Here is a 56948-nt window from a genome sequence, read left to right on the forward strand (position 1 = left end):
TTCTGCGTGTTATCGAGTTGCGAGAATGATTTTCCGTAGCTGTCCTGACTCATTTTCTGCGTCATGGTGAGGCCGTCGAGGAATCGTTGTTGATCGGCTGCCGGGTAGCAGTCTTTCAGCACAACGTCTATGATCTCATTGACTTTGGCGGCTTTAGCACCAGGCGTCTTGGTTGTAGGAATAATCACGTCGGCCAGGTCAGCAACCAGCGCGTCCTGATCAGCGGTGAAAAGGACGGGTTTGCCCGTAGCAACCCGTTGTGCTGCCGAAGCCTCAAGCGTTTCGGCCAACGCGGATGAGCCAAGGCCGGGTAGCGTCATTGTCGCACCCACCATTGTGGCCACCCGCAACAGGGCGTCGCGTCTGTTCATAGGAGAAATATGTTAGAATACTGTATGAAAACGTTATACCAGAACACAAATGTATATAATAACAAGAGGGAATTGGACGGTTTTTCCAAGATTCAACCGACCATTTTTCAGGCGATCACCAAGTAGCTGTAAGTCGCTGATACCTAAATACTAAGCGAGTTTATATAGCATGCGTACACGATCTGTTCCGTGCTGTCTGTATTTTTACCCAGACGAGACTTTTCATCTATGACAATTAGTTTGATTGCCGCAATGGCACAAAACCGGATCATCGGCCGCGACCGGGCCGATGGCCGTCCTGATCTGCCCTGGCATCTTCCCGACGATTTTGCTTATTTCAAACAGAGAACCAGTGGGCATGCCATCATTATGGGCCGGAAATCACTGGATGCGCTGGGGAAGCCGTTGCCAAAACGAACGAACATCGTGATCACGCGAAACCCTGATTTTCAAACGAATGGCGTATTGGTCGTTCATTCACTCGACGCGGCCATTGATGCCGCGGAGCAGGTAGAGGCTACTCATGAACAACCTGAACTGTTTGTCATTGGCGGGGCCGAAATCTATGCGCTGGCCCTGCCCATGGCGGATCGTATCTATCTGACCGAAGTGCAACGTACCTACGAAGGCAATGCGTCGTTCCCTGAATTCGATAAGAAAGACTGGCATGAAGTCAGCCGGCAGCACCACCCCGCCGACGAACGCCACGAAGCCGCCTTCGATTTTGTGGTATATGAACGGCATCCGTAGAGACGCAAGCGTCTCTACGGATGAGATTACCGGCTGATATCGATTACTTCAAATTCTATTTTTCCGGCGGGTACTGTGATTTCCGCAACTTCACCTACTTTTTTTCCAAGCAGGCCTTTACCGATCGGTGAGCCAACCGAGATACGGAACTGTTTCAGATCGGCTTCTTCTTCCGACACCAGCGTGTAGGTCACTTCAGCCCCGGTCTTCTTATTCTTGATCTTTACTTTCGACAGCACCGACACGATCGACGTGTCGATCGATGATTCGTCGAGCAGGCGGGCATTGGCCAGTACTTCCTCGAGCTTTGAAATTTTCAGTTCGTGCAGCCCCTGGGCATCTTTGGCTGCATCATATTCAGCGTTTTCGCTAAGGTCACCTTTGTCACGTGCTTCGGCAATCTGGTGGGCAATGGCCGTACGACCTTTTGTTTTCAGATCGTTCAGTTCGGCTTTGAGCCGGTTCAGGCCCTCTTCTGTGTAATAATTAATTTTAGACATAATATGCTGGTGTCTTGTACTTTAGACAATCGTCCCTGGTAGCTTTCACGGACAGGAGCAACTATTAGGAACATACGTTTTAGACAAAAAAAAGAACGGTCCACCGACCGTTCTGCAACAAGTTTGTTTGTTTTGCAGCCTGTCAGAAGAACCAACCTTTAATAATGTGTGCGCGTTGTTGTCGCATCGGGTTGAGATGGCGTTTTGACAAATGTACTACTTCGGAACCGCCTTTGTCAACATACGTATCCTGGTTTCTAAAAAACTGAAAAATGGGTTACTAACTACCAGCCCTCAACGTACCTACAAACGAGCTATATGAACAACGCATTGCGTATTGTGTTTATGGGCACCCCCGATTTTGCGGTGGCCAGCCTGCAACGACTGCTGACTGGCGGATGCCAGGTGGTAGCGGTTATTACGGCACCTGACCGGCCTTCGGGACGTGGCCTGCAGCTGGTGCCATCGCCCGTGAAAAAAGCAGCTCTGGCAGCCGGCTTACCGGTACTACAGCCCGAAAAACTGCGCGACCCGGCGTTTTTGGGCGAACTGGCTAATTATAATGCTGACCTGCAAGTTGTTGTAGCCTTCAGAATGCTGCCCGAGGCCGTTTGGGCCATGCCCCGCATTGGCACGTTCAACCTGCACGCCTCGAAGCTACCGCAGTACCGGGGAGCAGCCCCCATTAACTGGGCGATCATCAATGGCGAAACAGAAACGGGAGTGACTACCTTTTTCATCGAGAAAGAGATCGATACGGGTCAACTGATTTTCCAGGAAACGGAGCCAATTCACGCCAGCGATACCGCAGGTACGTTGCACGACCGCCTGATGGAACACGGCGCTGATCTGGTGCTGCGAACGGTTCAGGCCATTGAGTCCGGGACGTACCCACGAATGGCCCAGTCAGCAAGCGACTCGCTGAAGCCTGCACCTAAACTGCACCGGGAAACAACCGAGATCAACTGGAATCAGCCGGCCGCCAGCGTTCGCAACTTCGTTCGGGGCCTCTCGCCCTACCCTGCCGCCTGGACCCTGTTGAACAACAAGTTCTATAAGATCTATGCGACGTCGGTCGCTAACGAAAGTCCCGCGTTCGATGCCCAACCGGGCGAAGCTTACACCGACCACAAAACGAAGATCCTGGTGCGCGCTGCCGATGAGTGGCTCTCCGTCGACGAACTACAGGCGGAAGGGAAACGCCGAATGGCGGTAGGTGATTATCTGCGCGGCAATACAATTTAGTCCTACCAACTGCTGCTACACTGTTGCAGGCCGCTTACCTTTTGCTAATCGTGTTAATCCATTACGGTCTCTTTTCCGTACTTGGTACGACACCTACTAACCGCTGTTTTTTGGCTAACACGATTCTTCTGACCGGTGCGAACGGCTTCCTGGGAAGCCATATTGCCCGTGAGCTGCTGGCTCGCCGGTATGTGGTGAAGGCACTGATACGCCCGGGTAGCAACCGGTCTACGTTACCCAATATTCCCATCGAGCTCGTTGACGGCGATATTACTAATGCAGACGACGTTATGAGGGCAACGGCGGGCTGTGCAGGCGTCATTCATGCGGCTGCCCTGGCCCAGGTTAATCCGGCGCGTAACCCGGCCGTTTGGGCGGTCAATAAAACCGGTACAGCGCACGTGATTCGGGCGGCTAAAGAGCTGGGTGTTCGCAGACTGGTTTACGTCGGTACGGCCAACGTATTTGGCTTCGGCACCAAAGAGAAGCCCGGCAACGAGCAACAGCCGTACTCAGGACAACGGTATGGGGTCGATTATGTAGACAGTAAAGTGGCTGCCAGCGAGCTGGTCAGGCAAGCTGCCTGCACGGATGACCTGCCTGCTGTGTTGGTGCATCCATCGTTCCTGGTTGGTCCGCTCGACAGAAAACCTACCTCAGGGGCCATGCTACTGGCCATAGCCCGGCGACAGGTGCCGGGCTACACCGTTGGTGGCAAGAATTTCATTCATGTGCGCGATGCGGCCATAGCTACTGTGAATGCGCTAACTATGGGGCGCATTGGCGAGTCCTATATTCTGGGGCACGAAAACCTTACCTACCAGGAAGCGTTTACGTTAATGGCAGAACTGGCTACTGTTCGTCCGCCTCAGCTTGCGCTGTCGCCGGGTCTGACACGGTTATACGGCCAGTTTAACGACTGGTGCGCCAAGCTGACGGGCAAACCGGCCCAGGTAACCCTGCCAATGGCTATGATGGCCAATGACGGCCATTATTTTTCGTCGGAGAAGGCGATCCGCGAACTCAACTTACCGCAAACGCCTATTTGGGAAGCCATTCTGGAAGCTTACAACTGGTTTACCGCTCATGGACACGTCTATTGATAAACGCGCTTTGCCAACTAATCGCACTGCCAACCAGGTCGTGAAGGCTGGTCAGCAACGTACCCAGCCGTTGTCTACCGGCCTTTTCGCGGGCAAAGTAGCGCTGATTACGGGGTCGGAGTCGGGCATTGGCCGTGAAACGGCTCGTGAATTAGCCCGTCAGGGGGCCTGCGTAATGTTGAACGGTCTTCGTGCTGAGCGGCTTGCCGAAACGCTGAACACCTTTACCGAGGCTGGGTACGTTGCCGAAGCCTGTGTGGCTGATGTGACCTGTTATGTAGCCTGCCAGCGGCTGGTTGCTGAAACAATTGCCAGCTTCGGGCAGCTCGACATCCTGGTGACCAATGCCGGTATTTCCATGCGTGCCTATTTTAACGATCTCGATGTAGATGTGTTCCGGGCAGTCTGTGACAGTAACATCTACGGTACGGTTTATCCGTTGAAAGCGGCCTTACCTCACCTGCTTGCCACGAAAGGCTGTGTCACGTTTATTTCGTCGATCTCCTCACTGAACGGGATTCCCAGCGGCTCAGCTTATTGCGCAGGAAAAGCCGCAGTGACCAATCTGGCCCATACGCTTCGGTTAGAATGGCATAAAACAGGTATGCACGTGGGCGTGATTCACCTCGGTTTTACGACCAATGACCCGGAGAAACGGGTATTCGCCGCTAATGGCGATCCCGTACCGTTGGCGCATCGCCCCCCTCGCTGGCAGATGTCGCAGGCGGCAGTAGCCAAAGCCATTGCCCGGCATATTCATCGGCGCCGCAGCAACACCGTGTTAACTGGCATGGGCAAACTGAATGCAACGCTGAGCCGCTTTTTTCCCGGCCTGGTCGACTGGATCGTGCTAAAGAGCATGAAGCTCAGACCGGAATTATACGTGTAAAGTTGTTTTTGACAGCGATTTTAGGGTCTTGGCCCATAACTCACATGAGTTATGGATTAAACCTGGTCGAAGGGCCCGCATGCAAAGCAATACACTAATTATCAATTAGTTACTGACAGAAGTGTCCATAATTCACGGTACCTACTGCCTAAGAATGATCGATGTGACTAGCCACCGGTTTAGGAGACTGGGGCTGCACGTACTCTTTCAGGGCACCAACCGTGAAGGCAATGGCAATGAGTGTGCATACCCCTCCGGCCATATACGGCGCCCCGGGAAAGTAAATGGGCGCACCTGGCTTGGTAAAATAGGCAAACAGATTCGTCATCAATACCGGGCTAACAATAGCCGTAAGACTCATCAGGCTGGTTAATGCCCCCTGCAATTCGCCCTGTTCATTAGGAGGCACCTGTCCCGAAATAATTCCCTGGATTGCAGGCCCTGTTATGCCAGCAAACGAGTAGGGAACAATAAGCGCGAAGGCCATCCAGCTCTCATTGGCGAAAGCGAAGCCCAGAAAGCTGAACACATAAATGATCATGCCTAAAAAAACAGACCGTTTTTGGCCAATTCTCGGAATGATGACGCGAATCAGTCCACCTTGCACGATGGCGACGGCCAGCCCGATAAGACCCAGCGAAATGCCAACCATTTTCGTATCCCAATTAAAGCGCAGCATCGTGAAATACCCCCATACCGACTGCATCACCTGCCCCGCCACATACAGGAAAGCCAGTGCCACGATCAGGCCTACCAACGACCGGTAGCGCCGTAACGCTTTAAACGACCCAACTGGATTGGCCCGCTGCCAGCTAAAAGCCCGCCGGTTTTCCAGCGACAAGGATTCGGGCAGCACAAAATAACCATACAGCCAGTTTACTAACGACAGGCAGGCTGCGGCGTAGAAAGGAGCCCTGATGCCGTAACTGCTGAACAGAGCGCCCAGCGTTGGCCCAACGATAAAGCCCAGGCCAAAGGCGGCGCCGATAAGTCCGAAGTTCTGCGCCCGTTTATCAGGCGTGCTGATATCAGCAATGTAGGCGCTGGCCGTTGTGAAGCTGGCCCCGCAGATACCAGCCGCAATACGGGCAAAAAACAGCCAGCCGATTGTGGGCGAATAAGCCGATACCAGGAAGTCGAGCCCCAGGCCGAACAGGGAGATAAGCAGCACCGGCCTGCGCCCGTACTGGTCGCTGAGGCCACCCAGAATGGGTGCGCAAACAAACTGCATGACGGCATAGGCAAACGTGAGCCACCCGCCATACTGCGAGGCCACGCTTAGTCCCTGGCCCGTTAGCTCTTCAATCAATCTGGGCACCACCGGCACAATCAACCCAATGCCAATACAGTCGACAAGAACCGTAATGAAGATAAAAATCAGTGCTGGACTACGTTTATCAGCCATATAAATGGTACCCTTTTGAACAAAGGCTGCAAGTTACGATGTTTCGGCAGGTAGTCGGTGAACATGCCTATCGACAATCCGCTATGGAACTCACTATCAGCACACCAGCCCTTCTTTTTTCAACAGTTTCGTTGTTGATGATTGCCTTTACCAACCGTTTTCTGGCTATTGCCAGCCTTATCCGTGATTTGCACGATAAATTCAGGACCAACCCCGAGACGGTTTATGTTGACCAAATTAGAAACCTTCACCGTCGTCTCCGTCTGATTCGCAACATCCAGATTCTGGCGGTGCTGAGCCTGCTGGTAAGTGCCGTGTGTATGGCGCTGATCTACTGGAACAATCAGCTGGCAGCCAGTTATCTGTTTGGGCTGGCCCTGGTACTTCAGATTTCGGCACTGGTCATTTCGGTGGTCGAGATCTCTATCTCCATCAATGCCTTGCATATTGAGCTCAGCGATATGGAACAGGAACTTGGCCACCGCCGCTTCGATTTGTTTGCGCTCCGGCCGCGTTCAGGGGCTAACCCCGACACGCCACATTAATAGTCCGGGAACAAAGCCGGCGGCGCTTGTTAGTAGAGTAGAGGTGTACATTAGGGCAAACGCCGAGCAGATAAACCTCTGCTGCCGGACAAGCTAAATGGGAAAACGGTTTATATTTGCCCGTTACACATCCACCTCGCGGCTCTAATGACGTATTGCTTAGGAATAAAAGTAAAATCAGGTCTGGTAGCTATCGCCGACACACGGTTGACGTCGGGCACCGAAGTTTCCATGAACCGGAAGATCACTGTCCACGAGGTCAAGAATCATTCGCTGTTCATTATGACCTCGGGCCTACGGTCAGTGCGTGATAAAGCCATAACGTATTTCCGCGAAGTACTGGCCGAACAGGACCAGACATTCAACAAGCTCTACAAAGCCGTGAATGCCTTTGGCGAACAGGTCAAACGGGTGGCAGCCGAAGACAAAGAGTCGATTCAGGCGTCGGGGATGCACTTCAACCTCAATGCCATTGTGGGCGGCCAGTTACAGGACGATGACGAGCACAAGCTTTTTTTGCTCTACCCGGAGGGCAACTGGGTTGAAGTCGATTCGGGGTCTCTTTTTAAGATCATTGGCAATTCCGGGTATGGCAAGCCGCTGTTATTCAGAAATTTAACCTATGACGCCACGCTTCAGGAAGCCTTGAAAATTGGCTTTCTGGCCTTCGATGCTACCCGCGTCAGTGCCAACGATGTGGATTACCCGCTCGATGTAGTGGTCTATACTAAAGACAGCTTTCACATGACCGAACACCGGCTGGAGAAAGACGATATGGACGAAATCTCGCACCAATGGAGCGCGTTGCTTAATAACTCGGTGCGCAGGCTTCCTACCTATTGGATGGACCCCATCTTCGATAAAGTGGCAGTAGGAAACGGGCAGGGCGCGTAGGTAATCGCCAGCGAAACCACTGCCTACCGACTCTTTAGCATACTTTCTGACTAACGTCTATACCCTCATGCGCCTGTCTGTTAAGCATCAGCTGCGATACCAGTATGACCACCCCGTTGTGCTGCAACCGCATATGCTCTACCTGTATCCGCGCACGTACCCGTATCAGCGCCTGCAACAGTATGAGCTGACGATCGAACCAACCCCATCGAAGGTGGTCCGAAACGTAGATGTAGAAGGGAATGTACAGCAGCTGGTTTATTTCAGCGGCCCTACCAGTCAACTGCATATCACCGCTGAGGTAGAGGTTGATTCTGACCCCTTCAATTCGCTCGACTTTGTGCTTTTTCCGTTTGAAGCCCAGCGCGTTCCGCTAAAATACCCGGCCGAGGTACGTCCACTTCTCGAAACGTACCTGACCCGCGAAGGCGTAACGCCTACCATTGAAACCTGGGCGCGGCAGTTGGCGTCGGGAGTTAACTGGCAGACAGTCCCCTTTCTAATAGCACTGAATAATGCCATCCGGCAGTTTACGTATGCCGTTCGGGAAGAAGGGGCTCCGTACCCGCCCGAGCAGACGCTGCTGGAGCAGCGCGGTTCGTGCCGTGACTACACCACCCTGTTCATGGCTGCCTGCCGAAGCCTCGGTATTGCTGCCCGGTTCGTGAGCGGGTACCTCTTTGGCTCAGCACAGCAGGAACATCAACTTCACGCCTGGGCCGAAGTGTATTTACCCGGTGCCGGGTGGCGCGGTTTCGACCCTACTGAAAATACGGTGGTTGTCAATAATCACATTTTTCTGGCTTCATCGGCCAAAGCAGAGCTGACCGCCCCCGTTAGTGGCACTTTCACGGGTAAAGCCAACTCCGTACTGGCAGCCAATGTGCACATTGATAATGAACCATGAACAACGTACCCAGCCAGCTCCTACGCATCAGAGGGGCTGGGTACGTTGTTCGTGCGCTTACCCACCCGCTTTTCTGGCACCGTATTTCTTGCCAGTCAGGTACGCCAGGATTTTTTCCCGGTGATCGCCCTGAATCTGAATTTCGCCGTCTTTGACAGTCCCCCCCGTCCCACAGCTATTCTTCAGCTGCTTCCCAAGGTCAGCCAGATCGGCATCAGTACCGATAAAGCCCCGCACAACCGTCACCACTTTCCCGCCCCCTTTCCGGTCAAGCCATAGTTTAAGCTGTTGCTGCTGCGGTGGTAACGTATCGGCGGCAGGCTCGCTGTTTGTTTCGTATTCGTGATCGGGATTCGTTGAATAGACTATCCCTGTATAGTTTTTCTTACTCATAGTAGCTGACCTCACGGTTTACATCAATACTAATAAACTACCGGGCAATACCCGAACGGTACAGCTTTCGCCGGGCAACGTTAAGGGTTCTCCGTCTGCGTGGGCCAGCAAAGGGGCATCGCTTTGGATAGTGGCCTCCTGTAGGCGCTGCCCAGACCAGTAGGTCGACTGGTTCAATGTCTTGCGAAACAACTGCCAGCCGATTACACTGACCATGTGTGTTGGAAACAGCTTTATCTGGCAGAGGTCCAGTTTACCGTCGGCAATGTTGGCGGTTGGCGCCACCCAGGCATTGTTCCCAAACTGTCCCGCATTGGCGGCCGTCAATGAAAAGAGCGGGCCGGTCTTTTTATCGTTGATCACGTAGGTGGCAGGCCGGTAGCTCCAAAAGGACTGATAGGCCGTTTTGATGTATGTCTGTAGCCCCCGAACAGGTTGCCGCGCAAAGGCATGGGCTACATACGCTTCAAAACCCAGCCCGGCCGTGCAGAAGAACGGGTGCCTGTTCAATTCACCGCTGTCAATCAGTACCGGTTTACCGGCCAGTGCCCGCGTCACCGCTTTCTGCGGGTTCATTGGCAATCCCAGATGACGCGCCAAGCCGTTGCCCGAGCCCATTGGCACAATACCCAGCGCAGTAGAGGTGTGCCTGAGCGCACGGGCTGTTTCGTTGATCGTTCCGTCACCACCCATGACCAGCACCCGGCGAATGCCCTGTTGCACAGCCTGCGCTGCCAGCTCGGTAGCATGCCCCGCATAAGCAGTCGTCACCATCTCGGGGTGGTATGCCTGCCGGCCGGCTTCGGCGGCGATGAAGGCGCGCAGCCCTTCTTTCTGAGCCAGTGGCAACGTACCCGACAACGGGTTAATGATAACGAGCAGATCGGTAGTGGCCATGTATCAGGCGAAAAAAATGAACATCAGGGCAATGAATACGAGGATAAACAAGTAATACCACCCGTCGGAAAATACATAAGGCTTATATTCCCGATAAAAATCACGTAGCCATTTCATGCTGCAAAGTTCGCCAAAAAATGAGACACCTCTGTTTTCTTCTCGTGCTGTCTGTTGTCGCTACCAGCAACATGGCTACTTCTTACGCGCAAACCACTGCCGACCGGCAAACAATTCTGGGCCTGTTGAAACGCCAGACTGATGATTGGAATGCCGGCCGGGTAACCGACTTCATGAACGGCTACTGGCCTTCTGATTCGCTGACATTTGTTGGTAAAGCCGGCATCACTTACGGCTACGACGCCACATTGGCCAACTACAAGAAACGCTACCCCGACCGCGACAGCATGGGTACGCTGGTTTTCACCATCCTGACACTTGACTTCCCTGGCAGGAACGTGGCTTACGTTATCGGCAAATGGCATTTGACCCGCCCCAAAATTGGCGATGCAGGTGGCCATTTTACCCTTCTCTGGGAAAAGAAAAAAGGGCGCTGGGTCATTACCAGCGACCATTCCTCGTAGCCCTGGCCAGTGAAAAACAGATCAGTAGGCGGCCTCCTGATAAGCGGTTGCAGTCGTTTGTTCATCAGTCTCGCCTTTTAACCGGTGTGGATGTAGCTGGTAGGCATATCAGCTAGCCGTATCTTTACAAAATGGTTACGACTACGCCAAAGCCCGCTTTACCCTTTAGCAGCCTTCGACAATCCTTTGAGGGCGATCTGTACTTTTCGGATTCGGCCGAGCACCTGGCACAACGGGCCATCTATGCTACCGACGCCTCCGTGTATCAGGAGATGCCGGTAGCGGTAGCCATTCCGCGTACGGTCGAAGACATCAAGCGGTTGATCCGGTTCGTAAAAACGAATACCCAACCCGGCGCACCACTGGGCCTGATTCCCCGCGCTGCCGGTACCTCGCTGGCCGGGCAGGTAGTGGGCAATGGCATCGTAGCAGATATTGGCACCTATTTTACCAGCATCCTCGCCATCGATCCCGACGAGCGCTGGGTACGTGTGCAGCCGGGCGTTATCCGCGACGACCTGAACGTAGCCCTGAAACCCTACGGCCTCATGTTCGGGCCCGAAACCTCAACGGCCAGCCGGGCCATGATCGGCGGAATGATTGGCAACAACTCCTGCGGCCTGCATTCGATTGTCTGGGGCACCACCCGCGACCATCTCCTTGAGGTGCGGGCAGTACTGGCCGACGGCGCCGAGGTAACCTTTGGCCAGTTGAGCAGCGATGAATTTGCCGCAAAATGTCGGGGCGAGCATGTTGTGAGCCCGCTTGAACAGCAGATATACCAACAGGTTCATAGCTGGCTTTCTGATTCCACTATCTGCCAGCAGATCCGCGACGGTTACCCCAACCCGGCCGTCAGCCGCCGCAATACCGGCTACGCACTGGATGCGTTGGTGGCGTCCCTCACCCCCGGCCCCTCCCGCAGCGGCGGACCGCCCACGTTGGGAGAGGGGCCGGGGGTGAGGGACGGCATAAACCTCGCTCACCTCATTGCCGGGTCAGAAGGCACACTTTGTTTCATTACGGAAGCCAAACTGAACCTATTGCCGCTGCCGCCTGCACACGTGGGTCTGGTATGCGCGCATTTCGAAACACTACGTCAATCACTGGAAGCCAATCTGGTGGCGCTGGACCACCATTGCTATGCCTCTGAACTGGTCGACGATTACATTCTTCAGTTAACGAAAACGAATATCGAGCAGGCCAAGAACCGGGCTTTCGTGGAGGGAGACCCAAAGGCCGTGCTGATGGTCGAGTTTTTTGGCGAAACGGAACAGGAAGTGCAGGCCCGGACAGCGCAATTTGTGGAGGCCTTGCAGGCGAACGGATTAGGGTATGCTTATCCGGTGCTGTTTGGCGACGATACCAAAAAACCGTGGGCGCTGCGCAAGGCTGGCTTGAGCATCATGTATAACGTACCTGGCGATGCCAAACCCGCCAACGTGATCGAAGACTGCGCCGTAGCGCCTACCGACCTGCCCGACTACATCGATGAGCTGACCGTGATGGCCAAAGAAAACCACGGCCTCGATCTTGAGTATTCGGCACATGCGGGAGCCGGTGAGCTGCACGTACTCCCTTTGATCAACCTGAAAACGACACCCGGCCGCGAAACCTTCCGGGCGTTATTGCGCGATACAGCCCAGTTGGTGAAGAAATACGGGGGCTCCCTCTCGGGCGAACACGGCGACGGACGGTTGCGCGGCGAGTTTATCGCCTACATGCTTGGCCCCGAAAACTATCAGCTCTGTAAAGACGTAAAAGCACGCTGGGATCCTCAGAATCTGTTTAACCCAGGCAAAGTGGTTGATAGCCCACCCATGAACGAGCAGCTACGCTACCCGGCCGATGTTGTTATTCCGCAGCCTAAGACCGTCTTCGATTTCAGCGCGGCGGGTGGCCTGCTCGAAGCCGCCGAAAAATGCTCAGGCTCTGGAGACTGCCGCAAAACCCACCTCTCGGGCGGAACCATGTGTCCCAGCTACATGGCCACCCGCCGCGAGCATGACACCACCCGTGCCAGGGCCAATATGCTGCGCCATTTCTATAGCGGTAAAAGCGTTGCTGAGGCCGAAGTGAAAGACGTGCTCGATCTATGTCTATCCTGCAAAGCCTGCAAGGCCGAATGCCCCAGTAGCGTAGACATGACCCGCATGAAGGCCGAGTTCACGCAGCAGCTGTACGATGAAAAAGGAATACCGCTCCGGGCCAGACTTGTCGGAAATTTCACGCGCCTGATGAAGCTCGCCAGCTATGTGCCCTGGGCCTACAACGGCCTGTATAATACGCCTGCCCTCCGCCGCATCGCCAACCGGCTGGTTGGTTTCCACCCCGACCGGACGATGCCGCATCTGGAGGAGTTTACGGTTTCCCGTTTACTGTCTTCAGTTGCTCCACCACATAGCAGCGCAACAGCAAACAGTAAACAGCAAACAGTAAACTTGTTTTTAGATGAATTCACGCGCTTCAACGATGGGTCTGTTGGCGAAAAAGCCGTGAAACTGATGCAGGCGCTCGGCTATACAGTCTCCCTACCAAAGGCCGAAGAAAGTGGCCGAACGTACCTGTCGAAAGGATTTGTGCGTGAAGCCAAGGAGTTGGCCATCCGCAATGTGCTGGCGCTGCGGGATCACGTTTCAGCCGAAACCCCATTGATTGGCCTGGAACCGTCGGCCATTCTTACCTTCCGGGACGAATACCCTGACCTGGTGCCTGATGCACTGAAAGCCGACGCCCGTCGGCTAGCTCAGCATACGTACCTGCTGGACGAGTGGATAGCCAGCGAAGCCGATGCCGGACGAATTACGGCCGATCAGTTTACCAGCGAAGCACGTACAATAAAACTCCACGGTCACTGCCACCAGAAAGCGCTCTCACTCATAAGCCGATCGGTCGATGCGCTATCGATTCCGACCAACTATCGGGTTGAGCTTATTCCATCGGGCTGCTGCGGCATGGCGGGCTCATTTGGCTACGAAGCAGAGCACTACGCTTTATCGATGCAGATCGGTGAGCTTGTGCTTTTCCCGGCCATACGTAGTGCCCGGGCCGATGCCTTATTGGCAGCGCCAGGTACATCTTGCCGCCACCAGATTAAAGATGGCACGGGGCGAGTGGCGCAGCACCCAGCCGAAATTCTTTTCGATGCGTTGCTGAAGCGGCCCTGATACCAGCTAGCCTGCGATTGGCCCCACATTAATTTTTACATTTTTTCAACCTTTTCCTCGTTGATGCCTAACAACTTAGGAAGCAGAGACGTTATTCACGTATCAATCGACTAGTTCGATAGAGATAACCAACTTAACGTCATGAAAAAGATCACACTCCTGGGTGCTATGCTGGTAGCTGGCTTAACACTCAACGCAACGGCCCAAACAACGCCAACAACCCCAACGACGGTACCGTCGACCGTGCCATCAACACCAGCTGGCATGCCGCAAACAGGCACTACGACGGGTACGCCGTCGACCAACGGTACCTATAACAACTCGACAAACCCGACAACAACGGGTACGTACCAAACCCAGCCGAGTGCTTCGTCGACTAACGGCACAACCTATCCGCAGGGCCAGAATCCAACGGCTTATCCACAGGGGCAAATGCGGAATGGTACCACACAGAGTGGCACTACGCAGAGCACCACAACCAATGGCACGTATTCGACCCAGTCGGATCGTACCATGCGGAATGGACAAACGCAAAATTCAAACCGGACCCGTTCAACTGACCGTACAACTATGGACCAGACGGACACGAACCGGGGAAATAACTCAACGAACCGGACCCGTAGTACCACTACTGGCAGTCAGAGTACAACAACGCGCCCAAATTCAACAACGAATTAGCAGTAGTTTACTACTAAGGGAATCATTTAATATATCAACTGTGTTAAATGATTCCCTTAGTAGGTATTATCAGTCTTTTTAATGAATACGCTTCTCCTCTTTCTGGGATTGACCCTCACGCCGGCCGCCGATCTGACCGTACAGCAACCGCAGCCTGCCCCCGCTACTCGCCCTACCCAACCACGGAGCCGTACTGCTTCTTCGCCCGTCGATACCATTGGTCGGCGCCGCGACCGCAAGCTCCGGCCCGACTCGCTTCGGCGTGGTGGCGCTTCCCGTGTCGACTCAGTGCGTAAACGGCGATAATCTCGATATTAGGCTTTGGGCCTGAATACTGACATTACGGCGTCATTGGTGGTCAGAAACGGACCGTCAATGAGGTCTATGCAGTAGGGTATAGCCGGGAAGACAACGCCCAGGCACTGACCGATAGCTTTAGGCTTTCCTGGTAAATTGAGGATCAACGTCTGGTTACGAATGCCTGCCGTCTGTCTCGATAGAATGGCTGTGGGCACGTATTTCAGGCTTTCCTGGCGCATCAGTTCGCCAAACCCTGGCAGCATTTTCTGGCAAACCGCTTCGGTCGCTTCGGGTGTTACATCACGCCGGGCCGGGCCGGTACCGCCTGTCGTCACGACCAGGCAGCACCCTTCCTGATCGGCCATCTCAATCATGGTTTGTTCCAGCTGATCCTGCTCATCGGGAATAACCCGATAAACGGGCTCCCAGGGTGAGGTAAGCCAGTCGGTCAGCAGGGCCACTACCGCTTTGCCGGGAATATCTTCGTATACACCGGCACTGGCCCGGTCTGACACGTTTATGATGCCGATGCGGGCTTTCGTTGATTCATTCTCCATAGTGTAAAAGTAGCAACGTACCTGGCTGATTGGGTAATCTGACTGGTTAAACCAAGTGCAGCCGACCACGGTTAGGTATGTATGAAAATGCGGAAGAAATCGGATCTCCCCAGTAAGGTCTGCCCAGTCTGTAATCGTCCGTTTAGCTGGCGGAAGAAATGGGAACGCGATTGGGATAACGTCGTGTATTGCAGTGATCGCTGCCGCGCAGAAGGAAAAAAATAAGGACAAAAAAAAGGCCGGGAGCATTGCTTCCGGCCTTTATTGCGACACCAATATGAATTAAAAAGATTGTACCGAGTTTGACCTCTAGTTGTAGTTTGTATTCTGGGGATCCCAGTTAGTCCAGCCAATTGTCCAGTTGGTAGTACCAAAAGCACCCCGGAAAGTTTCTTTCGTGAAGAAAGCATCAGCCCCTTTGCCATCCCAGATAGCGCCGGTTAACAAGGGTGAGCCAGTACCTGGCAGGAAGTTTGGCGAGGTCAGGTTGAAGTTGTTTGTATTGAGGAGCAACGTAGCTACCTGATCCGATGCAATGACAGTATTGCCATAGGCAGCCGTATTGAAGAACGTCAGCGCTTGAGCAGTAGTGATGCCGGTTGTTGGCAGGTTATCGCCGATTACAGCTGATCCTGACAGTGTATTGGCAATAACAACACCACGCAGTTGCAATGTACCGGCGTTTACGTTCGCCAATGTACCTGTACCACCTGCAACCCCATTATCTAAACGCAGGCCTTCTGGATAACCGAAAAGCAGTGAGTTAAAGATGCTGATGTTGGTGTTACGACGCAGGTGCATTCCTGACTGGTAAGCACCGCTACCGCCTGTTGTGTTAGCGTTTGACGGCGTACCACTGAAGACGAAATTGCTCACGTTAGCAAACACTGCTGAAGTTAATGGCAAGCCGGCATTATTACCGGTTGCTGGTTGACCTGTGTTGGCGAAGTTATCTGACTCAAAGCCGTTTGATCGTGACTGGTCAGCTACACTTGGATCGCGCAACGCCACGGCATACTGTACTTTTCCTGAAAAGCCCCAGTCAGTATCCCAATCATCGTCGAAGCCACGATGGGCAACCAGGTATTTCGCGTTAACCGTGCCGCCGAACCATTCGTATGAATCGTCACCTGAGTACGACACCTGAATATGGTCGATTGTGGTACCAGCACCCACACCGTACAGGGTCAGACCGTTGATTTCGCTACCAGGCGATAGGGCAATGCCAGGAAATTCGATGCGCACATACTGTAACGTACCTGAGTTATCATTCACATCCGTGTATGTACCTGTTTGCCCCGAGATTCCGCCCTCGAACCCAGTAGCAGCTGGCTGGTTAATTGGTGCTTTGCCGATAAGTACAACGCCACCCCAGTTACCATAACCACGCTGCCCGGCAGGCTTGCTTGATGTGAAAACGATGGGATTGGTAGCCGTTCCAGCTGCCACAATTTTCGCCCCGGCTTCGATAATCAGAGTTCCCCCCTTGTTTAGCCCAAGCGGATCCTGATCACCAGCGGTTCCCTTGATAACGGTACCGGGCAAAATGGTCAGCGTCACACCTGATTTTACGTATGTGAAGCCGCGAAGTAGATAGATATTATCAGGGCTCCAGGTTTCATTGGCGGTAATATTGCCTGTCTTTTCAATAACAGGCCGTGGGCCGATGGAAAAGGTCTGCGTGCTGGAAACTTTCTGCCCACCTGTGGCTACAGCGATAGACCCTGCCTGGGCGGCGGCTGGCACCCGCACCACCAACTGAGTAGTCGAAGCCGATACAATCTCAGCAACGGCGTTACCACCAAACGTAACTGTGTTACTGGCGGGGGTCGCGTTGAACTGAGTGCCCGTAATCACAACTGTGCTGTTGACCGGTGCCGATGTAGGGCTTACGTTGGTGATTGACAGCACGGGGGCTGGCTGATCATCATTTTTACAGGCAGTGAACGCAGTGCCAAGTCCGAAGACGACTAACAGCGTGTAAGCCAGTTTGTTTACTAGTTGCATGAGGGATGAATTAAGTTAACTGTAAAATCTTGGACATCAGGGCACAACTACCCGGCGTCCGAACGTATAAATGGCGGATACTGTGTAGTAACTACCCCGGCGGAATGAACGGCGAATCTGATCAGCGCTGGCGGTTTGTGAGGCTACATCTGAACCGATCTTACCATCACGGTTAAAGTCTTCGGATAGCTGGAACGGTTGATTAAGCACATCCTGGATGCCTAACCGCAGTTCAATCCGGTTATTGAATGTCTTCGTCAGGTTAAGATCCACAACGTGGCGGGGCATCTCGTAAATGGTAGGTACGTCTACGTTACCCACGGCAAAAATCCGCTGGCCAAATACGTTGTAAAGGATATTTCCTTGCCAGCCCGATTTAGGAGCAGCATAGTATGCACCCAGGTTCAGCAAATAAGGCGATTGGCCTGCCAGGGGGCGGGCGGCCGATGTTAGGCCACGGTACTGTTGAATTTCGCCACCTAAATCGGGAGCCGTGATCACATCCCCTACGTCGACGCGGCTCTTGATCAGTGACAGGTTACCAACAACCGTCAGGTTCTTCAAAAACTCACTAGCCGACTCCTGGAATCCTTTCCGAATTTCTATTTCAACGCCGTAGTTCTGAGCCGATTGAGCATTCATGAACGTGTACGAAAGCACGTTTGGATTCAACAGCAGCAATGACTCAATGGGGTTACGAAAATGCTTATAGAAACCCGTTACTGAAATAAGCTCGCCCGGAGTCGGGTAAAATTCCCACTTGGCATCCACGTTTTGAATGGTGGCCGTTGTCAGCGTCGTATTTCCCCGGATGGTGGCCAGTAAGCTGAAATCGTAGTATTCGAATGGCGCGATCTCCCGGAACTCGGGCCGGTTAATGGTTGCCGAATAGGCAAGACGGAAGTTGGTGCGATCCGAAACCTTATAAGTCAGGTTCAACGATGGTAGGGGACTGAATATCCGGTTAGACACCAGCCGCTGGTCAAGGCCGGCAATGGTAGCCCGTAGGCTTTGGTCGTTGTATTCGCCTCGGAAACCTATGGTCAGGTTCGTGCGGGTTCCCAGATAAACATCGCCACTGACGTACCCGGCATAGTAGGTGTTCAGGCCCCGGTACGAGTCTACATCACGGGTACCATCGCGCAGGGTCAAGCCACTCGATCCGTTTACGTTGGCTGCCGTAAAGGCTGAGCCAATATCACTATTCCGGGCGGTTAGTGAATTTTCGCCTACAGGAACGTACCCGTAAAAGCGGGCATTGAAATCGCGGTTTTTTTGTTCGTAATAAACGCCCGCCTTAATCCGGTTAGGCTCGCGATCGGTTGGACCACCGAATGTATGCTCGTAGTTGGCAACGCCCGAGTAAACAAGTTCTTTAAGGCGTGAATAGAAACGGCCCGTTTCTGTGGCGGTAGGATCCTGAGGCGTTACAATGGTGAATGGGCCGGCGGTACCTATAGCGCGGGTTGAGCGCGCACGACGCCAGTCAGGCTCCCAGCGGCCCGTATACCCGAAGCTACCGATCCAGTTCACTTTCGTCAATTCATTAACGGTATGCTCACCGGCCAGTTGCGTAGTCAGGATGCTCCGGTTTTCGAATCGCTCGGAGTAAGCTCGTACATCATTGTTATCGCTTAGGTTCTGCCCTTCCCGAACGGTAGTCTCCGTACTGCTCAACTGATTGAACAGCGTTTTCCACTCGAGATTAAAGAGCGGCGAAATCCGGGCCGACCAGTTATTCAGAATACCTAGGCGCGTTCCCCGACTATATGTTGCGTCGTTGTACTTCTGAGCAGCAGAGTTAGCAACGGGAGAGTTTCCATACAACCGTTGGTCTACGTTGGCAAACTGATTCGTCATCGCGTAGTTAATACTGGTCAGATTACTCATCCGTATAGTGCCAATATCGAACCGGCGACCCGTGTTCAGGGCAAAGCGAATATCAGGCGACACCGTAGTTTGCTGCAAGGCCCAGTTGTTGGGCAGTAATTGGGCGTAAGAAGCACGTTGCAGCGAACCCAGGTTATTGAACGTACCTGAGTTGGAAGGAAAGCTAGTTGGTAGTAGCTGATCCCGATCCCATAGTCCCAACCAGTTTAAGCCACCACGTTCATGCGTTTGAACAGCTTGGCCCGTTGTGCTTCCCCGATAGCCAATTGTTACCCCAGCATCGAGGAAATTCTGTTCGGGGCGTCGCTTTGTGTAGATCTTAATGGCGCCACCGGCGAAATCGCCTGGCAGTTCAGCCAGACCGGTTTTATAGACAATCATCCGGTCGATGATGTTGCTCGGAACCAGGTCGAATGAAAATGAACGGGTATCTACTTCCGTCGATGGCGTGATGACGTCGTTAATGAGCACCGAGTTGTACCGGGCACCCATGCCCCGGATCAGCACAAACCGGTTATCGACGATACTAACGCCGGGTACGCGACGAATGGCAGCGGCGGCATCACGGTCTTGCGATTTCTGAATCTGCTGGGCCGATACACCCACGGCCATTGCCTTGATCTGCTTGATCTCAGTGACAACGGCAATTTCGGTGTTGGTTGTCCGGCCAGCTTTTACAACCACTTCCTGGAGTGATTTGCTATCCTCGACTAATTCGGTTTCCAGCACCGTGGCATTTCCCGATTCAATCCTGACGTTTGGAATCGACTTGGTAGCGTACGACACGTAGCTGATCTGAACCGTGTGTGTACCCGCCGGTACTTTGCTTAACTCAAACTGACCGTTAATGTCGGTGCTGCCGCCCATTGGCGTAGCCAGACCCATTATCTGTACGGTGGCTCCGATAACGGCTTCGTTAGTTTTCCCATCACGAATGGTACCTCGCAGGATACCCGTCTGGGAAAAGGCGCTCACTGATAAGCATAAAAGTGAACAGATAAGTAGTAGATGTTTCATATTGGCGTTGATCCGTTTTAGAATCATGCCGCAAAACTACCGGGGCACTGTTACCTCAGTGTTACGTGAAGGTTACGGGTACATTATGATTAAACCAACGTACCCGCCAACTTGTCTAAGCTATAAATAGCTGACAATCAAGCCTGTTTATTTTTCTCCTCAACAACATTTCGTCATCTAGTATCTTAGCCATAGAATCGACTGTATACTCTCTATTATGCGTACCGTTTATCGTATCGGGCTAGTGCTCATCCTCGTGTTTAGTTTACTTCGCTGCCATCGGGCTACTAAGTCAGGTGGATCAACACGGGTCCTTGTCAGCACGCCGTCGGTTTCCACTGTCGTTTCGCCGCCTACGCCAGCCACTATCGCTGTCGCCAAAATCCCCCCCCGTCCGGCGCCGGTTTTCGATACACTTCTGCTTGAACCCCCATTGGACCCAGGCGCAACCCCACTCAAACGCGAGTTCCGGGCGGTCTGGATTGCCACGGTCGACAATATTGACTGGCCCAGCAAAAAGGGGCTACCCGTTGTCGACCAGCAGCGTGAGTTTGTGGAATTGCTCGATATGAGTCAGCAAACCGGGCTGAATGCGGTGGTTGTTCAGGTACGTGCCGCTGCCGATGCCTTTTACGCTAAGAGCGCCGAACCCTGGTCAGAATGGCTGACAGGCCAACAGGGCCTGGCCCCCGATCCCTTTTATGATCCCATGGAATTCATGATTCGCGAGGCCCGTTCCCGTAACCTCGAGTTTCACGCCTGGCTAAACCTCGACCGGGCCACGTTCAGTAAAACGGCCAGCGTTGCCCCGACCAACATCAGCTATCAGCGGCCTGGCTGGATGGTTGATTATGGCGGCCGTAAGTTGTTCAACCTCGGCCTACCCGAGGTGCGGGCTTATGTGGCCGGAACGGTAGCGAATATTGTTCGCAACTACGATATAGATGGCATTCACTTCGACGACTACTTCTATCCGTTTGGCGCGGTGGGGCAATCGTTTGCCGATGGCGTGGCTTTTCAGACCTATAATCCAGACAAGCTACCCATTGACGACTGGCGGCGGCAAAACATTGACAAGCTCATCCGGCAGATTGGTGATTCCGTTCATGCGGTGAAGCCATGGGTGAAGTTTGGCGTTAGTCCATTCGGCATCTGGAAAAATCAGAAGAGTGACCCCGACGGTTCAGTCACCTTTGGCGGGCAGGCGTATTATGATCTTTACGCTGATATTCGCCGGTGGGCGCGTGAAGACTGGGTCGACTATATGGTGCCGCAAATTTACTTTTCAACCCGCTTCGACCGGGCCAACTACAAAACCCTGGTGGACTGGTGGGTGAAAAACCGGGGCAACCATCACCTGTATATTGGGCAGGGCGCTTACCGGCTGGGCAAGACTACTAAAACGGACACCGGCTGGGGAGAGGCCAGCCAACTGGCCGATCAGATGCGGCACAACCGCCAGTATGCCGACGTAACAGGCAGCGTTTTTTTCAGTGCAAAATCGTTGAAAACAAACATGGCAAACAGCCGTGATTCGTTGCGGCTGAATTTCTACCAGTATCCCGCCCTGATTCCAACCATGTCCTGGCTCGACGCTACGCCACCCGGACAGCCCCAGAATCTGAAAGCGGCCCCGGCTGTTGACGGTGTTGAATTATTCTGGCAGGAGCCAGCGCAGGCCACCGAACTCGATCGCGTACGTTGCTACGTGATTTACCGCACCGATGGCGTCCGCCTACCCCGCACCACCGATCCTCGCCGCATACTGACCATCTGCCGCCCCGAAGAAGGCAACCGCCTCGTTGACCGCACCGCCGACCCGAAGAAAAAGTATACCTACGTGATCACCGCCCTGGACCGCCTGCATAACGAAAGCGCAGGTAGCACACTGGTGTATAAGGGAGGGTTTAACTAGCTCATAAGTTCGCCTACCTGAACGCCGCCATCACCTCCTCTACCGATTTGGCGTCAGGAAAAGCGGCGACAAGCCGGTTGAGTACGCCTTCAACAATGGCATCAGGGCAAGAGGCCCCGCAGGTTAGTAGTATGGTAACGGGTCGGCTAGTCGGTATGTAGTCTTCCGTGACCAGTTCCTGCTTCGTGTGCAGGTTATAGTGGCTGATCAGTTTATCAGACAGGATCTTCCGGTCTGACTCGATGAAATAGGTAGTCAGCTTCTCTTCGCAAAGCTCAACAATGTGCTGTGTGTTCGAGGAGTTATAGCCACCTGCAACCACGGCAAAATCGGCTGGGTACGTTAGTAAGGCGTATGTCGCGTCCTGGTTATCATTGGTGGCGTAGCAGAGCGTATCGCGTGTGTTGGCGAAATGTTCTTCCACCATAGCCGACCCTTCTTCGAGTCCGTAATGATCGATCATTACCTGCTTCAGATAATCGGCAATACCCTGCGTGTCAGAGGCCAGCATGGTTGTCTGATTGACTACTCCAATCCGGCGCAGGTCGCGGGTCGGGTCAAAACCAGCCGAGTATTGCCCGGCAAATTCGGTAAAGAAATCAGCGGCAGGCTGCTCACCAGTCATGTACCTGGCCAGTTGCTGCGTCTGCTTCATGTCGTTGACCACCACCGTTGGCGCGCCTTCTTTACTGTGCGAAAAGGTAGCCCGCGTTTCTTCATGTGTCGGTTTGCCGTGAACAACGACCGTATACGCCTTTTGCCCAATCTGACTGGCCTTATTCCACACCTTTTCCACAAACGGGCAGGTGGTGTCGTAGGTTGCCACGTCGAGTCCGATGGCAGCCAGTTCGCGTTGCGTTTCCAGGGTGGTGCCAAAGGCCGGAATAATCACCACGTCGGCGGGCGTCAGTTCGCTGAATGGAATCAGTGGCTTACCCAGGGTATCAAGCAGAAAGCGAACACCCCGGCTTTGTAGATCAGCGTTTACATCGGGGTTATGAATCATCTCGCTCAGCAGAAAAATGCGCTTATCCGGATTTTCGGCAATGGCCCGGTAGGCAATTTCGATGGCATTCTCAACGCCGTAACAGAAACCGAAATGCCGGGCTATCTGGAACCGTACAGGCCCAAAATCGAGCGTCGTGGGCGTAAAGTCACGCTTTAGCTTATCTTTCCGTCGCCGATACTCCTTTAATGGGGTAATGATTGTACTTCGGTAGTAAGCGGGGATATCGAATGATTTCATATACTTTGGCGAACGGCAGCCTGGGTTGTAAGCCGATGACCAGCGGCGCAAAGGTACAGCTAGCCGTCTATACCAAGAACAATCCCCTTTTAGCCTTTGTTCGTAGGTACGTTGCCTATACAGAAAGTCACCTGGTTGAAACCGTTTACGCCTTTTTTGCAGCAACAGAAGCGCCTCTATTTTTCGTATATTTAACTCATAACTAGCTAGTCCCTGTCTTAATGAGACAACTCTTTACCTTCTTATTTGTAGCGGTCGGCACGCTGGCCGCAACCGCCTTCACTGAACCACTAAAGCCCTCGCTCGACAAGGTTTTCGGGCGGATCAATCAGGAGGTTCTCCAGCACAGTCAGGCTTATGAAACCCTGGCGGATGCATCGCAACGAATTGGCCATCGGCTAACAGGTAGCCCCAACGGCGCCAAAGCCGAAGAATACGCCTTCACTCTGTTGAAACAATATGGGTTCAAAGATGTCCGGTACGAAAGCTTCGAGGTTGAATCGTGGATGCGCGATACCTGCACGCTCACGATTGTTCCAAACAAGTCGGATAATTTCCGGCAGGTAAACGTGGTGTCGCTGGCCCACTCGCCCGTTGATGCCCACGTGCGTGGCGAGATCATCGACGTTGGCAACGGATTGGAAGGCGACTACGCTGCCCTGAAAGACCAGATAAAAGGTAAGATCGTGCTCGTCAACATTGGGTTATCTACGCCTACGAAAGGAGCACGGAACCTGCACCGGTCAGAAAAAACAGCGCTGGCCATTCAGCACGGTGCCACGGGCGTCATTATGGTCAATCTGGTACCGGGCAACGTTCTGCTGACGGGCACGGCATCTGTTACAGGTAAGCTGATTCCCATTCCATCGGTGTGTATTGCTTATGAAAGCGGAGTTGCGCTGCGCAAGTGGATGGCCGAAGAACATACCGACCGCCTCCACGCGATGATCGACATGTCGAACTTCAGCAAGAAGATCAAGGCACGAAACGTAGTCGCCACCTTACCCGGCTCTAAACTCTCCAACGAGAAAATCGTGATTGGGGGTCACCTCGATTCGTGGGATCTGGCAACGGGGGCTATCGACAACGGCATTGGCTCGTTCTCGGTGATGGATATTGCCCGCACCTTCAAAGCGTTGAAACTGAAACCCCGCCGTACGGTCGAGTTTGTCTTGTTTATGGGCGAAGAACAGGGGCTGCTGGGTTCACGGGCTATGACCGAATCCTACAAACGCTCCGGGCAGTTAGATCAGGTACGTTATATGATGAACCTCGACATGACCAACAACCCCGTTGGGATCAACGCCTTTGGCCGCGACGATATGATGCCGCTGCTAAAATCTATCGGCGACCTCATTCAGCAAACCGATGCCGGCTTTACCAATACGCAGGAAAATCGCGCTGGACTACATTCCGACCATCAGCCGTTTATGATTGAAGGCGTCCCTATTGTGGGCATGAACGGTAACCTCGCCCGCGACGTGTTAGATTGCTACCACGCCAACTGCGACCGCCTAAACCTGGTCAATAAAGAACAGCTTAAGAATACCGTTCGGTATAGTGCCATGGTACTATATGCGCTGGCCGATGCAGAAGACCTGCCCGCCCGCCGGTTCGATGATACCAGGACCCGCGATTACCTGATTGCACAGGGACTACGCACGCCCCTGCAAATCGCTAACGAGTGGCGTTGGAAAGAATAAGCTTATTTGTTGAGGAATTCGTTACCAGTGAAGCGTCGGCTCGTCTAATCAATGATATGAACATCTGATAGCCTAAACAAGTATCAGCAAAGTAGCCTTACCGCTCACATGATGTAGGGCGATTAACGCTACCGTTCAGGAAATTAGTTAACCGCTGGTAGGCGCATTTACGCTGTCGTAAGTACTTATGCCTATCTTTGCCATCATCACGCAGACGATTATGACTCAGGCCTTACAACGAATGATAAACAATGTCCGCTACTTAATCTGGCTGGCTTTAACTGATCCCCTCGGCGAAGGTCAATAATTGATATCAGAATTTTCAGTATTTATTCCCGCCCACAAGGCGGGATTTTTTGTTAGTAGTCTATTCTCAACTATGAAACCGTATCAGATCATTTATTTTCGTGGCTTTGGCTCTCCCCACGCCGTTTGGCTCACCGGCCGGGTGCTGCGGCAAAACGAGCTTGCTTCACCTGTTGACCGGGCTCCCTTCTGGGAAAACCTGTCAGCCACCATCAGCCGCTTCCTGACCGATGAAGTAGGCGGCCTTACCGTCCGTATCGAGACATTCGGTCAGGTGTTCCGAACGGTGACCAATACCGATGGTTATTTTGATATCACCATTGACCCTAACATCGACTTACCCGCAGGCCGGGCCTGGTTTCCGGTCAGGTACGTACTGGAGGGCGTTGACCAACCGGTGGGTTATGAAGGCCCATCCGGGTCAGGTACACGTGAGGTTAGTAAAGACGGGCAGTTGATGATTGCGCCCGCCTACAGTCAGTTTGGTATCATCTCCGATATTGACGATACCGTTCTGGTAACAGGGGCTACCAATATCTGGCAAACACTAAAGCTGACGTTCCTGGAAAATGCGTTTACCCGAATGCCCTTTGCTGGTGTGTCTGCTTTTTACCGGGCCTTGCAAAGTGGTGCCGTAACGACCCTGTTCAATCCGCTCTATTTCGTTTCCAGTAGCCCCTGGAATATCTATGATCTGCTGATCGATTTTTTCCGAATTCAGGGGATTCCCAAAGGCCCGTTGCTATTGCGGGCGCTTGAATTCAGCCCAGAACTCGTATCGTCGCAAAGTCACCACACGCATAAACGAGCCATGATTGACAAGATCCTGGCGGTCAATCCCGATTTGCCGTTTGTTCTGTTAGGCGACAGCGGGCAGCAGGATCCAGAAATATATGCTGATGTGATCAGGGCTAATCCGGGACGAATCAAGGCGGCTTATATCCGCGACGTATCGCCCGAAGATCGCCGCGACGAGGCAGTCAGGCAATTGATTCAGGCAGCACTGGCCGACAACGTACCCATGTTATTGGTTTCCGACACGGTAGCCGCCGCTGAACATGCCGCAGGCCTCGGGCTGATAGACCCCGACACGTTACCTGAGATCAGGGCTGACCGCCAGGCCGACAAGCAGTAAGCGGGTATTACCTGATAATGAAAGTCAGGCTCAGATCGGCGTAATAAAGCAAGTTGGTCGGCAGTTCTTCGTCGGGATAGACTTTAACGGGTTTCACCAGGTGGTTGGTTAAGCCAAGCCGAAAGCCGGTGAAGGTCGCCCGCACAGGCAGGGTCAGGTCCAGCGCCATCAGGCCAAACCTGTCGGTCGTTGTTTCCGTCGCCGTAGTCGTGCCATTTCGTTTAGCCAGCAACCGTTGCTGGATTCTCAACAATCGACGCTCGGCTGCGGTGGTAGCGGCCGTCAGGGCAGTAGTGGTGGTTATGGCTGGCTGGTACAGGTTATAAACCGACGTTTCTGTACCGAAAACGGTGGTTATGGCCGGCACGCAACTGATTCGTTTAAGGCCTAGGGCTGAACCGGCAATCTTTTTGTAAATAAACGCAGACACCGACAGCCGAGACCGATGGGCCGTTGCGTTGCCGAACATGAGGTAATAATCGGCATTGGCCGCAAAAAGGGGACTGATCGTATAGCTAACCGACATGTTTCCACTGTAGGGCAGTAGATTTTGTTGGTTTTTCTGGCTCAGGATGGTCCGGCCTAGTTCGCCGGATACGGTAACGCGGCTACTAATAATGCCCAGATACCCTGCCGATAAGGCCGTGAGTTCATAATGAGGTTGACTCTGACTGAAATAATAGCCTGACAGGTCAGCGTAAAAGCCAGATTTTGCATAGTACGTTATGCTGGGTGTGCTCATCCACTCACGGACGCCAAATTCACGGCCCGAAAACACCGCCCGGCTGGTGTAGTTAATCCGCACGTTAATTTCCGACCTGGCTACCGAACCCGAAACGGGCGCACTGGGTTGGATAGAATCGGCAGGAAAGCAGGCGGCCCAGCCTCTGACACTCAGTAAAACAAGTTGCAGGCTCAGTAGACGTATACAATTCACCATAGCAGACGGTTAAACGAGCAACGCCCAGCTTGTTGGCCGGGCGCAGCTACCAGCTTTACCAACTTAGTTGACTAGCCGTTCTTTTTAGCCTGATGCCGCTCACGCTGCGCCTGGAGCCGCTCTTTCATCTTTTCACGCTGATCGGGAGTCATGTTGGCCATTTTCTCCTTCATTTTTTCACGCTGGGTTTCTCGGAATGCTTTGCGCTCTTCGGGAGTCATTGCGGCTAACTTTGCCTTCATTTCTTCCCGACGGGCAACACGCTCTTCTTTGGTCAGGTGAGGTTTTTCAGTTTGGGCAAAGGCCCCCGCCGACATACAGGTAGTTACCAGTACGACGGCAATAAAGCGAGTTTTCATTGTAGTAATTAGTTAGTGATCGGCCGGTTCGATTTAAACCTAAGCAATTTTACGCAACGAGCGACCATTTCCATAACTATTCTCTTGATTAATAGTAATTTAATAGAATCAGCAGGCGCATGAACCCCTCTTCGCTACACCCCGAACTCACCTTTCAGTTTGCCCGAAGCGGCGGAGCAGGTGGTCAGAACGTCAATAAAGTGGCGACCAAAGCCGAGCTCCGCTTCTCTGTGCGGGACTCGGCGCTACTTACCGACGAGCAACGTACCCAGTTGCTGCAGAAGCTAGCCAATAAGTTAACCAACGAAGGCGAGCTGGTGCTCACTCATCAGACCGAACGTACCCAGCTGGCAAACAAGGAAAAAGTCATCAAAAAGTTTGATCAGCTCATCATAAAAGCCTTTACTCTCCAGAAACCGCGCAAGGCCAGTAAGCCCTCCAAGGCATCCGTTGCCGAGCGGCTGGACGAAAAAAAGCGCCGCGCCGATATTAAATCAGCGCGGCGCAGGGTAGACGAATAGAGCGAAGTGATTGGTTTCAGGTTTCAGGTGTCAAGTTTCAGGTTTCAAGTTTCAGGTGCTTTGCTGGTTTACCATATGTATAGTCAGCAAAGCACCTGAAACCTGAAACTTGAAACCAATTACCCCTTCTGGCTGGCTCGGAATAACTTCTGTTTCTCTTCGCGGGTCAGGCTTTCGTAGCCCGATCGGCCAATCTTATCCAGAATAGCGTCGACCTCGTCCTGATCAGGCATGGATGAGGCGGGACTGGTACTGCCCACCGACGCATAAGCGCTGGCAGCTGTCTGGGTGCTCCGCTGCCGCTGCGATACTTTCACGGGAGGTTTGGTACGAAACAGGCTGTTCCAGCGGTCCATCAGCCAGTAAATGGGCCGGCCAAGGTCAGTACCAGCCTGTAACAGTTTGATATAGCTGAATCCGATGAGCGCCCCCCCCAGGTGAGCCAGGTTACCCCCGGCATTGATGCCTACAGAATTGAAAAAGGAGAGCACCACAAAGAACAGGACAATGTACTTGATGCGTACAGGTCCGATAAAGAGCAGATGAAATGTGTAGTTGGGCAATAATGTCGCCGCACCAACTGCTATCGAAAGTGCCGCACCCGATGCGCCCAGCAACGCTTGCCCACCCACCTGCGTACTGAAATAAGGAATGAGGTTATAGCTGGCAAAGTAACACAGGCCACCACCCAGCGCACCCAGAATGTACAGACCCACCAACCGGCGACTGCCCAGGTACTCTTCGATGAGCCGACCAAACCAGTATAGGAAAATCATATTCCAGAGAATATGGAACGGGTCTGCATGGGTAAACGCATAGGTCAGAACGGTCCACGGCTTTTTCAGCAGGGCCATGGGTGCCCACGGCATCATCAGCTGGTCGAGCACCCACTGATAAGCGGCCGTCTGGCCAGACAGTTTCGTAACTACCAATACCAGAATAACGGTTAAAAAAATAACCGTATTGATCAAAATCAACTGCACCAGCGTGTTGTTGGGCTTGTTGAATTCGGACTTAAAATCGTCTAATAGTCCGCTCATTGTATACTGGATTAATCGATGTGAGACATAGAAAGCAAGTCATAAGTGCTTGAGTTCGTTAATCAACTTACACTATTGTCTTACTTCATTTATTAGTAAAATGTTTTTCGTTGCGATCCCCAAAACTTGATAATGATATACGCAAATAGCATTCCGCCGATGTGTGCGAAATGGGCTACATTATCAGACTGCGCCCGGTAGATACCTGTATACACCTCCCAGATGGCGTACGCCCCTACTAAGTACTTCGCCTTGATAGGAAAGGGAATGAAAAGCATGAACAGTTCAGTATTCGGGAACAATAGGCCAAACGCCATAATGATGCCAAAAATTGCCCCTGACGCGCCCACCATTGGCGTATCGACCTGTTCACGCACGTAGGCGGATAAGTAGATGATACCTTGCTCAATATACGCTGGATTTGCCTTGTCGGCGTCAAATTTCTGGATAAAAGGCTCCAACGGGTCATAAATTGAGGGAGCGTGTTGATTGATGAATCCCAAAAACTCACCATTGGTTGGGTTAGCCCGGTACACCGTGAATCCGTCGACCAGGGCGGCGGTCTCGTAATAGTTTATGCCGAGGTATAGAGCCGCTGCGCCAAGGCCAGTCAGTAAATAAAATGTAAAAAAACGGCGCGGCCCCCAGAACTGTTCGAGCAGCGGACCAAAGATGATCAGCCCCAGCATGTTGCTGAACAAATGCCCAAAACCAGCGTGCATAAACAGGTGCGTGATGATCTGAATGGGGCTAAACTGATCGGATAACACCGAATGCAGGGCAAACCGATTAATGGTGGCCTCGCTCATCGAAGAGGTCAGAAAAAAGACCCCGACGTTGATCAGCAGCAACATGCGTACCGTAGGCGTAATGTTAAACATAGTGTACTAAATGAATGGGGTTTATGTATTCGTCAACCCTTGAGCAGGCCCGACAGTTTATCGAGTGTTAAAAGCGAGGTAATTGCTTCGCCACCGGGCGTATAACTTGGGTTTACTGAGGCAAACAACTGATCCACCAGCGCCCGCCGTTCCGTTTGGGTCAGCGGTTTCTGGTGCCGCGACGCCGACCGTCGGGCCAGCGATCGGGCCAGCGCCTCTGACCGGTCTAACTTCATACGGCCCGTGTCTTCCCGAAGTTGCGCCAGCAGGTTGGCAAATAATTCTTCTTCCCGTTCATCAGCTGTTTGGGCAGGCACACCACGAATAACGAACGTGTTCGCGCCCAGCTCGTCGAACTGGAAGCCGAGACTCTCTAGATCCGTGCGGAGATCGAGCCCCAGCTGATAATCAACGGCCGATACGGCAACTGTTTTCGGAAACAGCAGTTGTTGCGACGCGCCGTTGCGTTTGGTGAGCGCCGTATGAAACTGGTCGTAAAGGATTCGCTCATACGCCGCCCGCTGGTCGATCAGCAATACGCCCGACTTCACGGTTGTCAGCAAAAACCGGTTTTTTACCTGAATGACAGCCGTCTCTACTTCGTCGGTAAGCCGCTCGGTGGTATCGGCGATTTTATTGGCACGGCTGCCCATCGTCACGGGCGCGTCGGCAGTTACCGGCGTCGGCGTACCGGAGCGGCCAGCCGTGGGTGCATTCGCTGTCGTCGACTGGTTATCAGACGTACCTGCAGCCGGAGCCATGGCGGGTGCAGCATCGAGCCAGTTTACATCGCCACCAACCGGCGCGTCTGCCCTGGCAGCAGGCGACTCTTTCCCGGATGCGTCAAAGAGAGCCTGCCAGTTCTGGTGAGTTAGTTTTTTAGGGGATTCGTGATGCGCTGGAACCGGTGGCCGGTTGTCGGCACCACGGTCGGTGGGCGGAGCGGGTGCCTTTGCCCACGACGGCGTGATTGGCCGGGCGTTGGGCAGTTCACCACTTCCACCCGACGAACCGGACCGGGCGTCTGGAGCAAAGTGTTTCCCAATAGCATCGCTGCCCCCATTACTGCCCCGGCCAGCCAGAAAATTCACGTCCAGTTCAAAATCAAGCGAGGGCGACAGGTTATATACGCCGATTGCCTTCCGAACGGCGGCCATCACAATGGCATAGATAGACCGTTCGTCGTCGAACTTGATTTCTGTTTTAGTTGGGTGAATGTTGATGTCGATGTGCGACGGGTCGATCTCAATAAACAGCACGTAGAATGGATGATGGCCATCGGGGATCGTTCCCTCGTAGGCCCCCACCACCGCATGATGCAGGTAATTGTGTTTGATATAGCGGTTATTGACGAAGAAATACTGCTCATTCCGCGTTTTCTTGGCCGACTCAGGTTTGCCGATGTAGCCATGCACGGATACATAAGGCGTTTCTTCGTCGCAGGCCGCCAGTTGTTCCCGGTAGCCTTTCCCGAACATATCCACAATGCGCCGGCTAAGTTTGCCGGCCGACAAGTTGAATACTTCCTGATCGTTATGGAATAGCGAGAAACCCACTTCAGGATTCGCCAGGGCCACCCGCTGAAACTCGTCGATAATGTGGCGCATCTCGACCGAATTGGACTTCAGGAAGTTTCGCCGCGCCGGTACGTTGAAGAACAGGTTTTTCACAAGCAGATTCGTGCCCGGCAGGCACGAGACGGCCTCCTGCGCCTTGATGTCGGAGCCTTCGATACGCACCAACGTACCCAGCTCATCATCGGCGCGGCGCGTCCGCATCTCTACCTGCGCCACGGCGGCAATAGAGGCCAAAGCCTCGCCCCGAAACCCCATCGTGCGGATCTTGAACAGATCATCGGACGTGCGGATTTTCGAGGTGGCATGGCGTTCAAAGCTCATCCGGGCGTCGGTTTCGGTCATGCCTTTGCCATCGTCGATGACCTGCACCAGTGTCCGGCCGGCATCACGCACAACCAGTTGCACCGATTTGGCGCCGGCATCAACGGCGTTCTCCAGTAGTTCTTTCACCACCGAAGCCGGGCGCTGTACGACCTCACCAGCTGCGATCTGGTTGGCAATCGAATCGGGTAAAAGCTGGATGATATTCTGCATAAAAAGGTAACAGGCAAACCACAAAAATAGTCTCCTGAAATTTACTGATTCTGCCAGTTTGGTGAACGTTTTTCGAGGAACGCCGCCATGCCTTCGCGCGCATCGGCCGTCTGCTGAATCTGGGAAAACTGGTCGTACAGGAAGGCCTGTTGCTCACTGGCAGGCAATTCTTTGAGGCGTTGGTAGGCCGCCAATCCGAGGCGTAAGGCTGTTGGGGAAACCTGCTTCAACTCGGCAACCAATTGGGCTACAGCCGCCGCCAGTCTGTCGGGGGCCACCACCTGCGTTACCAGTCCTGTGTCTAGTGCCTCGTTGGCGGTTAAGGACTTTCCGCGCAGACACAGATCGAGGGCTTTCCGGGCGGGCATCAGGTTTAGCAACACGGCCAGCACCTGAAAAGGAAACAGCCCCCGCTTTACTTCGGGCAGCGAAAACGTAGCAGAATCTGTCGCCACGGCGTATGTAGCACTGCCCACCAGCAAAAAGCCTCCCGCATAGACAGCTCCCTGAATCTGGGCGATACAGGGTTTATGCAGACCTGCCATCAGTTCAGCTATCCGAATGGGGCCGTCTGGCTCAGGTACGTTCAGCGGCTCAACTACGCCTGCGCTAATCGCTTTCAGGTCCATCCCGGCGCAGAACACATCGCCGGTTGCGGCCAGTACCACTAGCCAGACGTCGGGTGTATGCTGTGCGTAGGCCAGGGCAAACGCCAGTTCGGCCAGCAGTGGCGGGTTCAGCGCGTTTTTCTTCTCCGGCCGGTTCAACGTCAGCGTCAGCACATGATCGGTCTGATCAACGAGCAGGTAGCGTAGCGAGCGGGTTGGCAAGTCGGCCGTTTGGATGGGTGTGTAGGGCATAGTAGTCATACGTATAAAGTCGCCAGTCTGGATAGTTTGTTTATTCACAACCCAATGGCAAAAATCCTGGTTTATTTAGGTATGAACACAAACCAACCTATTCTTTCTCAGATTGACCTTGACCGTGTAGTCGAAATGGCCTGGGAAGACCGTACCCCGTTCGATGCAATCGAGGGTCAATTCGGTTTAAGTGAGCAGCAGGTGATCGAAGTGATGCGCCATGAAATGAAAGCAGCCTCGTTCAGAATGTGGCGGGCACGGGTACAGGGGCGTAAGACCAAGCATGCCGCTAAATCACCTGTGTTCGAAGAAGGGAGTGAACCACGATTCCGATCAAAAAGCCAGCGAACCATCACGCACAACAAACTATCGAAGCGATAATTCAGTGAAAAAATTAGACAATTCTATTCCCAATATTCTGCGGTTAATTTGCCATTAACCAAATTTTTATTTTCTAATTACGCATAAAAGCGGCACGATTTTAGAATATATTCGTTAACGTCCGTAGCTTTGTACGACCAAAAACGTAAACGTTCTTAAGACAAACCCTGTCGCTAATGAAACTCGACCAGATCGACCGCAAGGTTCTAGATATTCTTCAATCGAACGCTAAGATCACCAATGCCCAACTCTCTAAAGAGATTGGCCTCTCCCCCGCCCCCACACTCGAACGCGTAAAAAAATTAGAAACGTCGGGTATTATTCAAAGCTACCACGCTCAACTCGACCGCGAGAAGGTGGGCCTTGGTGTTACTACCTTTGTGATGGTTAACCTGGTAGGTCACAAAAAGATGGTTACCGACTCGTTTGTCGCGCGGGTAAATGAAATCCCTGAGATCATCGAATGTCATCACATTACCGGTTCAGGCGATTTTTTATTGAAAGTAATTTCGCACGACATTGCCTCGTACCAGAAACTGATGCTCGAAATCATCAACGAGATTGAAGAGGTGGCCAGCACCCAGTCAATGGTAATCCTGTCTACCTTCAAGGAAAGCAAAGTCATGCCAATTCCATGATCAGTTAACAGGGGTTAATTATCAACAATAATGGCTCTGCCACAGTATGTAACAAGCTGTAGCAGAGCCATTATTGTTGATAACTGGCCACTGATCACCACTAACTGATCAACTTATTCCAGCACCGACAGTATCACCGTGGCGTAGTAGAAGCCGCCGACAAATGGGCCGGCAGCGGGTAACGTACCTATCTACTCTCTTTTGCTTATTTTTACGGTCAAAAAACACGATCATGAGTGCTTTTCAAACGCCGTTGAGCAATGCTCAGATTGAATTGCTGGATTTATTTGCGCTCCAACTGCCCGACGAGACATTGGGCGAGTTGAAGCAGCTACTCCTTGAGTTCAAATTCAATCTGTTAGACAAACTGGCGAATGAAGAATGGACTGCTAAAGAAATGACCCAGCAATCAGTCACTGATCGTCTTGAGAGCCATTACCGTACAACCTACACAGCACAAACACGCTTTAGGCAACAGCGTCCAGAAGGCGAATGACCATTGTATTAGACACCAATGTGCTATTGGCCTGTTATTCACCAAAGTCAAGTTTTTACCCTATCTGGCAAGCATTTCGCCAGCAACGGTACGCCTTGTGTGTGACAACTGACATTCTTAGCGAATACGCCGAAGTTCTCACCCAGCACGCTACACCTGCTATTTCCAACCTTATTCTGGACATCATTCTGCAAAGCCCAAACACACTACTAGTTACCAAGCATTTCTTCTGGCAACTGATTGAAGCTGACCCTGATGACAACAAATTTGTTGACTGTGGTCTAATTGCCAATGCAGACTTCATCGTCACGGAGGACCGGCATTTTGACGTTTTAAAGGCTAAGTCTTTCCCAACTATAAGCACCCTGAAGGCAGCCGACTTTTTGCAGAGGCTGGCCTGATCAACTTATTCCAGCACTGTCAGCACCACTGTCGCGTAGTAAAAACCACCGACAGATGGGCCGGCAGCGAACGTGGTGTAGGGTCGATTCAGCAGATTCGTGCCGCCCAGTTTGACTGACAGACTGGGCTTCGGCAGCACGTAGCTAACCTGCGCATCGAAGGTACTGATGGCCGGCACAATACCCGTTGCCAGTGATGATTGCCAGAGAAACGAACCCTGGTATTTGTAGTTGACCGAGAAACCCAGACTGCGCCAAACTGCCGGATTGCCAATGCCCACGTTGGTAATCCATTTCGGGGTATTAAACGCTTCTTCCAGGCCATCGCCCTGATCGGTATGGTCGAGGCGGGCGAAGGAGGCATTGCCGGAAAAAACCCAGTTACGACCCGCCGAATAACGGGCGCCCAGGCTCGACCCATAGTTGTATACCCGCGTTTTCGAATTGGTCCAGAGGCGGTAGCGGTCCTGCTTGTTGCGGTCAGCCAGGTAATAGGGGATCGAATCAGCGGCGGTGCTTCTGGGTACGTTGGCCTCTACCTGCGCAATGAAATTAGTGTACACATTGTAGTAAACATCTGCGTCGATAAACAAACGATTGGCAAAATACAACCCTTTGTATCCCAGTTCGATCGTGTTCACTTGCTCAGGCTTCAGGTACGTATAGGTGTTGGGTTTCAGCAGGCCTTTGTTCTTCTCGATAGCCTGACTGGGCGTCAGCTTATTCGTGTTCACATCGGTGGTGATCGCCGCCTGAAACGCGTCGATGGATGTGCGTAGATACGAGCTTTCAAATATGCCCTGCGACATGACCTTCAGGCCGCCCACCCGTTTCACGCCACCCGAATTCACGTTGGAGAATGCTTCGAACAACGACGGAAAGCGGTAACCGGTCTGGTAAGAAGCCCGAAAATTATGTTGCTCGACGGGCGAATACACCGCTGAGAGACGCGGATTCAGCCGGGCATCGAAATACCGGTTTTTATCGACCCGAAGCGAGCCGGTGAGTTTGAGTTTATCATCAATGAACGACCGGCTTGCCTGCACAAAGCCACCGGTTTTATAATAAACCAGGTTCTGGTCAGACCCGTCGGGGTTGATGAAATAATTGCCATCCGGAAAAACGACATACTGCCGGTAGTCGAGCCCGGCCAGGATGTTGATGCCTGTTTGCTGCCGGAATCCCGACCAGAAGGACTGCGTCGGCTCAACCTGCCCTTCGGCATGGTACATCCATGACTGTACGCGCAGGGCCGCGCCAATATCCCAGTTGTTGATGTCGCGTAGTTTGGCTACCTGTGTGTTGAACGCCGCTGAACCCGGTTGTGGACGCCCCTGATCGGCGGTGGCGCGGGCTGTCTGCAAGGCATTGGTAACGGCTTGCCCCGCCTGTGTGCTGGCCAGAAACTGGTTTGAAAAATCAGTAAACCACTGATTATCCGACTTGAACGACTTATCGATATTCTCGGCCATCGACCGGATGTTGTACGAATCACCCGTGTTTTCGTGGGTTCGGTACGCACGAATGTGTATCGAAGGTGACTCGAGGCTCAGGCCGTGCTGGTCGAGGCGGTAGTTATCGAGCCGGAAGCGGTTGGTGCGCTGATACACGTTGTCGAGTGTAGCGGCTTTGTAGTTGTATGAAATGGTCAGGTTGGGTTTGGGCCGCCAGAAGATCGCCGCGTCGCCGCGCAGGTTATTCAGGGTGAGGTCGGTGGTCTCCAATTCCGTGTAGCCTGTGCGGGCCACCACGTAGCGCTTCCCGCCGAGGGTCAGTGTGCGCCGGTTGGCCGATTCGTCGCCGTAAGTATTTACCTGATCACGACCGGGATTGTCTGCGCCGGTCAATCCCAGCGAGGTATTGGCGTTGGGGTTCAGATCGGTGTTGTCGTTGGCAATCCAGTCGTAGCCACGTTGGTAAGTCAGGTTCACTTTCACGGCAAATTGGGTGCCGAACGCATGCGCATACCGCAGGGCCGTTTCACTATATGCCTTTGCCGGAGTTAAACCATCGTTCAGGTGGTTAACACCCGTTTTCTGGCTAAAGCTCAGCCCCTGCGAGGTGAAGGGATCCTTTGTGATCAGCTGCGCCAGTCCGTTCAGGGCGTTTAGCCCGTACAGCGCCGACGACGCGCCCGGCACCACTTCGACCCGCTGAATGTCCAGATCCGACGGGGCCAGGGCGTTGGCGATAGGTGCTCCAATGTGCGGCGCCTGATTGTCCATTCCATCTACCAGTTGCACGAACCGGACATTGGTTGGATTGGCAAAGCCACGGGTATTGTACACTTTAAACCCCAGGCTCGAGGTAAGCAGCTGTACGCCTTTCAGGTTTTCAATGGCCTCGAAATACGACGGTTGTGCCGATAGCCTGATCTGCCGGGCATCGAGTAATTCAATACTTACCGACGACTTGAGCAGGCGTTCGGGCACACGCGATGCCGTGACGACGACATCATTTAGCTGAATCTTGCGCAGTGTATCGGCAGCCGGCCTGTTCTTATTGGCTGGTGTTTGCGCCAGCGTATTTTGGCTGATAAAAAGAACAAGAACGAAGAGTTGTTTCATCATTGACCGTTATTCCCGACCAAATATAACGGACCGTTCTATTCAGACGAAAACAACGGGCAGGGAGCCCAGGAATATTAGGTAGCGGCGCGCATCTGGTCGATTTGTTTCACCCCTACATTCATCGATTTCACCGCTAAACGCCCGGATCGGGCAACGGTCTGATCAGCAACAACGTACCTGTAAACTCATCGTGCAGGCTGAACGAGCGTGGGTATGGGCAACTATCTATTCATAACGGGACTGGTAATCGTATGCAGTTTCCGCACCGTTGGTCAATCGCTGGATTGCCGTAACATTGGTTTCGAGGAAGGCACCACACGCGGCTGGGTGCTGACCAACGGCTCGGTTACCGACGTGAATCAGCAGACCGTTTACCAGAACGAGACGGCAGGTACGTTTGAAAACGGCCACCTGATCACCAGCGCTGGCAACGATCCCAATGTAACCGCCGAGGCCATTCCCATGGTGGCACCCGGCAGTACGCACTCGCTACGGATCGGCAACGTGACGCGCGGCTCCCGCTTCGACCGCATTCGGGGTTCGTTTGTCGTCACGACCGATAACACGCTGTTTCAGTACCGCTTCGCCGTGGTGTTGCAGAACCCAACGCACCAGCCCTATCAGCAGCCCGGTTTCAGCATCCGAATTACCAATCAGGCCGGGGCGCTGCTGGCGTGCAGCGAGTACGACGTTACGGCTGCGGCCAATATCACCGGCTTTAAAGCGCAGGGCGACATTCGTTACCGAAACTGGACCACCGGCGCCATTGACCTGCGGACCTACCTGGGGCAAACGGTTACGGTAGAGGTGACAGCCCACGGCTGTACCGAACGGAGGCATTATGGCTACGCATATTTTGATGCCCAATGCCTGAAAACAGAAGTGACCCAGGCGCTGTACTGCCCCGGCGTTGATCCGTCCATGACCCTAAAAGCACCCGAAGGCTTCGCGACCTATGCCTGGAACACTGGCGAAACCACAGCCAACATCGCCATTAAACCCGTTCAGGGGGCCACCTACTCCGTTACCGTTACACCTTATGCGAGCCTCAACAGCGCCTGCCAGTTGTCGCTCGATTACACCGTAAAAGTGGGCCAGCCAGTGGCACCCACCCTACACACAGCCACGATCTGCGAAGGCGATGCCTATCAGGTTGGCAATTCCTTTTACCAGACGGCGGGAACGTACCTGACGGCCGTGAAACGGGGCGCCCAGCAATGCGACAGCCTGGTACAAACCACGCTGACCGTCCGGCCGCTGCTGCGACGTACCCGGACCGTTACCGTTTGCGATGGCGATAGTATCTGGATTGGCGGGGTAGCCTACCGCACCGCCGGTACGTATCAGACCCGTATCAACCAGCCCGACCCGCTTTGTGATAGCCTGATCACGACCGAGGTCCTTGTTAACCCGTTCAAACTGACCGTGGCACCCGTCAAATTGATTCGCCCCGGCGAAACAGGACAGTTGCGGGCCCAGGTATTGGCAAGCAGCGGTACGACCACCTTCGGCTGGTTACCGCCCAACGATCTCTCCTGCCCTGCCTGCGCTACTACCCTGGCCAGGCCAACGGCCACCACCCAATACACGGTGCTGGCCGACAATGCGGCGTTAGGCTGTCGGCGAACGGCTACCGTCTGGCTGGCGGTGGGGTCGTGTATCCTGTACGCGCCCGAGGCGTTCACGCCGAACCGCGACGGAACGAACGACGTCTTTTTCATCCCGGCCAACGCCTGCATCCGGCAGATCAACGAGTTAACGATCTACAACCGCTGGGGCGAAGTGATCTATCACTGCCAGAATGTGGCGGCGGGTGATCCGGCGGCGGGTTGGGATGGGCGCTACCGGGGGGCCGACTGCGAACCGGGCGAGTACGTGTACAAGGTGCAGGTCGACTTTCAGACCGACAATCCGGGTTCGTTTCAGGGTCGGCTGTTGCTTATTCGTTAATTTAGCGCACTGCTCACTATGGCTGTCAGGCACCGCGCCACTCAGCATATTATCCATGACTGTACGTTTACGGTTAGCCTGCTGGTTAGGCGCATGAGAAAATGGCTCAATACCTACGCGCTGCGGCTGCTGGCAGGAGCCGCCCTGCTGGCACTGCCTTTCCTGTTTCTCATCAGCGAGGGCGCATCGGTCAATCACCTGATTCCGCATCGGCACGACATTCAAAACGGCCTGACGTACCTGGCCCTGCTGGTTTTTTCCTATGTCAACTACACCATCTTCGTGCCCCGGTGGTATCTGCAAAAACAGTATTCGCGGTACTTTATCCTGGTTATCATCTGCCTGCTTGGCGCTGCCCTGCTTCCTCAGCGCATTGAGCAGTGGGTTTTTCTGAGACCTCCCGCCAACCCAACGGTTGCGGGCTGGATCAAGCAGGTGCTATGGGAAGAAAACCTTTTTCCACCCAGACCGCCGCAGCAGGGCCATCGGCCACAAGGTACTCAGGGCCAACCGGTCAATGGGGCGCCCGGACCGCCGCCACAACGACCCGACGACCTCGACGGCTTCTTCCCAACAGCCCCGCTCTCTGTTAAACTGGGCATTATCTTCCTGCTGGGCACAATCAGCGCCCTGGCGTCTATTTCAGTGCAAACCAGTAATCGGCTGCGTCAGGTCGAAACAGATCAGTTGCTGGCCGAGCTCAGTCAGTTGAAAGCGCAGATCCAGCCCCACTTCCTGTTCAATACCCTCAACAGCATCTATTCGCTGGCTATCCGTCGGGATGATCGCACGGCCGAGACCATCGTCAAGCTGGCGGAGTTTATGCGCTACATGATCCGCGATGTGCATCAGGATACAGTCGCGCTGGACAAAGAAGTACAGTACATCGCCAATTACATCGATTTACAACGCGCCCGGCTTCGCGACTCCGTCACGATCGACTACACGCTGGACGGCGATACCAGCGGAAAACAAATTGCCCCGCTGGTCTTGTTCTCTTTCATCGAAAATGCGTTCAAGTACGGAGTCAACCCGAACGAAGAATCGGTTATTCGCATACAGCTGCACCTACAGGCCAACTCGTTACGGTTGCTGGTATACAACCGAAAAGTGCCTGTCCATCAGCTGGAGCCGTCGACCGGTGTTGGTTTGCCGAATGCCAGAGAGCGACTTCGGCTGCTCTATCCAGCGGCCCACGAACTCGTTATCGACAACGTACCTGATCACTTTGCCGTTGACCTGACCATGACCCTGCTATGATTCGAGCCATTGCGTTAGACGACGAACTACCCGCCCTGGATATCATTGACGCCTTTTGCCGCCAGATCGACGGTATCGACCTGCAAAAGACGTTCCACCGAACCAGCGACGCCCGGCATTTCCTGGAAGCGAACCCGGTAGACCTCTTGTTTACCGATATCAACATGCCTGCCGAATCAGGACTTGATTTCTACCGATCACTTAACCCGGCCTTACAAACGCACAGAACGCTGGTCATTTTCACCACAGCCCATATGGAGCATGCGGTAGAAAGCTATGCGGTACAGGCCCTCGACTACCTGCTGAAACCATTCACCTTCGAGCGGTTCAGACAGGCCGTAGCCAGGGCAAATGAACAGATCACCCTGCTGCGCCAGTCAGCTGACCAGCAAGACACGTACCTGGTTTTGCGCGTCGACTACAGCCTCGTCAAAGTGACGGTCGCTGACATTCTGTTCATCGAAGGGCTGGATAATTACCTGAAAATTCACTTGCAGGACCAGAAGCCACTGGTAGTACGCATGACCATGAAAACCCTGCTCGATAAGCTGCCCCCTACCGGCTTTGTGCGGGTTCATCGCTCCTACATTGTAGCGCTGCGCCATGTTGAGACGGTACGCAATAAACGCATCAGTGTAGGTACCCAGGAAATCCCGATCAGCAGCGGTTATGAAGCTGACTTCAACCGGTTTTGGCACGACCGCGACTGACATAATTCACCCCAGCATTTACCCGGTTCGCCACAAACTGGCCTGCAACCACAACGAACGGGGGGCGCTGGGTGTACTCTATGGAAACAATCAAACGAACGACCATGACTACTTGCTTCACCTGGCCGCGGCTGGTAACCCTGCTCGGCATAACGGCCACCCTTTTGTTGGGCGCCTGCAAGTCGGACACCAGCAGCACGGTTACGCCCACAACGGCAACCGTAACAGGCATTACCTGCGGAGCAACCACCTTTTCAACTACGGCCGTCGGCGGCGCGGCCTACACGGGCACAGCCACGGTGCCCTATACAGGTGGTAGTGGCGTCGTAGCGTATGCCGCCCAGACGGCCATTGCCTCAACGGGCGTTACCGGCCTGAGCGCCACGCTACAGGCCGGCACACTGGCCAGCGGTGCAGGCAACCTGCTATACAGCATCAGCGGCACCCCATCCGCCTCCGGAACGGCCGTTTTCGCCCTTAGCTTCGGCGGACAGAGCTGTTCTTTGTCGTTACCCGTATCAGCACCCGGCAGCACCACAACCACGACCGATTGCAGCACGGCGACCACAAGGGCTGCGAAAGTAGCCTGTGCGGCTAATGCTTTTCTGGCAACGTTGACAACTGCACAGAAAGCCACCGTTCAACTCGCGCTGACCAAAGCAAACGCCATCAAATGGTCGAACCTGCCGGGCGGTGTCACCATCCGTAATGGCCTCGAATTCAGCACACTGACCGCCGTGCAACTGGCGGCGGCCAAAGCCGTTATTGCGGCGGCGGCCGGTACTACCGCCAACGAAGGCTACGACGAATTTTTGCAGATCAACGCCGCCGACGATGTGCTGGCCACAAAAGCGGGAAGCGGGTATTCGTCGGGGAAATACATTATCGCTTTCCTGGGAACGCCCAGCGCCACCGGCACCTGGATGCTTCAGTTCGGCGGTCACCACTACGCGCAGAATATCACGTATAACGCAGGGGCGGTAGCCAGCTCAACGCCATCGCATCAGGGCATTGAACCAAAGACCTGGACAACGGGTACAACGACCTACGCGCCGCTGAACACCGAACACGACGCCATGATTGCCATGCTGGCTGCGCTCTCGAGCACACAACTGGCTACGGCCAAACTGAGCACTACGTTCAGTGATGTGTTGCTGGGGCCAAACAAAGACGGCCAGTTTCCCGCAACGAAGTTAGGGCTAGCCGTGAGCACGTTGACCGCCGCGCAGAAATTGCTGGTACTGGCGGCCATCAAACCCTGGACCCAGGATGTCGACGATGCCACCGGAACGGCCATGCTGGCGATCTATGAAAAAGAACTCGACGCTACTTACATTGCCTATTCGGGCAACGCCGCGCTGACCAGCAACGCTGATTACGTCCGCATCGATGGCCCAAGTGTTTGGGTTGAGTTTGTTTGTCAGTCGGGGGTCGTGTACCAGAACGAGATCCACTACCACACCGTTTACCGCGACCATACCCGCGATTATAACGGCCTGTAAGCGGTTGGTCAAGGCTCGAAACGAACAACTTGTCCTATATTCGTAATGGTGTTGGGTCTGGGTACGTAGGCTTCACAGACGATGCGTGAAGCCTACGTACCCAGACCCAACACCATTGGTATTTTTCTACGATGCGTTATCTTCTACTTGTCTGCTTTCTTTTCAGTTTTTCACTGGCAGTGGCTCACCGGGGTGGGCTTGTCGGAACGGTTGCTGATCAGGCAACGGGTTTGCCGGTACGTGGCGTGAATGTGCAGGTATGGGGCCTGGGTAAAACGGCCGTTACGAATGAACTGGGGCAATACCGCTTCGCTAATCTGCCCGCCGCGCCGTATCGGATCGAATTATCACACGTTGGGTATGCCCCCGTGAGTGTTACGGCGACCGTGCAGGATGACCGGATAACGAGCGTTCAGACGCAACTGACAAGCGCCGCGGTTCAGCTTGGTGAGGTGACCGTTTCGGCCGAGCGGGCACACGATCAGCAACTCATCAGCAGCCTGGACATCAAGCTTCGACCGATCACCAATTCGCAGGAGATCCTTCGGCTGGTGCCGGGGCTGTTCATCGGTCAACACGCGGGGGGCGGCAAGGCCGAACAGATCTTCCTGCGTGGGTTCGACCTCGATCACGGCACCGATATTCGCCTGACGGTCGATGGCATGCCGGTCAACATGGTGTCGCACGCCCACGGGCAGGGGTACGCCGATCTGCACTTCGTCATTCCCGAACTGGTTGAGGGTGTTGACTTCAAGAAAGGCCCTTACCAGGCCGATAAAGGCAATCTGGCTACGGCTGGCTGGGTCGATTTCCGAACACGCACCGTCCTCGACCGTTCCTTTGCCAAGCTGGAAGTGGGCCAGTATGGAACGTACCGGGCCGTGGCGGGCGTCAACCTACTCGGCGAACCGCACAGCCCGGCAGCTCGGAAAGGCAAGGATCAGTCGGCCTACATCGCTTCAGAGTATTCGTACAGCGACTCGTATTTCGACAATCCGCAGCGGTTCAACCGAGTTAACCTGACGGGGAAATACCACGGTCATCTGTCAGACAACACGGTGCTTACGCTGACCGGCTCAACGTTCTGGAGCAAATGGAACCACTCCGGCCAGATTCCCGATCGCGCTATTGCTTCGGGCCTGACCGATTTCTTTGGTTCGATTGACCCGACCGAAGGCGGGGAAACCAGCCGGACCAATGCGAACGTCCAACTGGTGACTGTTACGCCGCGCAACCACGTTATTAAACAGCAGGTCTTCTACAGCAAATACAACTTCGAGCTGTACTCCAACTTCACCTTTTTCAAGGAAGACACCGTGAACGGTGACCAGATTCGGCAGAAAGAGCATCGGAACCTGTTCGGCTATACCGGCAGCTACGCCACCCAAACCACCCTGGGCAAAAGCCAGTGGACAACCACATTAGGGGCGCAATACCGGCACGATATCACAAACGGAACTGAATTATCGCACACCAGGAACCGCACCGAAACGCTGAACCGCATCCAATACGGCAACGTAAACGAGTTGAACGCCGCGCTGTATGCCGACGAACTGGTTCAGTTATCGGATCGGTTCACGGTCAACGCGGGGGTACGTTATGATTTCTTCCGAAGCCAGTACACCGATCTGCTAACGGCCACACCCACAACCGGGCAGGCCACGCAGGGCATTCTATCGCCCAAGCTAAACCTGTATTACACGGTCAATCCCGCCTGGCAATTTTACCTGAATACGGGCCGTGGTTTCCACTCCAACGATGCGCGGGTGGTGGTTGCGCAGCAGGGGCGTACCGGCGAGATTTTGCCCGCCGCCTATGGGTCAGACCTGGGGGTGATCATGAAGCCCTTTCCGAAACTACTTATCAACGCAGCGGCCTGGTACCTGTGGCTGCAACAGGAATTCGTGTACGTAGGCGACGAAGGCGTTGTAGAGCCCAGTGGCCGGTCGCGCCGGATGGGGATCGATCTGTCGGCGCGGTACCAGTTGACGCCGCACCTCTACGCCGACCTGGATCTGAACACGGCCACCCCCCGCGCCATTGATGCTGAGGCTGACCAGAATTACCTGCCGCTGGCCCCGGTCTTCACCTCAACCGGTGGCTTGTCGCTACAATCGAACTCGGGTCTGAGCGGCTCCCTGCGGTACCGGTATATGGCCGACCGGCCCGCCAACGAGACCAATTCGATCGTGGCGAAGGGGTATTTCGTGAATGACCTGCAACTCAACTACAGCAGGAAAAACTACACGCTGGGATTATCGGTACAGAACCTGTTCAATGTGCGCTGGAAAGAAACGCAGTTTGCCACCGAAAGCCGCCTGAAAGGCGAAGCGGCCCCCGTCAACGAAATTCACTTTACACCCGGCACGCCCTTCTTCGCCCGCCTGAGCTGGACCTATTTCTGGTAGTGCAGTTGCTGGCGCGAGCATGTGCCGCAGCGGCGGACCGTTCGTGCCAGCACAGCCAGTAGCTCAACAGGTCATAATTAATAGTACGGCGTCATTTGAGAGGGCTTCAAATTCCAGCACATCGTCTTGCTCATAGGTCAGCGATAAGCCGTCTTTCTCGTGCAGAAGCCGGTTCGCTACTTCGAAAGCGCCCTGCAACACAAAGACAAACACGCGTTTGGGTTCGCCAGCCGGCACCGATTCGATCAGGTACGTTCCGTCGACCCGGCCCGCAAAACGGCCAATAAATCCTTGCGGCTCGCCGGGTACGTTGGTCAGAAACGGCAGCAAGGTATTGGGCGTAGTCAGGTCAAAAGCTACCTGACGGACGGCTGACGTCGTGCCGGTTTCTGGGTTGGTGAACCAGCATTGCAGGTAATTGATCAGCTCGGCCGGATACGGATTCGTGACGCTGTAGCTCATGCCCGCCTGCAACGAGAGTATGCCTGCCTGACCGGGTTCGAGAAAATGCGTTTCCCCTTCGCTGGCATATTCCAGCCCGCCAACAATGGGCATCAGCACCACATCAGTTGGTTGCTCGACCGTCAGCGACAGGCTGGTCTCGGGCCGTAGCATGTCGTCATTCAGCAGGTAGAGTTTACCAAACGGCTCACGCCCATCGGCAACGTACCGGCCAAAATTGAAGGTGTGGTAACTTCTGAATGTATCGGTTTCCGAACGTCCCCGCCCATCGGCCAGAAAGATTTGTGCCTGCGTTTTCGTGTTCATTAAGTAAGAGGGCTGGTAGGTTGGGGTTGGTACGACCAGATGCTCAGGTTGGGTTGCAGGGCAATCAGATCGGTATTTACCAATTGCCCTGTCTGAAGTGCTTCGCGCTGATCACCGTAGGCAATCAGTAGCCGTCCGTCAATGGTGTCGATCCAGGTAAGTGGATCGCTGTAGAAGAAGATTGCGACCCGATGCGCTTCTTTTTTTTCCATGTGCGAAGCCAGTATCTCGAACTTGAATTCAGTAAAGGGCAGGCAGATCGACCCTAATTCGTTGGTTACATCGGGAATTTGCTGGTTCAGCTGTTTCAGGTAGCCCATAGCCACGCGACTGGTCAGGTAATGCAACTGGTCGGCTTTGGGTACGTTGTCGAGCAGTTCCTGAAAGGTCAGGTGCGCGCTATCTGGATTGTACAGTTGCGCCTGCATAAAGAACTCCTGATATGTTTCTTCAAATACCGTTTTGTCCCACGGCTTCTGCGATGAGGCATCAATAACCTTGCGATAGGTGAGCCGAATAAGTCCTTTAACCATAGTTCAGGCTGGAAACGCAGCAACACACCAGCGCGAAGCAGCTCAGCTGTTCATGCATAACGAATTACCTGGCCGATCGTTTTGTCGATTACAGCGTGCCAGCTATCGAGTTCGGGCTTGCCGGGTTTGGGTTCACCGAATCCCTGCGCCACCTGCTGCCCATCTTGGTCGAATAGCTCCAGGGCCGTCCTAAGTCTGTTGGTGGTTGGCTTCCTGGTTACCTATACCTGACCAACAAGCGTTTCGTTGAGCGACATGCCAACCGACAAGCTGAAAACGACGCTCAGCAGGCTACGCTTAACTTAATGTAAATGGCTCATTGGTAGTGGTTTTTTGAAAAATAGTTTCGCACTAGCCGCACTGGCGCGAGCATTCGCTCGTGTCTTGTCTAGGGCAGGCTTTCGCTTGCCCAGTGCGTTGGGCAAACGAACCTGGAGAGTCCACTTGACCGCAATACCCTACCGGGTAGCAAGCAGATGCTTGCGTTATGGAAGGCACGGGCAGATGCTCGCGCCAGCTTTCGCTGAAAGCAATCGATCAGTTTGGCGACAATCTGCCCCGCATGAGCAAATCCAGGTCAAGGCGCAGGCAGGCCAGGTTCAGGCCGCGGGCCAGTTGATCGCGTTCGCCTTCGGTCAGGTGCAGGCCAATTGCCTGGAACCCCGCCCGAACCATCGTATCACGTACATCGAGCAGGCCAACTACATACCGGCTGGCCGTAGCCAGGTTATCGAGCCGCCGGATCAACGCGTATAGATCGGTCAGGTTTAGCGTCATGGTGATAGTCCGAAAGTCTAGTTCAATCGCTCCGCAGCAGCGGCATTGGGCAAGCAGTAAACCGGGTTCATCAACCAGAATACGGTGCGACGCGTGCTTGTCAGCCTTCATACCGATCAGTGCAGGCGTTGACTTAACTTCAGGATACGCTCAGCTTCCAGGATGGGCGCCGCTTCGGTCAGCAGGGCGCAGAGGTTAGTCAGATCGTCGTCAGAAAACAGCAGAAAGTAGTTCGGCATGGGTGTTGGCAGCATCACCTCTTTGCCATGCGTTGTGCTGATCGGGTGCATCGCCAACCGGTTCTGCATCATCTCGACAAAGGCCTCGAACTGATCGAGCGTCAGGCAGAACAGCGAATTCTGAAAGGCCACATTGATGGTGCGGCAACCGGCACACATGCCAACGTACCCAAATCCGTTCTCGGCAAATGTTCTGAACCGGTGCCCCGGTGCGGTTTGGTTGTGATTCATAACGAGCTAGTGAGCCATGTGGCCGGTTAATTGGAAAATCGGATTGACTGCCTGTGGTGCCTGTGCGGGCGGCCGGTCCAGAAAAACCAGCCGCCACGCCAGGACTTGGTTGCCGCTTGCACGGCAAGATCAGGTAAGCGTCATGAACCCATCGGGCTGGTCGGATTCACGCCCGTGGTTGCGTCGGCGGCCAGGCTCGTCACTGCCTGCGCCTGAACGGGAATAGCGACTGGCGTAGTGTCCTCTTTTTTGCCGGCAAATGAGATGGCCCGTGTACCCGTCAGCAGAAGGGTTTGATAGGTGATCTTCATCGGGGCCAACCAGCCTTAGTGCGTTTTATCGGCTGGCGGAGCCGGGCAACGTACCCAGTTTTTAAGGAGGTCAGGTACGTTCCCGTAGCGGATAAGTGACTGGCCTTTTACGCGTAGCTGACGTAGTTCGGCCTGCTGAAACGGGTAGGACTTTCCCGGCCTTTCTGCGGCGCCCCAGCCAGATCAGGAAGCCCGTGACGGGTAGGCTGGCGGCCATCAGGCTAAAACAAAACGCGATGATTTTTCCGGGTAATCCCCAGATCGCCCCTACGTGGATATCGTAGTTCATGCGCAGGAGCTTATCGGCGGGTTTCGCCTCGTGAAACCGACCGTAGATGTGGTGAACAGGTAATTCCTTCAGCGTGTACTGATCGAAATAGCGGTAGTCTATTTTCCAGAATGTGCCTTCTTCTGTATTGATATTCACCGCAATGGAGGCCGTATCGGTATCCGGTATGTGTACTTCCATTGTTTTCGCCGCCGGGTTTTCGGCCTGCATCCGGGTCCAGATGCGGTCAATGGCGGGTGCCTGTTCTGTGGTAACTGGCTGCTTTGGCCGTGCCGACACCGCCTCCTGAAACAGGGTGGATTTGGTGCCGCCCGCCAGCGTGTACACCGATGTTGAGAACCATTGAAACCCCCATATCAGGCCTGTCAGCACCAGAATGATAACTACCCACGACGAGTAAAAGCCAATGATGTTGTGCAGGTCGTAATTTTTCCGTTTCCATTGCAGCCCTTCTTTCCACTTGAACCAGAACCGTTGCGTAGCCGCCGCTTTGTTTCTGGGCCACCACAACACGATGCCGGACATAAGCATGAACAGAAAAGTCAGCGTGGTATAGGCCACCACGGGCTGACCAATAGCGGGCGGAAGCCAGAGGTAGTAATGACCATCGAGCACGATTCGGAAGAAGTCCTCGTCCATGTTCTTCACCTTCAGCACCTCGCCCGTATATGGATTCAGGTACACCAGGAAGTAATACGACGGATCGAACTGGAAGAAAATGGCCTGTGCCGCCTTTTCCGGCCCCGAATACATCACGGCGTGCAGATGCTTGCCCGGCAGTTGTGCCGTAGCAATCGCCTGCAGTTTTGAGGGCGGCAGGAAGGCGGCCTTCTGCGCGGTAACGTACCTGAACGGCTGGGTGGCGTTCTGAATCTCCTCCTGAAAGGCATACAGACAGCCCGTGATGCTGATAACAAACACCACCGCCCCGGATAGTAACCCGAACCAAAGATGAAGCTGTCGTATGATTTTTTTAAGGGACATAGTCGTTAAGGACCATCGCGTTTCACGGTCAGTAAGTGATCAAGTGACAATGAATTTTAGAATCGGTAAGCCACGGTAAGCCGGGAATTACGGGGCGGCTCTGTCTGCCAGAAGTAATAGTTGCTATAGGTGTAGTAAGCCCCGCCTACGTATAAATAGCTGTTCAACAGGTTGTTGACATTGAATGCTACCGAGAATCGGTTGGTAGTATACGACACCGCCCCATCGAGCCGGACATATTCTTTCATGGCCTGGCTGGTGCCGTCGAACACGTACCACGACGAGCGCCCTTCCTGGTACTGACCACCCAGCGAAACACCCCAGCCCCGCAGGGTACCTCCCGTTGCTTTATACGACAACCAGGCGTTGGCAATGTGCCGGGTCGAGCCCGGAACGGCTACGCCTACGTTTTCTAGCCTGGTATCTTTCGTCACTTTCGAGTCTGTATACGCATAGTTCAGCGTTAGGTCGAGACCGTGAACAACCTGGCCGCGCAAATCCATCTCGATACCCTGCGTTTGGGTCTGCCCCAGTTGCACCGAAAAGTTCTGATGGATGGGGTCGGCCGTTAACACGTTGTTCTTGGTGATCCGGTAAGCCGACAGCGTAGAGGTCCAGAGGCCGCCGAGCCACTCCTTTTTCAGGCCGATCTCGTTGTTTGTGCCCGTGATTGGTTTGAAGCTGTTGCCGGCAAAGTCGCCCCCGGCTTGCGGCACATACGCCTGGTCATAGACGCCATAGACGCTGGTAGTCTTGTTGAGCAGGTAGCTGAAACCCAGTCGGGGCGTAAACTTACCGGCTTTGACTGTTCCGCTATACGGATCAACGTTCTGCGAGGTGGTGTACCGGCCGGCAATGGTCAGTTTCAGGCGGTCGGCCAGCAGGTGAATCTCATCCTGTGCGTAGATACCCGTATAAGACTGGTTGTAGTTGACGCCCCGTTCGCGCAGGCTCAGGCTGCGGTCATAGGTGGGGTACGCGCTGCCCGGAACCTGCCCGTACACCGGATTACTCAGCAACAGCCCCGGAAACGAACCGCCCTGCGACCAGTCGGCAATGTATTCTTTCTGGCCCATATCGAGACCCGCCAGCATCCGATGAACCACCGCGCCCGTATGCACCTCGCCATTGACGAAGAACTGACCCAGTCTGTTGGTACCCTGCGTATCCCAGATACTGGCCCCCCGCTTTAGTGTATCGCCCGAAATACCCGATGGCCAGATGCTTTGCCCTACCTGATTATAGGCCATGTAGGCTACTTGCCCCGTGAATTTCCAGTTGTCGTCGATGGCGTGACTCAGGGTCAGAAACAACGAATGATCGTTGATATTGGTCGGCGACATATTGGGCTCAGCCGAGGTAAAGTTGACCGGTAAATCGCCGTACCCTTTGCTGGAGAACGCGTAGTTCGAGCCAATCATCGACATCTGGCTATACTGGTACGTGTATTCGGCCGTGAGCGAGGTGCGGTCGTTGAACTTGTAGCGGATGACCGGCACCACCGATACCCGGTTGTTATACTCAAAGTCGCGGTGCGAACCCTTCGCTTGTCCCAGTACATTCAGGCGGTACAGCAGCTTGCCATCTTTGCTCAGCATACCATCCAGGTCGACCGTCGAACGATACAGGTTGAAGCTGCCCAGGGTCATGCTGGCTTCGCCTTTGTTGATGCCCGTTGGTTTCTTGGTCACCACGTTATAAAAGCCGCTGGGCTCGCCGTTGGCCAGCATAAAGCCCGCTGGCCCCTTCACAAACTCAATGCGCTCAACCATGCTCATGTCTTCCGTCAGCGGACCAAACGGCATTTCGATGTTCATTCCATTCCGAAAGGCCGCTATGCGGGAGCCGCGCATATTGAGCTGGGCATAATTGTCCCAGTGTTCGGCGCGGGTAACGCCACTCACGTTGCGGGTCACGCCTTCGAGCATATCGAAGATCTGCTGATCCTGAAGTACCTGCTTCGTCACGACCTGAATGTTCTGGGGGATCTCGAGCAGCGGCGTTCGCAGTCGAAGCGAAATAGACGGATAGTCGGCCACGTATTTACTAGGATTGGCCAGCACGACCACTTCCTGCAACTGCCGACTGTCCGACGAGATCATTATGTCCAGATCAAGCGTTTGGCCATCGGTCAGGGTAACGGCTTTGTTCTGCGCTTCGAGGCCCACAAAACTGGCCTGGAGCGTATAGTTGCCAGCCTTCAGATTGGTCAGTTCGTAGTCGCCGGTCTGATTGGCGGTGGTTCCCCGGTTGGTACCTTTCAGGACGACGTTGACAAACTCGGCGGGCTGGCCATCAGAGGTGGTAATGCGTCCTTTTATGGTGGCGGTCTGCGCGGCTGCACAGAGGCTTATAAGCAGGAACGATATGGTAAGTAAACGATTCATTCAGGTTGTATTTTGTAGGTAATCAGACTTGTTTAATGGTAAGCTTATGCACCCAGTCCCGGCGGAGGCTGGCGTATCCGAGCCGTCCGGCCAGTGAGGGTATGTATTGTGGATCAGTGTAGCCCGCCGTTTCCGGCTTGAGGCTGTAGCCGCCCGGCTGGTACCGACTCCCGAACAGGTAGAGACCAGTTTTTCCGCCTCGCAGCGACACGTCGTCCATCAGGTCACTCGTGCGGTTGGCGCCGTAACGTGCCGACAGGCTTCCGTTTGTCTGCCCCGGGTTTTCGGTGATGCAGTTAACCACGCCCGCCAGTGCTTCCCCTACAAACTCGACGATGGCCCCTTCACCACCCCGATCTGTTTGATGTTTCCGACGGTGAGTCGGCTTAGTTCGAGGGTCCCGGCTGTGCGGCCCACCAGCGGTTCACCATCGACCAGAATCAGCGCGTAGTCGGGGCCGAATTGCTGCACCTGAAGGCCTTGCCCATGATCATTGAGCAGGGCCAGCCTCATCTGGCCACGCAAACTATCGTTGAGCCGCAGACTGCCCGACTGCCGAATCGGCGGTTGACCAATAACCGTCACGCGCATCGGGGGCGAACCCACCCGGCGTTCGGTGGGAGTCGCTGTAACCAACACGGTATCAAGCTGTTTGGCCCCTGATGAATCAGGTAGTTGCGCAGGCAGTTGGTGAACCAACAGGAGGAGTAACACGGCAAGCATCGTTGAGCAAATCAGAAAGTCTGTTGCAAACGTAGATCTTGTTTATATTTATTCCAAATAAAAATTAACCTTGTTTAGATATTTTCTAAATAAATAGCGTGACTGACTAGGCGATAAACAGAAAAAGGCACCCACCCGGATGCCTCTTTTACTGCACTGTATGTCACTCTTCGTTTATGCTTCGTCAACTGGATTCTCATCGTAGGTCACGCTGGCGAGCTTTTATCCAGGTAATAGATCTGGTCGGCCGGGATCAGCTAACCAGTTCTTCGTTACAAGTACCCGTAAATGCCCCGTCACCCGCAGATCAAACAAGTGATGGACCGCTAGGCTTTGACAACGATGGCGTGCGTCAGCACGTACCCGGCGGCCACGCTGCCCGATACCGTAGCCAACTCGGTCGTGAATCCGTCAGCGAACACATTGTCGCGTTCGTTCAGCGTATCCTGCGCGCCTTTGGTATAGCCATATGCACTCGCCGTAGTGTATACCGTATTCGACACGGCGTAGGGGAAAGCGATCTGGGTGACCAGCAAGGACTTACCCGCCGAATTGTAGATGTGTACGTGAATGTGCGGGGCGCGACCCGAATACCAGCCGGGGAAGATCGACGTGAAGCTGACCAGCCCGTTGCTGTCTGTCGTTTGCCGACCGCGCAGGAAATCAACGTTCTGGAAGTTCACGCTTTGCATACCCGACCCACCATATTCCGAATAATACCCGTCTTTATCACAATGCCATACATCAACGATAGCCCCCGCCAGAGCGGCACAACTGGCGCTGGCATTGTTGATGGTAATGTTCATGGTGAAGGGCACACCCGTCCGGTCGGCCCGGATGTCTTTCCGCACAAAGTTGGCGGGCACTTTAGTGGGGAAAGGGCCTTCCGTTTCAGCGGGGGTTACGGTGCAGTTTCCACTGGAAACGCTTGTGGTTGTGCCGGGCGTGGTAACCGTTGCACTGCCGGGTGTTGTGGTGCCGGTTATTGTTGTTGGGTCAATCGATGTACTGTCACTACAGGCGTCGATGACGGGCAAAACAGCGACGATGCCCAGCAGGCTGCCAAAGCCGCGTTTCAAAAATTCGCTACGTTCCATACGTTCAGGGTAATAAACAGAAGGGATAATTGATCAGGTAATTAGTTGGCCGATGGGCCATTGATGGTTGCTTTCGCCTCTTGAGTAGCGTCTTTAAATTCACGGATACCGGTGCCTAAGCCACGCGCCAGTTCGGGCAATTTTTTAGCGCCAAAAAACAGGAGAATGACTGATAGAATGAGTACGATTTCGGAGGTGCCTAAGCCTGGCATAGTTTACGTTGTTTACGATGATCTATCCCTATAGCGTATAAAAAAAGCCTTTCGTTGCGTCGAAAGGCCAGTTAGCGGTCAATGGACCAAATCTGTCGGTAAAACAGGACGTACCTGGTTCGGCGGCTGCTTATGAGCGGAAACGGGCTTGCAGTGCGGCCTCGTAACTGGCTCCGATTGGTATGTCCCGCCCCGCCAGCCGGATGGTTTTATTACGGATTCCTTCGATACGGCTAAACGGAACGATGAACGACCGATGCACCCGAATGAAGGGCGCGTTGGGCGCGTCAACCCCAGGCAGTTTCTCCAGCAGTGCCTTCATGGTCATACGGGCCACAATGGGGTGGTTCGTCGACGCGAGGTGGATTTTCAGGTAGTCGTCCAATCCTTCGATGAGCAGAATGTCGGCGTAGGCAATTTTATAGATGGTATAATCGGCCCGGATGTAAAGGTAATCGTCGGCGGGTTTACTGCGCTGCTGCCAGTTGACATAGTCATTGGCCTTCGTGACGGCCTGCAAAAATCGCTCGAATGTGAACGGTTTCAGCAGGTAATCGACGGCGTTTAGCGTAAACCCTTCCACTGCATAGTCGGCATAGGCGGTTGTGAAAATCACCAGGGGCGGGGTACGTTCCGTAGCACTGATAGCCCGGTAAAAATCTGTTCCGGAAATAAACGGCATGTTGATGTCCAGAAACAGCAGGTCTGTTCCCAACTGCGTAATGTGCTGCTGGGCGTCGTCGGTGCGGGTAAAGGTCTGTTGCAGGTCAATGAAATCTACCTGCTGGCAGAAGTGGCTCAGCACGCGCAGGGCAGGTGGTTCGTCGTCGAGTGCAATGGCCCGAATCATGGCAGGGTTGAGAACGTGTTGGGGGGTATGTTAGGTGATGACGTTATGGATAGGTAGTGCGTTGCGCTGTTGGCTTCGCGCTGTAGGCCCTTCGACCGCAGCGCGAAGCCAACAGCGCAACGCACTATTTATCAGCACCTTGCATTTACTTAAGGCTTCGCATGGCGCATTTCGAGGCCAACGGATGTGCGGGGTTTGAACCCTTTCCAGGCACCACTGGCGTCTGTTTCGGGTACGTTCAGGTAGCTGGCGTAGTCGAGCTTTTTGAGGTGAATGCCCAGAAAAGCCGTTACGAAATGCTGGTTGATGTTGTTGATACGGCGCTCATTCCAGGCGGGCTCGGCATAGTGGTTGTAGTCGTCAGCCGGGGCGCCGGGTAAGAGCGATGCCGCCGGGGGTGGATTAGGCGCCACATTATGCCGGGCATTCACGTAGGTCAGCATATACCGGTCGGCGTTGATGGCCCCATCATAAATGGCTTTAACGCCTTTTTCGTAGCCCGATATATCATCTTTGCTGCCCGCCACAAAGAGCGTCGGCAGGGTCAGGCCGGCTAGCCCGGCGGCATCCCAAACGCCCTCATTCATCCCCCAGGGAGCAAAGGCTACGACGGCTTTGATTCGGGGGTCGAGCGAGGCTTTATACGCCGGCGAGGCCATGGTGCGGGGTTCAAGCGCGGTGCTTCCGCCGGAAACCTTCCCGAATAGTGTCATTGCCTGCTGGCTAAAACCGGCTCCGGTGGTATTGAGCACCCCGTAGCCACCCATCGAATAGCCGATCAGGGCGGTGTTGTCGGCGTTAAGTAGACCAGCCAGAAAAGTGTTGCTGGTTTTAGCCCCGAGCCGGGCCATTTCGTTCAGAACAAACAAGTCGTCGAGCGGCCGATTCAGCAGCGTGCTCGGAAAAGCGGCCAGATCGCGATAGGTCGATTCGGCATGGTCGATGGCCACCACCACATACCCTTTCGAGGCCAGATTTTCGGTCAGGTACGTGAGCAATAGCCGCGAACCGGGGTAGCCGTGCGACACAATGACGAGTGGGTACGCTCCGCCGCTCTTGTCAGGCTCGGCATCGCGGCTGGCCCGGCCCGGAAACGTGAACGGAACAAGGGGGCGTTTGGGATCGTTGGCCCGGCCAAACACGGACTCATACTGTACGATAGCCTGTTGATTCGCCGCAACACGGGCCGGATACCAGACTTCGAGGGTGAGTGAGCGGTCATAGAGCGGGTACTTGCCCTCTTTCGTATGCAAGACATCGATCTGGCCCTTATGGACCACGGTCATGGAGCGAACACCCACCGGATACGTTCCACGAGCAGCCAGATCGGGCGCATTGGGGAGCGGATCACCCGTCACAAACCCATCGGCAGGTGTTTGGGCCGTACCCTGGAATGCCAGGGCAACGAGTAGTGGTATCAGGTAATAAACAGGATTGATTTTCACGGGTATCAAGATCAGGCGTTGACATTGATTGGTACCTACCCACGCTCCACTTAAGCCAGGGTCAGGTAAAGATTCACCGTAAAGCTATGCGGCTCATCCTGAATCAGCAACTCGTGCCGCCCCGGATACAGCAACTGCAATCGACTTTTTGTGTTGGTCAGGCCAATGCCACTGCCCGCCACCGTAGTATCGGCCACGCTGACTTTCTGGTTGAACACGTAGAGGTGCAACTGGCGCTCGTTCAGACTTATCCGAATTGCAATCCGCGACGGTTCCTGCGGGCTGGCGCCGTATTTGAACGCATTTTCGATAAACGAGATGAGCAGCAGCGGCGCAATCATCAGGCCGTGTCCGTTCCCCTGCGTGCTGTACTGAACCGGAACGGTGTCGTCGAGCCGTAGTTTCTGTAAGGCCAGGTAATGCCCGATATAAGCCAGTTCGTGGCTCAACAACACGCGATCCTGCCGCCCCTCGGCGATAACGTACCGGAGAAACGACGACAGTTGCACGATGGCATCGGCCGTGGCCGTCGATTGAACAATGGCCAGCGAATAGATGCTGTTTAGGGTATTGAACAGAAAATGCGGGTTGATCTGCGCTTTCAGGTACGACAGTTCGGTGCTGAGCCGCTGCTGTTCCGTTTCGCGCCAGCGGCTATTGATCCGAATAGCCA

General features: G+C 54.1%; 55 protein-coding genes and 1 pseudogene (2 of these 56 running past the window's edge). 25 read left to right on the forward strand and 31 right to left on the reverse strand.

The features are described 5' to 3' along the window. Positions 1 to 371, reverse strand: the 5' portion of a protein-coding gene (locus tag ACAW75_RS18690; protein WP_370730267.1) for a gluconate 2-dehydrogenase subunit 3 family protein. The gene continues 265 nt to the left of window position 1, outside the view; only the first 371 of its 636 coding nucleotides appear in the window; it begins with the start codon at positions 369 to 371; its stop codon lies off the left edge, out of view. A gap of 228 nt (positions 372 to 599) precedes the next feature. Between ACAW75_RS18690 and ACAW75_RS18695 the strand changes: the two genes are divergently transcribed. Next, positions 600 to 1121, forward strand: coding sequence for a dihydrofolate reductase (locus tag ACAW75_RS18695; RefSeq protein ID WP_370730268.1), 522 nt, complete (start codon positions 600 to 602; stop codon positions 1119 to 1121). Between the two features lie 26 nt (positions 1122 to 1147). Here ACAW75_RS18695 and greA read toward each other — a convergent pair whose 3' ends face one another. Next, complete coding sequence (gene greA, locus ACAW75_RS18700) at positions 1148 to 1621, reverse strand: transcription elongation factor GreA (protein ID WP_370730269.1); 474 nt, start codon at positions 1619 to 1621, stop codon at positions 1148 to 1150. Positions 1622 to 1939: 318 nt separating this feature from the next. Here greA and fmt point away from each other — a divergent pair, with 318 nt between their 5' ends. The 3 genes from fmt to ACAW75_RS18715 all read left to right on the forward strand — a co-directional run bounded on the left by fmt (position 1940) and on the right by ACAW75_RS18715 (position 4858). Continuing rightward, a complete protein-coding gene (fmt, locus tag ACAW75_RS18705; protein ID WP_370730270.1) occupies positions 1940 to 2866 on the forward strand; it encodes a methionyl-tRNA formyltransferase in 927 nt (308 codons plus the stop codon). Between the two features lie 110 nt (positions 2867 to 2976). After that, positions 2977 to 3969, forward strand: coding sequence for an NAD-dependent epimerase/dehydratase family protein (locus ACAW75_RS18710; protein ID WP_370730271.1), 993 nt, complete (start codon positions 2977 to 2979; stop codon positions 3967 to 3969). Then, positions 3953 to 4858: an SDR family oxidoreductase gene (locus ACAW75_RS18715; RefSeq protein WP_370730272.1), complete on the forward strand. Its 906-nt coding sequence runs from the start codon at positions 3953 to 3955 to the stop codon at positions 4856 to 4858. The genes ACAW75_RS18710 and ACAW75_RS18715 overlap by 17 nt, the downstream gene beginning before the upstream one ends. 148 nt (positions 4859 to 5006) lie before the next feature. Here ACAW75_RS18715 and ACAW75_RS18720 read toward each other — a convergent pair whose 3' ends face one another. After that, complete coding sequence (locus ACAW75_RS18720; protein ID WP_370730273.1) at positions 5007 to 6263, reverse strand: TCR/Tet family MFS transporter; 1257 nt, start codon at positions 6261 to 6263, stop codon at positions 5007 to 5009. Between the two features lie 83 nt (positions 6264 to 6346). Between ACAW75_RS18720 and ACAW75_RS18725 the strand changes: the two genes are divergently transcribed. From ACAW75_RS18725 to ACAW75_RS18735, 3 genes are all read left to right on the forward strand, one after another. Then, positions 6347 to 6808: a DUF2721 domain-containing protein gene (locus tag ACAW75_RS18725; protein ID WP_370730274.1), complete on the forward strand. Its 462-nt coding sequence runs from the start codon at positions 6347 to 6349 to the stop codon at positions 6806 to 6808. 147 nt (positions 6809 to 6955) lie between these two features. Beyond that, positions 6956 to 7702, forward strand: a complete 747-nt coding sequence (locus ACAW75_RS18730) for a proteasome-type protease (RefSeq protein ID WP_370730275.1) — start codon at positions 6956 to 6958, stop codon at positions 7700 to 7702. Between the two features lie 67 nt (positions 7703 to 7769). Next, on the forward strand, positions 7770 to 8609 hold the full coding sequence (locus tag ACAW75_RS18735; RefSeq protein WP_370730276.1) for a transglutaminase family protein: 840 nt from the start codon (positions 7770 to 7772) through the stop codon (positions 8607 to 8609). A 57-nt stretch (positions 8610 to 8666) separates the two neighbouring features. Here the strand turns inward: ACAW75_RS18735 and ACAW75_RS18740 are convergent, their stop codons facing one another. Both ACAW75_RS18740 and ACAW75_RS18745 read right to left on the reverse strand, forming a co-directional pair. Then, positions 8667 to 9002: a translation initiation factor gene (locus tag ACAW75_RS18740; RefSeq protein ID WP_370730277.1), complete on the reverse strand. Its 336-nt coding sequence runs from the start codon at positions 9000 to 9002 to the stop codon at positions 8667 to 8669. Between the two features lie 18 nt (positions 9003 to 9020). Next, entirely contained in the window at positions 9021 to 9899 is an 879-nt protein-coding gene (locus ACAW75_RS18745; protein ID WP_370730278.1) for a diacylglycerol/lipid kinase family protein, read from the reverse strand. A gap of 188 nt (positions 9900 to 10087) precedes the next feature. Here ACAW75_RS18745 and ACAW75_RS18750 point away from each other — a divergent pair, with 188 nt between their 5' ends. The 4 genes from ACAW75_RS18750 (at position 10088) to ACAW75_RS18765 (ending at position 14631) form a co-directional block, all read left to right on the forward strand. Then, positions 10088 to 10480, forward strand: a complete 393-nt coding sequence (locus ACAW75_RS18750; RefSeq protein ID WP_370730279.1) for a YybH family protein — start codon at positions 10088 to 10090, stop codon at positions 10478 to 10480. A gap of 131 nt (positions 10481 to 10611) precedes the next feature. After that, positions 10612 to 13647 carry an FAD-binding and (Fe-S)-binding domain-containing protein gene (locus tag ACAW75_RS18755; RefSeq protein WP_370730280.1) on the forward strand — a complete coding sequence of 1012 codons (3036 nt, stop codon included), beginning with the start codon at positions 10612 to 10614 and terminating at the stop codon, positions 13645 to 13647. Between the two features lie 141 nt (positions 13648 to 13788). Then, entirely contained in the window at positions 13789 to 14325 is a 537-nt protein-coding gene (locus ACAW75_RS18760) for a hypothetical protein (RefSeq protein ID WP_370730281.1), read from the forward strand. 81 nt (positions 14326 to 14406) lie between these two features. Next, positions 14407 to 14631, forward strand: a complete 225-nt coding sequence (locus ACAW75_RS18765; protein ID WP_370730282.1) for a hypothetical protein — start codon at positions 14407 to 14409, stop codon at positions 14629 to 14631. 8 nt (positions 14632 to 14639) lie between these two features. Here the strand turns inward: ACAW75_RS18765 and mog are convergent, their stop codons facing one another. Then, complete coding sequence (gene mog / locus ACAW75_RS18770) at positions 14640 to 15182, reverse strand: molybdopterin adenylyltransferase (RefSeq protein ID WP_370730283.1); 543 nt, start codon at positions 15180 to 15182, stop codon at positions 14640 to 14642. An 81-nt stretch (positions 15183 to 15263) separates the two neighbouring features. On the opposite strand from mog, the gene ACAW75_RS18775 reads away from it, so the two are divergent. Then, on the forward strand, positions 15264 to 15407 hold the full coding sequence (locus tag ACAW75_RS18775) for a DUF2256 domain-containing protein (RefSeq protein WP_370730284.1): 144 nt from the start codon (positions 15264 to 15266) through the stop codon (positions 15405 to 15407). An 84-nt stretch (positions 15408 to 15491) separates the two neighbouring features. Here the strand turns inward: ACAW75_RS18775 and ACAW75_RS18780 are convergent, their stop codons facing one another. Then, positions 15492 to 17189 carry a beta-helix domain-containing protein gene (locus ACAW75_RS18780; protein WP_370730285.1) on the reverse strand — a complete coding sequence of 566 codons (1698 nt, stop codon included), beginning with the start codon at positions 17187 to 17189 and terminating at the stop codon, positions 15492 to 15494. 36 nt (positions 17190 to 17225) lie between these two features. Then, a complete protein-coding gene (locus tag ACAW75_RS18785) occupies positions 17226 to 20096 on the reverse strand; it encodes a TonB-dependent receptor (protein WP_370730286.1) in 2871 nt (956 codons plus the stop codon). A gap of 217 nt (positions 20097 to 20313) precedes the next feature. On the opposite strand from ACAW75_RS18785, the gene ACAW75_RS18790 reads away from it, so the two are divergent. Beyond that, on the forward strand, positions 20314 to 22011 hold the full coding sequence (locus ACAW75_RS18790) for a glycoside hydrolase family 10-like protein (protein ID WP_370730287.1): 1698 nt from the start codon (positions 20314 to 20316) through the stop codon (positions 22009 to 22011). A 13-nt stretch (positions 22012 to 22024) separates the two neighbouring features. On the opposite strand, the gene ACAW75_RS18795 is transcribed toward ACAW75_RS18790, so the two are convergent. Continuing rightward, entirely contained in the window at positions 22025 to 23257 is a 1233-nt protein-coding gene (locus tag ACAW75_RS18795; protein ID WP_370730288.1) for a 4-hydroxy-3-methylbut-2-enyl diphosphate reductase, read from the reverse strand. 221 nt (positions 23258 to 23478) lie between these two features. On the opposite strand from ACAW75_RS18795, the gene ACAW75_RS18800 reads away from it, so the two are divergent. Together ACAW75_RS18800 and ACAW75_RS18805 are read left to right on the forward strand one after the other, a co-directional pair. Next, positions 23479 to 24960, forward strand: coding sequence for a M20/M25/M40 family metallo-hydrolase (locus ACAW75_RS18800; protein WP_370730289.1), 1482 nt, complete (start codon positions 23479 to 23481; stop codon positions 24958 to 24960). Between the two features lie 379 nt (positions 24961 to 25339). Next, the gene (locus ACAW75_RS18805; RefSeq protein ID WP_370730290.1) at positions 25340 to 26401 is read left to right on the forward strand and encodes an App1 family protein phosphatidate phosphatase; all 1062 of its coding nucleotides are present in this window, start codon (positions 25340 to 25342) and stop codon (positions 26399 to 26401) included. A 7-nt stretch (positions 26402 to 26408) separates the two neighbouring features. On the opposite strand, the gene ACAW75_RS18810 is transcribed toward ACAW75_RS18805, so the two are convergent. Beyond that, positions 26409 to 27341, reverse strand: a complete 933-nt coding sequence (locus ACAW75_RS18810) for a hypothetical protein (RefSeq protein ID WP_370730291.1) — start codon at positions 27339 to 27341, stop codon at positions 26409 to 26411. Positions 27342 to 27412: 71 nt separating this feature from the next. Continuing rightward, positions 27413 to 27700 (reverse strand): hypothetical protein, encoded by a 288-nt coding sequence (locus tag ACAW75_RS18815; protein ID WP_370730292.1) that lies wholly within the window; start codon positions 27698 to 27700, stop codon positions 27413 to 27415. A gap of 119 nt (positions 27701 to 27819) precedes the next feature. Between ACAW75_RS18815 and arfB the strand changes: the two genes are divergently transcribed. Then, positions 27820 to 28221, forward strand: coding sequence for an alternative ribosome rescue aminoacyl-tRNA hydrolase ArfB (gene arfB, locus ACAW75_RS18820; RefSeq protein WP_370730293.1), 402 nt, complete (start codon positions 27820 to 27822; stop codon positions 28219 to 28221). Between the two features lie 119 nt (positions 28222 to 28340). On the opposite strand, the gene ACAW75_RS18825 is transcribed toward arfB, so the two are convergent. The 4 genes from ACAW75_RS18825 to ACAW75_RS18840 form a co-directional block, all read right to left on the reverse strand. Beyond that, complete coding sequence (locus ACAW75_RS18825; protein WP_370730294.1) at positions 28341 to 29261, reverse strand: rhomboid family intramembrane serine protease; 921 nt, start codon at positions 29259 to 29261, stop codon at positions 28341 to 28343. 92 nt (positions 29262 to 29353) lie between these two features. After that, a complete protein-coding gene (locus tag ACAW75_RS18830; RefSeq protein WP_370730295.1) occupies positions 29354 to 30142 on the reverse strand; it encodes a rhomboid family intramembrane serine protease in 789 nt (262 codons plus the stop codon). Between the two features lie 32 nt (positions 30143 to 30174). Continuing rightward, entirely contained in the window at positions 30175 to 32253 is a 2079-nt protein-coding gene (gene mutL, locus ACAW75_RS18835) for a DNA mismatch repair endonuclease MutL (RefSeq protein ID WP_370730296.1), read from the reverse strand. Positions 32254 to 32294: 41 nt separating this feature from the next. After that, entirely contained in the window at positions 32295 to 33113 is an 819-nt protein-coding gene (locus ACAW75_RS18840) for an enoyl-CoA hydratase/isomerase family protein (protein WP_370730420.1), read from the reverse strand. A gap of 81 nt (positions 33114 to 33194) precedes the next feature. Between ACAW75_RS18840 and ACAW75_RS18845 the strand changes: the two genes are divergently transcribed. The 4 genes from ACAW75_RS18845 (at position 33195) to ACAW75_RS18860 (ending at position 35029) form a co-directional block, all read left to right on the forward strand. Next, the gene (locus ACAW75_RS18845; protein ID WP_370730297.1) at positions 33195 to 33494 is read left to right on the forward strand and encodes a TIGR03643 family protein; all 300 of its coding nucleotides are present in this window, start codon (positions 33195 to 33197) and stop codon (positions 33492 to 33494) included. 176 nt (positions 33495 to 33670) lie between these two features. Beyond that, positions 33671 to 34132 (forward strand): Lrp/AsnC family transcriptional regulator, encoded by a 462-nt coding sequence (locus ACAW75_RS18850; RefSeq protein WP_207329532.1) that lies wholly within the window; start codon positions 33671 to 33673, stop codon positions 34130 to 34132. A 232-nt stretch (positions 34133 to 34364) separates the two neighbouring features. Then, complete coding sequence (locus ACAW75_RS18855) at positions 34365 to 34628, forward strand: DUF8507 family protein (RefSeq protein WP_370730298.1); 264 nt, start codon at positions 34365 to 34367, stop codon at positions 34626 to 34628. Next, a complete protein-coding gene (locus ACAW75_RS18860; RefSeq protein WP_370730299.1) occupies positions 34625 to 35029 on the forward strand; it encodes a putative toxin-antitoxin system toxin component, PIN family in 405 nt (134 codons plus the stop codon). The genes ACAW75_RS18855 and ACAW75_RS18860 overlap by 4 nt, the downstream gene beginning before the upstream one ends. A gap of 5 nt (positions 35030 to 35034) precedes the next feature. On the opposite strand, the gene ACAW75_RS18865 is transcribed toward ACAW75_RS18860, so the two are convergent. Further along, the gene (locus tag ACAW75_RS18865) at positions 35035 to 37596 is read right to left on the reverse strand and encodes a TonB-dependent receptor (RefSeq protein ID WP_370730421.1); all 2562 of its coding nucleotides are present in this window, start codon (positions 37594 to 37596) and stop codon (positions 35035 to 35037) included. A gap of 216 nt (positions 37597 to 37812) precedes the next feature. On the opposite strand from ACAW75_RS18865, the gene ACAW75_RS18870 reads away from it, so the two are divergent. From ACAW75_RS18870 to ACAW75_RS18890, 5 genes are all read left to right on the forward strand, one after another. Then, a complete protein-coding gene (locus ACAW75_RS18870) occupies positions 37813 to 39549 on the forward strand; it encodes a T9SS type B sorting domain-containing protein (RefSeq protein WP_370730300.1) in 1737 nt (578 codons plus the stop codon). Between the two features lie 18 nt (positions 39550 to 39567). Beyond that, complete coding sequence (locus tag ACAW75_RS18875) at positions 39568 to 40809, forward strand: histidine kinase (RefSeq protein WP_370730301.1); 1242 nt, start codon at positions 39568 to 39570, stop codon at positions 40807 to 40809. Next, positions 40806 to 41519: a LytR/AlgR family response regulator transcription factor gene (locus ACAW75_RS18880; RefSeq protein WP_370730302.1), complete on the forward strand. Its 714-nt coding sequence runs from the start codon at positions 40806 to 40808 to the stop codon at positions 41517 to 41519. Before ACAW75_RS18875 ends, ACAW75_RS18880 begins: the two co-directional genes overlap by 4 nt. A 104-nt stretch (positions 41520 to 41623) precedes the next feature. After that, positions 41624 to 43021: a DUF3500 domain-containing protein gene (locus ACAW75_RS18885; protein WP_370730303.1), complete on the forward strand. Its 1398-nt coding sequence runs from the start codon at positions 41624 to 41626 to the stop codon at positions 43019 to 43021. 131 nt (positions 43022 to 43152) lie between these two features. Then, positions 43153 to 45429: a TonB-dependent receptor gene (locus ACAW75_RS18890; RefSeq protein ID WP_370730304.1), complete on the forward strand. Its 2277-nt coding sequence runs from the start codon at positions 43153 to 43155 to the stop codon at positions 45427 to 45429. 63 nt (positions 45430 to 45492) lie between these two features. Here the strand turns inward: ACAW75_RS18890 and ACAW75_RS18895 are convergent, their stop codons facing one another. The 15 genes and pseudogenes from ACAW75_RS18895 to ACAW75_RS18965 form a co-directional block, all read right to left on the reverse strand. Further along, a complete protein-coding gene (locus ACAW75_RS18895) occupies positions 45493 to 46197 on the reverse strand; it encodes a pirin family protein (RefSeq protein WP_370730305.1) in 705 nt (234 codons plus the stop codon). Next, entirely contained in the window at positions 46197 to 46730 is a 534-nt protein-coding gene (locus tag ACAW75_RS18900) for a hypothetical protein (protein ID WP_370730306.1), read from the reverse strand. The genes ACAW75_RS18895 and ACAW75_RS18900 overlap by 1 nt, the downstream gene beginning before the upstream one ends. A 50-nt stretch (positions 46731 to 46780) precedes the next feature. Continuing rightward, a pseudogene (locus ACAW75_RS18905) lies at positions 46781 to 46936 on the reverse strand (hemin-degrading factor); the annotation flags it as partial. Positions 46937 to 47267: 331 nt separating this feature from the next. After that, positions 47268 to 47618: a hypothetical protein gene (locus ACAW75_RS18910; protein ID WP_370730307.1), complete on the reverse strand. Its 351-nt coding sequence runs from the start codon at positions 47616 to 47618 to the stop codon at positions 47268 to 47270. A 5-nt stretch (positions 47619 to 47623) separates the two neighbouring features. Next, positions 47624 to 47977: a DUF6686 family protein gene (locus ACAW75_RS18915; RefSeq protein WP_370730308.1), complete on the reverse strand. Its 354-nt coding sequence runs from the start codon at positions 47975 to 47977 to the stop codon at positions 47624 to 47626. Between the two features lie 140 nt (positions 47978 to 48117). Further along, positions 48118 to 48288 (reverse strand): hypothetical protein, encoded by a 171-nt coding sequence (locus ACAW75_RS18920; RefSeq protein WP_370730309.1) that lies wholly within the window; start codon positions 48286 to 48288, stop codon positions 48118 to 48120. Positions 48289 to 48358: 70 nt separating this feature from the next. Further along, the gene (locus ACAW75_RS18925) at positions 48359 to 49561 is read right to left on the reverse strand and encodes a PepSY-associated TM helix domain-containing protein (RefSeq protein WP_370730310.1); all 1203 of its coding nucleotides are present in this window, start codon (positions 49559 to 49561) and stop codon (positions 48359 to 48361) included. Between the two features lie 56 nt (positions 49562 to 49617). Next, entirely contained in the window at positions 49618 to 51948 is a 2331-nt protein-coding gene (locus ACAW75_RS18930) for a TonB-dependent siderophore receptor (RefSeq protein WP_370730311.1), read from the reverse strand. A gap of 22 nt (positions 51949 to 51970) precedes the next feature. Then, complete coding sequence (locus ACAW75_RS18935; RefSeq protein ID WP_370730312.1) at positions 51971 to 52252, reverse strand: hypothetical protein; 282 nt, start codon at positions 52250 to 52252, stop codon at positions 51971 to 51973. 17 nt (positions 52253 to 52269) lie between these two features. After that, positions 52270 to 52671, reverse strand: coding sequence for a TonB-dependent receptor plug domain-containing protein (locus tag ACAW75_RS18940; RefSeq protein WP_370730313.1), 402 nt, complete (start codon positions 52669 to 52671; stop codon positions 52270 to 52272). A 326-nt stretch (positions 52672 to 52997) separates the two neighbouring features. Then, positions 52998 to 53768 carry a dioxygenase family protein gene (locus tag ACAW75_RS18945; protein ID WP_370730314.1) on the reverse strand — a complete coding sequence of 257 codons (771 nt, stop codon included), beginning with the start codon at positions 53766 to 53768 and terminating at the stop codon, positions 52998 to 53000. Between the two features lie 41 nt (positions 53769 to 53809). Beyond that, a complete protein-coding gene (locus ACAW75_RS18950; RefSeq protein ID WP_370730315.1) occupies positions 53810 to 53980 on the reverse strand; it encodes a Sec-independent protein translocase subunit TatA/TatB in 171 nt (56 codons plus the stop codon). A gap of 130 nt (positions 53981 to 54110) precedes the next feature. After that, complete coding sequence (locus ACAW75_RS18955) at positions 54111 to 54830, reverse strand: LytR/AlgR family response regulator transcription factor (RefSeq protein ID WP_370730316.1); 720 nt, start codon at positions 54828 to 54830, stop codon at positions 54111 to 54113. 149 nt (positions 54831 to 54979) lie between these two features. Beyond that, positions 54980 to 56275, reverse strand: coding sequence for an alpha/beta hydrolase family protein (locus ACAW75_RS18960; protein ID WP_370730317.1), 1296 nt, complete (start codon positions 56273 to 56275; stop codon positions 54980 to 54982). Between the two features lie 50 nt (positions 56276 to 56325). Next, positions 56326 to 56948: the 3' portion of a sensor histidine kinase gene (locus ACAW75_RS18965; RefSeq protein ID WP_370730318.1), read on the reverse strand. It continues 481 nt past the right edge of the window; the window shows 623 of its 1104 coding nt (coding positions 482–1104); its start codon lies off the right edge, out of view; its stop codon occupies positions 56326 to 56328.

Source organism: Fibrella arboris (assembly GCF_041321095.1).
Lineage (GTDB): Bacteria > Bacteroidota > Bacteroidia > Cytophagales > Spirosomataceae > Fibrella > Fibrella arboris.

Bases quoted from the DNA above. Each gene is read 5' to 3' on its own strand.
- ACAW75_RS18755 (WP_370730280.1), top strand. From the start codon at position 10,612: ATGGTTACGACTACGCCAAAGCCCGCTTTACCCTTTAGCAGCCTTCGA.
- arfB (WP_370730293.1), top strand. From the start codon at position 27,820: ATGAACCCCTCTTCGCTACACCCCGAACTCACCTTTCAGTTTGCCCGA.
- ACAW75_RS18880 (WP_370730302.1), top strand. From the start codon at position 40,806: ATGATTCGAGCCATTGCGTTAGACGACGAACTACCCGCCCTGGATATC.
- ACAW75_RS18950 (WP_370730315.1), bottom strand. From the start codon at position 53,980: ATGCCAGGCTTAGGCACCTCCGAAATCGTACTCATTCTATCAGTCATT.
- ACAW75_RS18900 (WP_370730306.1), bottom strand. From the start codon at position 46,730: ATGGTTAAAGGACTTATTCGGCTCACCTATCGCAAGGTTATTGATGCC.
- ACAW75_RS18930 (WP_370730311.1), bottom strand. From the start codon at position 51,948: ATGAATCGTTTACTTACCATATCGTTCCTGCTTATAAGCCTCTGTGCA.
- ACAW75_RS18730 (WP_370730275.1), top strand. From the start codon at position 6,956: ATGACGTATTGCTTAGGAATAAAAGTAAAATCAGGTCTGGTAGCTATC.
- ACAW75_RS18775 (WP_370730284.1), top strand. From the start codon at position 15,264: ATGAAAATGCGGAAGAAATCGGATCTCCCCAGTAAGGTCTGCCCAGTC.
- ACAW75_RS18920 (WP_370730309.1), bottom strand. From the start codon at position 48,288: ATGAAGATCACCTATCAAACCCTTCTGCTGACGGGTACACGGGCCATC.
- ACAW75_RS18925 (WP_370730310.1), bottom strand. From the start codon at position 49,561: ATGTCCCTTAAAAAAATCATACGACAGCTTCATCTTTGGTTCGGGTTA.
- ACAW75_RS18830 (WP_370730295.1), bottom strand. From the start codon at position 30,142: ATGTTTAACATTACGCCTACGGTACGCATGTTGCTGCTGATCAACGTC.
- ACAW75_RS18890 (WP_370730304.1), top strand. From the start codon at position 43,153: ATGCGTTATCTTCTACTTGTCTGCTTTCTTTTCAGTTTTTCACTGGCA.
- ACAW75_RS18790 (WP_370730287.1), top strand. From the start codon at position 20,314: ATGCGTACCGTTTATCGTATCGGGCTAGTGCTCATCCTCGTGTTTAGT.
- ACAW75_RS18695 (WP_370730268.1), top strand. From the start codon at position 600: ATGACAATTAGTTTGATTGCCGCAATGGCACAAAACCGGATCATCGGC.
- ACAW75_RS18745 (WP_370730278.1), bottom strand. From the start codon at position 9,899: ATGGCCACTACCGATCTGCTCGTTATCATTAACCCGTTGTCGGGTACG.
- ACAW75_RS18785 (WP_370730286.1), bottom strand. From the start codon at position 20,096: ATGAAACATCTACTACTTATCTGTTCACTTTTATGCTTATCAGTGAGC.
- fmt (WP_370730270.1), top strand. From the start codon at position 1,940: ATGAACAACGCATTGCGTATTGTGTTTATGGGCACCCCCGATTTTGCG.
- ACAW75_RS18760 (WP_370730281.1), top strand. From the start codon at position 13,789: ATGAAAAAGATCACACTCCTGGGTGCTATGCTGGTAGCTGGCTTAACA.
- ACAW75_RS18795 (WP_370730288.1), bottom strand. From the start codon at position 23,257: ATGAAATCATTCGATATCCCCGCTTACTACCGAAGTACAATCATTACC.
- ACAW75_RS18850 (WP_207329532.1), top strand. From the start codon at position 33,671: ATGAAACTCGACCAGATCGACCGCAAGGTTCTAGATATTCTTCAATCG.
- ACAW75_RS18825 (WP_370730294.1), bottom strand. From the start codon at position 29,261: ATGAGCGGACTATTAGACGATTTTAAGTCCGAATTCAACAAGCCCAAC.
- ACAW75_RS18855 (WP_370730298.1), top strand. From the start codon at position 34,365: ATGAGTGCTTTTCAAACGCCGTTGAGCAATGCTCAGATTGAATTGCTG.
- ACAW75_RS18940 (WP_370730313.1), bottom strand. From the start codon at position 52,671: ATGCTTGCCGTGTTACTCCTCCTGTTGGTTCACCAACTGCCTGCGCAA.
- ACAW75_RS18815 (WP_370730292.1), bottom strand. From the start codon at position 27,700: ATGAAAACTCGCTTTATTGCCGTCGTACTGGTAACTACCTGTATGTCG.
- ACAW75_RS18750 (WP_370730279.1), top strand. From the start codon at position 10,088: ATGGCTACTTCTTACGCGCAAACCACTGCCGACCGGCAAACAATTCTG.
- ACAW75_RS18875 (WP_370730301.1), top strand. From the start codon at position 39,568: ATGGCTGTCAGGCACCGCGCCACTCAGCATATTATCCATGACTGTACG.
- ACAW75_RS18865 (WP_370730421.1), bottom strand. From the start codon at position 37,596: ATGAAACAACTCTTCGTTCTTGTTCTTTTTATCAGCCAAAATACGCTG.
- ACAW75_RS18945 (WP_370730314.1), bottom strand. From the start codon at position 53,768: ATGGAACGTAGCGAATTTTTGAAACGCGGCTTTGGCAGCCTGCTGGGC.
- ACAW75_RS18870 (WP_370730300.1), top strand. From the start codon at position 37,813: ATGGGCAACTATCTATTCATAACGGGACTGGTAATCGTATGCAGTTTC.
- ACAW75_RS18765 (WP_370730282.1), top strand. From the start codon at position 14,407: ATGAATACGCTTCTCCTCTTTCTGGGATTGACCCTCACGCCGGCCGCC.
- ACAW75_RS18800 (WP_370730289.1), top strand. From the start codon at position 23,479: ATGAGACAACTCTTTACCTTCTTATTTGTAGCGGTCGGCACGCTGGCC.
- ACAW75_RS18840 (WP_370730420.1), bottom strand. From the start codon at position 33,113: ATGCCCTACACACCCATCCAAACGGCCGACTTGCCAACCCGCTCGCTA.
- greA (WP_370730269.1), bottom strand. From the start codon at position 1,621: ATGTCTAAAATTAATTATTACACAGAAGAGGGCCTGAACCGGCTCAAA.
- ACAW75_RS18720 (WP_370730273.1), bottom strand. From the start codon at position 6,263: ATGGCTGATAAACGTAGTCCAGCACTGATTTTTATCTTCATTACGGTT.
- ACAW75_RS18910 (WP_370730307.1), bottom strand. From the start codon at position 47,618: ATGAAGGCTGACAAGCACGCGTCGCACCGTATTCTGGTTGATGAACCC.
- ACAW75_RS18715 (WP_370730272.1), top strand. From the start codon at position 3,953: ATGGACACGTCTATTGATAAACGCGCTTTGCCAACTAATCGCACTGCC.
- ACAW75_RS18805 (WP_370730290.1), top strand. From the start codon at position 25,340: ATGAAACCGTATCAGATCATTTATTTTCGTGGCTTTGGCTCTCCCCAC.
- ACAW75_RS18735 (WP_370730276.1), top strand. From the start codon at position 7,770: ATGCGCCTGTCTGTTAAGCATCAGCTGCGATACCAGTATGACCACCCC.
- ACAW75_RS18860 (WP_370730299.1), top strand. From the start codon at position 34,625: ATGACCATTGTATTAGACACCAATGTGCTATTGGCCTGTTATTCACCA.
- ACAW75_RS18725 (WP_370730274.1), top strand. From the start codon at position 6,347: ATGGAACTCACTATCAGCACACCAGCCCTTCTTTTTTCAACAGTTTCG.
- ACAW75_RS18885 (WP_370730303.1), top strand. From the start codon at position 41,624: ATGACTACTTGCTTCACCTGGCCGCGGCTGGTAACCCTGCTCGGCATA.
- ACAW75_RS18780 (WP_370730285.1), bottom strand. From the start codon at position 17,189: ATGCAACTAGTAAACAAACTGGCTTACACGCTGTTAGTCGTCTTCGGA.
- mutL (WP_370730296.1), bottom strand. From the start codon at position 32,253: ATGCAGAATATCATCCAGCTTTTACCCGATTCGATTGCCAACCAGATC.
- ACAW75_RS18845 (WP_370730297.1), top strand. From the start codon at position 33,195: ATGAACACAAACCAACCTATTCTTTCTCAGATTGACCTTGACCGTGTA.
- ACAW75_RS18955 (WP_370730316.1), bottom strand. From the start codon at position 54,830: ATGATTCGGGCCATTGCACTCGACGACGAACCACCTGCCCTGCGCGTG.
- ACAW75_RS18740 (WP_370730277.1), bottom strand. From the start codon at position 9,002: ATGAGTAAGAAAAACTATACAGGGATAGTCTATTCAACGAATCCCGAT.
- ACAW75_RS18810 (WP_370730291.1), bottom strand. From the start codon at position 27,341: ATGGTGAATTGTATACGTCTACTGAGCCTGCAACTTGTTTTACTGAGT.
- ACAW75_RS18915 (WP_370730308.1), bottom strand. From the start codon at position 47,977: ATGAATCACAACCAAACCGCACCGGGGCACCGGTTCAGAACATTTGCC.
- ACAW75_RS18895 (WP_370730305.1), bottom strand. From the start codon at position 46,197: ATGAACACGAAAACGCAGGCACAAATCTTTCTGGCCGATGGGCGGGGA.
- mog (WP_370730283.1), bottom strand. From the start codon at position 15,182: ATGGAGAATGAATCAACGAAAGCCCGCATCGGCATCATAAACGTGTCA.